59 protein-coding genes and 1 tRNA gene (2 of these 60 cut by a window edge) are annotated in these 54,447 nt (G+C 58.6%); 30 read left to right on the forward strand and 30 right to left on the reverse strand.

From position 1 onward, the window contains the following. Positions 1 to 814, forward strand: the 3' portion of a protein-coding gene (locus LIX15_RS06500; RefSeq protein WP_227776678.1) for a hypothetical protein. Its footprint begins 437 nt before the window's first position; 814 of the gene's 1,251 nt are visible here — the last part of the coding sequence; its start codon lies off the left edge, out of view; the stop codon is at positions 812 to 814. Next, the gene (locus tag LIX15_RS06505) at positions 744 to 1,667 is read left to right on the forward strand and encodes a hypothetical protein (protein ID WP_227776679.1); all 924 of its coding nucleotides are present in this window, start codon (positions 744 to 746) and stop codon (positions 1,665 to 1,667) included. The genes LIX15_RS06500 and LIX15_RS06505 overlap by 71 nt, the downstream gene beginning before the upstream one ends. Before the next feature lie 7 nt (positions 1,668 to 1,674). Here the strand turns inward: LIX15_RS06505 and LIX15_RS06510 are convergent, their stop codons facing one another. Further along, positions 1,675 to 2,523 (reverse strand): ribose-phosphate diphosphokinase, encoded by an 849-nt coding sequence (locus LIX15_RS06510; protein ID WP_227776680.1) that lies wholly within the window; start codon positions 2,521 to 2,523, stop codon positions 1,675 to 1,677. A gap of 171 nt (positions 2,524 to 2,694) precedes the next feature. On the opposite strand from LIX15_RS06510, the gene LIX15_RS06515 reads away from it, so the two are divergent. Continuing rightward, the gene (locus LIX15_RS06515; RefSeq protein ID WP_227776681.1) at positions 2,695 to 3,195 is read left to right on the forward strand and encodes a helix-turn-helix domain-containing protein; all 501 of its coding nucleotides are present in this window, start codon (positions 2,695 to 2,697) and stop codon (positions 3,193 to 3,195) included. A 32-nt stretch (positions 3,196 to 3,227) separates the two neighbouring features. Here the strand turns inward: LIX15_RS06515 and LIX15_RS06520 are convergent, their stop codons facing one another. Then, complete coding sequence (locus LIX15_RS06520; protein ID WP_227776682.1) at positions 3,228 to 4,022, reverse strand: HVO_0234 family beta-propeller protein; 795 nt, start codon at positions 4,020 to 4,022, stop codon at positions 3,228 to 3,230. Between the two features lie 58 nt (positions 4,023 to 4,080). After that, entirely contained in the window at positions 4,081 to 4,950 is an 870-nt protein-coding gene (locus tag LIX15_RS06525; protein ID WP_227776683.1) for a DUF7351 domain-containing protein, read from the reverse strand. A 109-nt stretch (positions 4,951 to 5,059) separates the two neighbouring features. On the opposite strand from LIX15_RS06525, the gene LIX15_RS06530 reads away from it, so the two are divergent. Beyond that, positions 5,060 to 6,283 (forward strand): MFS transporter, encoded by a 1,224-nt coding sequence (locus LIX15_RS06530; RefSeq protein WP_227776684.1) that lies wholly within the window; start codon positions 5,060 to 5,062, stop codon positions 6,281 to 6,283. Between the two features lie 47 nt (positions 6,284 to 6,330). After that, on the forward strand, positions 6,331 to 7,695 hold the full coding sequence (glmM, locus tag LIX15_RS06535; RefSeq protein WP_227776685.1) for a phosphoglucosamine mutase: 1,365 nt from the start codon (positions 6,331 to 6,333) through the stop codon (positions 7,693 to 7,695). A gap of 76 nt (positions 7,696 to 7,771) precedes the next feature. On the opposite strand, the gene LIX15_RS06540 is transcribed toward glmM, so the two are convergent. The 5 genes from LIX15_RS06540 to LIX15_RS06560 form a co-directional block, all read right to left on the reverse strand. Next, a complete protein-coding gene (locus tag LIX15_RS06540) occupies positions 7,772 to 8,884 on the reverse strand; it encodes a DUF7118 family protein (RefSeq protein ID WP_227776686.1) in 1,113 nt (370 codons plus the stop codon). Between the two features lie 9 nt (positions 8,885 to 8,893). Then, positions 8,894 to 9,289, reverse strand: a complete 396-nt coding sequence (gene hisI, locus LIX15_RS06545) for a phosphoribosyl-AMP cyclohydrolase (protein ID WP_227776687.1) — start codon at positions 9,287 to 9,289, stop codon at positions 8,894 to 8,896. Continuing rightward, the gene (locus tag LIX15_RS06550) at positions 9,258 to 9,554 is read right to left on the reverse strand and encodes a hypothetical protein (protein ID WP_227776688.1); all 297 of its coding nucleotides are present in this window, start codon (positions 9,552 to 9,554) and stop codon (positions 9,258 to 9,260) included. Before LIX15_RS06550 ends, hisI begins: the two co-directional genes overlap by 32 nt. Positions 9,555 to 9,676: 122 nt before the next feature. Beyond that, entirely contained in the window at positions 9,677 to 10,354 is a 678-nt protein-coding gene (gene upp, locus LIX15_RS06555; protein WP_227776689.1) for a uracil phosphoribosyltransferase, read from the reverse strand. A gap of 92 nt (positions 10,355 to 10,446) precedes the next feature. Next, complete coding sequence (locus LIX15_RS06560; protein ID WP_227776690.1) at positions 10,447 to 11,706, reverse strand: GTP-binding protein; 1,260 nt, start codon at positions 11,704 to 11,706, stop codon at positions 10,447 to 10,449. 127 nt (positions 11,707 to 11,833) lie between these two features. Between LIX15_RS06560 and LIX15_RS06565 the strand changes: the two genes are divergently transcribed. From LIX15_RS06565 to LIX15_RS06575, 3 genes are all read left to right on the forward strand, one after another. Then, the gene (locus LIX15_RS06565) at positions 11,834 to 12,130 is read left to right on the forward strand and encodes a DUF7990 family protein (protein WP_227776691.1); all 297 of its coding nucleotides are present in this window, start codon (positions 11,834 to 11,836) and stop codon (positions 12,128 to 12,130) included. 22 nt (positions 12,131 to 12,152) lie between these two features. Beyond that, the gene (locus tag LIX15_RS06570) at positions 12,153 to 13,127 is read left to right on the forward strand and encodes an ArsA family ATPase (protein ID WP_227776692.1); all 975 of its coding nucleotides are present in this window, start codon (positions 12,153 to 12,155) and stop codon (positions 13,125 to 13,127) included. 117 nt (positions 13,128 to 13,244) lie between these two features. Then, entirely contained in the window at positions 13,245 to 15,005 is a 1,761-nt protein-coding gene (locus LIX15_RS06575) for a carbon starvation CstA family protein (RefSeq protein WP_227776693.1), read from the forward strand. A gap of 16 nt (positions 15,006 to 15,021) precedes the next feature. Here LIX15_RS06575 and LIX15_RS06580 read toward each other — a convergent pair whose 3' ends face one another. Further along, positions 15,022 to 15,648: a DUF8052 family protein gene (locus LIX15_RS06580; RefSeq protein WP_227776694.1), complete on the reverse strand. Its 627-nt coding sequence runs from the start codon at positions 15,646 to 15,648 to the stop codon at positions 15,022 to 15,024. A gap of 105 nt (positions 15,649 to 15,753) precedes the next feature. On the opposite strand from LIX15_RS06580, the gene LIX15_RS06585 reads away from it, so the two are divergent. From LIX15_RS06585 to LIX15_RS06600, 4 genes are all read left to right on the forward strand, one after another. Then, positions 15,754 to 16,512, forward strand: a complete 759-nt coding sequence (locus LIX15_RS06585; protein ID WP_227776695.1) for a class I SAM-dependent methyltransferase — start codon at positions 15,754 to 15,756, stop codon at positions 16,510 to 16,512. 26 nt (positions 16,513 to 16,538) lie between these two features. Further along, positions 16,539 to 16,763 carry a DUF8007 family protein gene (locus tag LIX15_RS06590; RefSeq protein WP_227776696.1) on the forward strand — a complete coding sequence of 75 codons (225 nt, stop codon included), beginning with the start codon at positions 16,539 to 16,541 and terminating at the stop codon, positions 16,761 to 16,763. A gap of 108 nt (positions 16,764 to 16,871) precedes the next feature. Continuing rightward, on the forward strand, positions 16,872 to 17,561 hold the full coding sequence (locus tag LIX15_RS06595) for a DUF5828 family protein (protein ID WP_227776697.1): 690 nt from the start codon (positions 16,872 to 16,874) through the stop codon (positions 17,559 to 17,561). Between the two features lie 58 nt (positions 17,562 to 17,619). Next, entirely contained in the window at positions 17,620 to 18,807 is a 1,188-nt protein-coding gene (locus LIX15_RS06600) for an inorganic phosphate transporter (RefSeq protein WP_227776698.1), read from the forward strand. A 9-nt stretch (positions 18,808 to 18,816) separates the two neighbouring features. Here the strand turns inward: LIX15_RS06600 and LIX15_RS06605 are convergent, their stop codons facing one another. Both LIX15_RS06605 and trpY read right to left on the reverse strand, forming a co-directional pair. After that, positions 18,817 to 19,449, reverse strand: a complete 633-nt coding sequence (locus tag LIX15_RS06605; RefSeq protein WP_227776699.1) for an IMPACT family protein — start codon at positions 19,447 to 19,449, stop codon at positions 18,817 to 18,819. An 81-nt stretch (positions 19,450 to 19,530) separates the two neighbouring features. Continuing rightward, positions 19,531 to 20,034 (reverse strand): TrpY family transcription regulator, encoded by a 504-nt coding sequence (gene trpY, locus LIX15_RS06610; protein WP_227776700.1) that lies wholly within the window; start codon positions 20,032 to 20,034, stop codon positions 19,531 to 19,533. Between the two features lie 82 nt (positions 20,035 to 20,116). Between trpY and LIX15_RS06615 the strand changes: the two genes are divergently transcribed. The 3 genes from LIX15_RS06615 (at position 20,117) to LIX15_RS06625 (ending at position 21,741) form a co-directional block, all read left to right on the forward strand. Further along, positions 20,117 to 20,683: a putative glycolipid-binding domain-containing protein gene (locus LIX15_RS06615; RefSeq protein WP_227776701.1), complete on the forward strand. Its 567-nt coding sequence runs from the start codon at positions 20,117 to 20,119 to the stop codon at positions 20,681 to 20,683. Between the two features lie 174 nt (positions 20,684 to 20,857). Then, positions 20,858 to 21,019, forward strand: a complete 162-nt coding sequence (locus LIX15_RS06620; RefSeq protein ID WP_227776702.1) for a hypothetical protein — start codon at positions 20,858 to 20,860, stop codon at positions 21,017 to 21,019. A 428-nt stretch (positions 21,020 to 21,447) separates the two neighbouring features. Next, a complete protein-coding gene (locus LIX15_RS06625) occupies positions 21,448 to 21,741 on the forward strand; it encodes a GYD domain-containing protein (protein ID WP_227776703.1) in 294 nt (97 codons plus the stop codon). Between the two features lie 429 nt (positions 21,742 to 22,170). Here the strand turns inward: LIX15_RS06625 and hisB are convergent, their stop codons facing one another. Further along, complete coding sequence (hisB, locus tag LIX15_RS06630) at positions 22,171 to 22,758, reverse strand: imidazoleglycerol-phosphate dehydratase HisB (RefSeq protein WP_227776704.1); 588 nt, start codon at positions 22,756 to 22,758, stop codon at positions 22,171 to 22,173. 101 nt (positions 22,759 to 22,859) lie between these two features. Here hisB and LIX15_RS06635 point away from each other — a divergent pair, with 101 nt between their 5' ends. Continuing rightward, positions 22,860 to 23,036: a hypothetical protein gene (locus LIX15_RS06635; protein ID WP_227776705.1), complete on the forward strand. Its 177-nt coding sequence runs from the start codon at positions 22,860 to 22,862 to the stop codon at positions 23,034 to 23,036. A 53-nt stretch (positions 23,037 to 23,089) separates the two neighbouring features. Here the strand turns inward: LIX15_RS06635 and hisA are convergent, their stop codons facing one another. Then, entirely contained in the window at positions 23,090 to 23,812 is a 723-nt protein-coding gene (hisA, locus tag LIX15_RS06640; protein WP_227776706.1) for a 1-(5-phosphoribosyl)-5-[(5-phosphoribosylamino)methylideneamino]imidazole-4-carboxamide isomerase, read from the reverse strand. A gap of 76 nt (positions 23,813 to 23,888) precedes the next feature. Between hisA and LIX15_RS06645 the strand changes: the two genes are divergently transcribed. Together LIX15_RS06645 and fer are read left to right on the forward strand one after the other, a co-directional pair. Then, positions 23,889 to 25,076 carry an inorganic phosphate transporter gene (locus LIX15_RS06645; protein ID WP_227776707.1) on the forward strand — a complete coding sequence of 396 codons (1,188 nt, stop codon included), beginning with the start codon at positions 23,889 to 23,891 and terminating at the stop codon, positions 25,074 to 25,076. Positions 25,077 to 25,148: 72 nt separating this feature from the next. Then, positions 25,149 to 25,538: a ferredoxin Fer gene (fer, locus tag LIX15_RS06650; RefSeq protein WP_227776708.1), complete on the forward strand. Its 390-nt coding sequence runs from the start codon at positions 25,149 to 25,151 to the stop codon at positions 25,536 to 25,538. Positions 25,539 to 25,600: 62 nt separating this feature from the next. Here the strand turns inward: fer and LIX15_RS06655 are convergent, their stop codons facing one another. The 3 genes from LIX15_RS06655 to LIX15_RS06665 all read right to left on the reverse strand — a co-directional run bounded on the left by LIX15_RS06655 (position 25,601) and on the right by LIX15_RS06665 (position 28,262). Continuing rightward, positions 25,601 to 26,482, reverse strand: coding sequence for an ABC transporter permease (locus tag LIX15_RS06655; RefSeq protein ID WP_227776709.1), 882 nt, complete (start codon positions 26,480 to 26,482; stop codon positions 25,601 to 25,603). After that, positions 26,479 to 27,555 carry an ABC transporter ATP-binding protein gene (locus LIX15_RS06660; protein WP_227776710.1) on the reverse strand — a complete coding sequence of 359 codons (1,077 nt, stop codon included), beginning with the start codon at positions 27,553 to 27,555 and terminating at the stop codon, positions 26,479 to 26,481. Before LIX15_RS06660 ends, LIX15_RS06655 begins: the two co-directional genes overlap by 4 nt. Positions 27,556 to 27,674: 119 nt before the next feature. Further along, the gene (locus LIX15_RS06665; protein WP_227776711.1) at positions 27,675 to 28,262 is read right to left on the reverse strand and encodes a DUF3238 domain-containing protein; all 588 of its coding nucleotides are present in this window, start codon (positions 28,260 to 28,262) and stop codon (positions 27,675 to 27,677) included. Between the two features lie 102 nt (positions 28,263 to 28,364). Between LIX15_RS06665 and LIX15_RS06670 the strand changes: the two genes are divergently transcribed. After that, positions 28,365 to 29,408, forward strand: coding sequence for an A24 family peptidase C-terminal domain-containing protein (locus tag LIX15_RS06670; RefSeq protein WP_227776712.1), 1,044 nt, complete (start codon positions 28,365 to 28,367; stop codon positions 29,406 to 29,408). A gap of 42 nt (positions 29,409 to 29,450) precedes the next feature. Here the strand turns inward: LIX15_RS06670 and LIX15_RS06675 are convergent, their stop codons facing one another. The 4 genes from LIX15_RS06675 to LIX15_RS06690 all read right to left on the reverse strand — a co-directional run bounded on the left by LIX15_RS06675 (position 29,451) and on the right by LIX15_RS06690 (position 32,861). Then, positions 29,451 to 30,617 (reverse strand): inorganic phosphate transporter, encoded by a 1,167-nt coding sequence (locus tag LIX15_RS06675; protein WP_227776981.1) that lies wholly within the window; start codon positions 30,615 to 30,617, stop codon positions 29,451 to 29,453. A gap of 32 nt (positions 30,618 to 30,649) precedes the next feature. Further along, entirely contained in the window at positions 30,650 to 31,507 is an 858-nt protein-coding gene (locus tag LIX15_RS06680; RefSeq protein ID WP_227776713.1) for a universal stress protein, read from the reverse strand. Positions 31,508 to 31,781: 274 nt separating this feature from the next. Beyond that, positions 31,782 to 32,372, reverse strand: coding sequence for a DUF7090 family protein (locus LIX15_RS06685; RefSeq protein WP_227776714.1), 591 nt, complete (start codon positions 32,370 to 32,372; stop codon positions 31,782 to 31,784). Positions 32,373 to 32,420: 48 nt separating this feature from the next. Next, complete coding sequence (locus tag LIX15_RS06690; protein WP_227776715.1) at positions 32,421 to 32,861, reverse strand: DUF2391 family protein; 441 nt, start codon at positions 32,859 to 32,861, stop codon at positions 32,421 to 32,423. Between the two features lie 161 nt (positions 32,862 to 33,022). On the opposite strand from LIX15_RS06690, the gene LIX15_RS06695 reads away from it, so the two are divergent. Both LIX15_RS06695 and mdh read left to right on the forward strand, forming a co-directional pair. Beyond that, positions 33,023 to 33,703, forward strand: coding sequence for a class I SAM-dependent methyltransferase (locus tag LIX15_RS06695; RefSeq protein WP_227776716.1), 681 nt, complete (start codon positions 33,023 to 33,025; stop codon positions 33,701 to 33,703). Between the two features lie 129 nt (positions 33,704 to 33,832). Further along, a complete protein-coding gene (gene mdh / locus LIX15_RS06700; protein ID WP_227776717.1) occupies positions 33,833 to 34,747 on the forward strand; it encodes a malate dehydrogenase in 915 nt (304 codons plus the stop codon). Between the two features lie 114 nt (positions 34,748 to 34,861). Here the strand turns inward: mdh and LIX15_RS06705 are convergent, their stop codons facing one another. From LIX15_RS06705 to LIX15_RS06715, 3 genes are all read right to left on the reverse strand, one after another. Beyond that, positions 34,862 to 35,221 (reverse strand): hypothetical protein, encoded by a 360-nt coding sequence (locus tag LIX15_RS06705; protein ID WP_227776718.1) that lies wholly within the window; start codon positions 35,219 to 35,221, stop codon positions 34,862 to 34,864. 69 nt (positions 35,222 to 35,290) lie between these two features. Next, positions 35,291 to 35,950: a metallophosphoesterase family protein gene (locus LIX15_RS06710; RefSeq protein ID WP_227776719.1), complete on the reverse strand. Its 660-nt coding sequence runs from the start codon at positions 35,948 to 35,950 to the stop codon at positions 35,291 to 35,293. Positions 35,951 to 35,975: 25 nt separating this feature from the next. After that, the gene (locus tag LIX15_RS06715) at positions 35,976 to 36,596 is read right to left on the reverse strand and encodes an IMP cyclohydrolase (RefSeq protein WP_227776720.1); all 621 of its coding nucleotides are present in this window, start codon (positions 36,594 to 36,596) and stop codon (positions 35,976 to 35,978) included. Positions 36,597 to 36,731: 135 nt separating this feature from the next. Between LIX15_RS06715 and LIX15_RS06720 the strand changes: the two genes are divergently transcribed. After that, positions 36,732 to 36,804, forward strand: a tRNA-Gln gene (locus LIX15_RS06720). A 79-nt stretch (positions 36,805 to 36,883) separates the two neighbouring features. Here the strand turns inward: LIX15_RS06720 and LIX15_RS06725 are convergent. The 3 genes from LIX15_RS06725 to LIX15_RS06735 all read right to left on the reverse strand — a co-directional run bounded on the left by LIX15_RS06725 (position 36,884) and on the right by LIX15_RS06735 (position 40,088). Beyond that, on the reverse strand, positions 36,884 to 37,258 hold the full coding sequence (locus LIX15_RS06725) for a DUF5789 family protein (RefSeq protein WP_227776721.1): 375 nt from the start codon (positions 37,256 to 37,258) through the stop codon (positions 36,884 to 36,886). A 65-nt stretch (positions 37,259 to 37,323) separates the two neighbouring features. Next, positions 37,324 to 37,821 (reverse strand): KEOPS complex subunit Cgi121, encoded by a 498-nt coding sequence (gene cgi121 / locus LIX15_RS06730; RefSeq protein ID WP_227776722.1) that lies wholly within the window; start codon positions 37,819 to 37,821, stop codon positions 37,324 to 37,326. Next, positions 37,818 to 40,088 carry an ATP-dependent DNA helicase gene (locus LIX15_RS06735; RefSeq protein ID WP_227776723.1) on the reverse strand — a complete coding sequence of 757 codons (2,271 nt, stop codon included), beginning with the start codon at positions 40,086 to 40,088 and terminating at the stop codon, positions 37,818 to 37,820. Before LIX15_RS06735 ends, cgi121 begins: the two co-directional genes overlap by 4 nt. A gap of 150 nt (positions 40,089 to 40,238) precedes the next feature. On the opposite strand from LIX15_RS06735, the gene LIX15_RS06740 reads away from it, so the two are divergent. Continuing rightward, positions 40,239 to 40,991 (forward strand): nucleoside phosphorylase, encoded by a 753-nt coding sequence (locus LIX15_RS06740; RefSeq protein ID WP_227776724.1) that lies wholly within the window; start codon positions 40,239 to 40,241, stop codon positions 40,989 to 40,991. A 73-nt stretch (positions 40,992 to 41,064) separates the two neighbouring features. Then, complete coding sequence (locus tag LIX15_RS06745) at positions 41,065 to 41,307, forward strand: ferredoxin (RefSeq protein WP_227776725.1); 243 nt, start codon at positions 41,065 to 41,067, stop codon at positions 41,305 to 41,307. 136 nt (positions 41,308 to 41,443) lie between these two features. On the opposite strand, the gene LIX15_RS06750 is transcribed toward LIX15_RS06745, so the two are convergent. Continuing rightward, a complete protein-coding gene (locus LIX15_RS06750; protein ID WP_227776726.1) occupies positions 41,444 to 42,937 on the reverse strand; it encodes a Cdc6/Cdc18 family protein in 1,494 nt (497 codons plus the stop codon). Positions 42,938 to 44,390: 1,453 nt separating this feature from the next. Here LIX15_RS06750 and LIX15_RS06755 point away from each other — a divergent pair. The 5 genes from LIX15_RS06755 (at position 44,391) to LIX15_RS06770 (ending at position 47,548) form a co-directional block, all read left to right on the forward strand. After that, the gene (locus tag LIX15_RS06755) at positions 44,391 to 45,032 is read left to right on the forward strand and encodes an Era-like GTP-binding protein (protein ID WP_227776727.1); all 642 of its coding nucleotides are present in this window, start codon (positions 44,391 to 44,393) and stop codon (positions 45,030 to 45,032) included. A 4-nt stretch (positions 45,033 to 45,036) separates the two neighbouring features. After that, positions 45,037 to 45,423, forward strand: a complete 387-nt coding sequence (locus LIX15_RS06760) for a DUF2073 domain-containing protein (RefSeq protein ID WP_227776728.1) — start codon at positions 45,037 to 45,039, stop codon at positions 45,421 to 45,423. Next, on the forward strand, positions 45,423 to 46,259 hold the full coding sequence (locus LIX15_RS06765) for an OapC/ArvC family zinc-ribbon domain-containing protein (RefSeq protein WP_227776729.1): 837 nt from the start codon (positions 45,423 to 45,425) through the stop codon (positions 46,257 to 46,259). Before LIX15_RS06760 ends, LIX15_RS06765 begins: the two co-directional genes overlap by 1 nt. A gap of 414 nt (positions 46,260 to 46,673) precedes the next feature. Further along, positions 46,674 to 46,766 (forward strand): hypothetical protein, encoded by a 93-nt coding sequence (locus LIX15_RS33610; protein WP_425556728.1) that lies wholly within the window; start codon positions 46,674 to 46,676, stop codon positions 46,764 to 46,766. A gap of 5 nt (positions 46,767 to 46,771) precedes the next feature. After that, entirely contained in the window at positions 46,772 to 47,548 is a 777-nt protein-coding gene (locus LIX15_RS06770; protein ID WP_227776730.1) for a DUF7089 family protein, read from the forward strand. Between the two features lie 55 nt (positions 47,549 to 47,603). Here LIX15_RS06770 and LIX15_RS06775 read toward each other — a convergent pair whose 3' ends face one another. Beyond that, on the reverse strand, positions 47,604 to 49,316 hold the full coding sequence (locus tag LIX15_RS06775; protein WP_227776731.1) for an ammonium transporter: 1,713 nt from the start codon (positions 49,314 to 49,316) through the stop codon (positions 47,604 to 47,606). Positions 49,317 to 49,740: 424 nt separating this feature from the next. Further along, entirely contained in the window at positions 49,741 to 50,724 is a 984-nt protein-coding gene (hemB, locus tag LIX15_RS06780; RefSeq protein WP_227776732.1) for a porphobilinogen synthase, read from the reverse strand. A 161-nt stretch (positions 50,725 to 50,885) separates the two neighbouring features. Between hemB and LIX15_RS06785 the strand changes: the two genes are divergently transcribed. Continuing rightward, positions 50,886 to 51,533: a DedA family protein gene (locus LIX15_RS06785; RefSeq protein WP_227776982.1), complete on the forward strand. Its 648-nt coding sequence runs from the start codon at positions 50,886 to 50,888 to the stop codon at positions 51,531 to 51,533. Between the two features lie 296 nt (positions 51,534 to 51,829). On the opposite strand, the gene LIX15_RS06790 is transcribed toward LIX15_RS06785, so the two are convergent. Continuing rightward, positions 51,830 to 54,447 carry the 3' portion of a TRAP transporter permease gene (locus tag LIX15_RS06790; protein ID WP_227776733.1) on the reverse strand. It continues 64 nt past the right edge of the window, so the window shows 2,618 of its 2,682 coding nt (coding positions 65-2,682); its start codon lies off the right edge, out of view; it ends in the stop codon at positions 51,830 to 51,832.

Consider the following 54,447-nt stretch of genomic DNA (forward strand, 5'->3'; position numbering starts at 1 on the left):
GACCGACGATGCGGAAGACGTGATGCGGGCGCTGTCGTTTTTCGGGTCGTCGCTGAAAACGACGAGTCCGGAACGGGCCTTTTCGACTCTTCGTGGCTCTCCACCACTTATTCAACATGGTGATGAGTTCCACGTTCCATCAAACATCGAACGGCCATCGACAGGCGTGAAACTCGTCCTCCCCCCGAAACGCGAGTTCCTCTATCCGGCAACCTCACTGGCCTACTATCTCGGGACAACGATAGAACCGGGGAAAGAACCGCGATTAATTGTTGGGGATAGTGAGTACGAGCTTGATCGAAGGCGGTACGAAACGACGGTCGAGCGCACGCTCCAGCAAGTGTTTCTCTTGGACTGTGTCGCTCGAACCGAAGGACTGTATCCTGTCTGCCTCTACGAGCGGGAATTGATAGAGCCACGAGTGGAACTTGACTTTGCCCGCTTGTTCGATGCCCCCTTAGCGGACCGTCTCACAGCGTACCTCGACGTGCCGTTCCGAGCTATCGAGCCAGCAATTTCGTCGTGGAACTTCTCGGCTGATGTGGTTCCGTCCGTGAAAAGTGACGAAGTGTTGCCATTACTTGCGAACGACCTCGCACTGGTTCGAATCGCCGAATCACCTGTATCGACCGCAAAAACGGAAGCAGCTAACCCGGAACGATTAGAAGCGTTCTATCGTACGTCATCACCGGAGTTGCCAGAGAGCAACGTTCCCGATCTACCGGTAAATCCGGTGTTCGAAATTGAGAAAAAAAATCCATGCAGAAACGAGAGAACGGGCGTGGGTCGGTCCGGGGTATCCGTTCGGCGTTAACAAGCTGACACCGGAGACTGTCTCTGCGCGATTTGCACGGGAAAGACAAACAAAGCAGGATGCAACCATCGAGGTGGACATTATCTGCAACGACCCCTCGATGGAAGATGAGAGTGCGGTTCGGAACTACTACCACCTTCGAGAACTACCCGAGTTTGAAGTATCGACTCACCACCAATTAACAGTGGCTAAATTGGCCGACCGCCTCACCACCTCGTCCGATTTTCTCCACTACATCGGTCATATTTCCGAGGACGGCATCAGGTGTGCCGATGGATATCTCGACGTACGAACCCTTTCGGAAGTAAATATCACGACGTTCCTCTTGAACGCCTGTAGTTCGTACGAACAGGGAGCAGCGCTGATAGAGCGTGGTGCGCGTTCGGGCGTTGCTACGCTCTCCAGAGTTGGCAACGAACTTGCGACGAACATCGGCCAATCGTTCGTTCGCCTCCTGAGTACCGGATTTTCGGTTCGAAATGCTCTAACGGTGATTCATCGTCACTCTCTAGCGGGGTATAGATACATCGCACTCGGTGATGGTAAGGTATCACTTTGCCAGAGCATGAGTGGGCTTGTGCATTGTCTACATGTTGAACAAGCACGTTCCGGAAAATTTTACGTGGATGTCGAAATGTATCTCTCCGATCGGTTCCAATTTAGCCCAATAGTTGAGCTGTCGGCGGAAAATAGACCAAGATACTACGCATTATTGGCTGAAATTCCGACATTCGAACTCTCCGCCGCCGAGTTAAACGGGTTCTTCGACGAGGAGCCGATGCCGGTCGAAATCAACGGCGACCTGCACTGGAGCGACGAAATATCGGCAAAGGACGTGGCAAAATTACTGTAGAAGACGATTATAACGCGTCGGCAATATCGGGAGCGACGGACACCTGACTCACCGCTCGCTCGATAGTGTCCGTGCCGTAGACTTCCTCCACGCCCGCCTTTGCGAGTTTCGTCCGAGCGTTCAGTGCTAACATTGGGTGAACGCAGGTGACGAACACGCGACCGACATTCCGTTTCTGAAGGAGGGAAACAGCCTCGCTCATGGTCGAACCGGTGGCGATGATGTCGTCGGTGATAACGATATCTCTCCCGGTTACGTCGGTGTCGCTCGGCGTCATCTCGACCTCCGTGCCGGAGAGTCGTTTTTTCTCGAAGTAGTCCGTGACACCCCGACCATACGTATTCTGCACCGTGTCGGCGATGTCGAGTGCGCCCTCGTCCGGTGAGAGGAAAACGGGTTCCGTCAAATCGTCCGGCAGTGGGTCAGCGAGGCGGCCCGCGGCGTTCACGGGTTCTGCTGGAACATCGAAAAAGTCACAAACGGCGGTTTCGTGTGGGTTGACCGTCAGCACGCGGTCGGTTCCGGTGCTGATGGCGCGGGCGAGCGCACGAGACGAAATCGGTTGGCCGCGTTCGAACGTTTTATCCTGCCGAGCGTAGCCCATGTACGGAAGGACGGTGACGACCTCCTCGGCACCCCATTCGCGGGCGGCGTCCTGCAGTTGAAGCAGTTCGAGGTGAGTGTCGCTGGAAACCGTCGAAGCGACGATAACGGCACGAGTATCTTCGAATCCGGGCGCACTGGCGAGTAGTTCGCCGTCCGGAAACGACCGATACTCCACGGACGCGAGCGGTTCGTCCGTTTCGTCGGCGAGTGTGGCCGCCAACGACTGGGAGGCAGACCCACTGAGTATCATACGAGAAGACTGGATACCCCCGCTTAAACCCGTTTTCACTCGGAACGAGGAGTCGCGAATCCGCTCCGAATCACGAGGTCGTCCAGCGAATATATTCCACTGTGATTTCCATTACTTTATATATAAATAGAAGATCATATTATTTATGGAGTAAAGTAGTACTGTCGAACAATGGTTTCGGTAACCCGGCTCAGTATCGACGTACCGCGTTCGGTGGATGAATCCAACCTCACGCCCGCCGAGACGGGTATTTTGAACTTACTCGCCGAAGGTCGGTGTACGCCCGCGTACGTCGCTACCCAACTCGCAGTCGGAGCAAACACGGCCAGAAAGACGCTCGATGGATTACGAAAACTCGGACTCGTGGCGAAACCCTACCGCGGTTTGTACGAACTTCGACTTGAGAACCCCGAAAATGCCGATAGCTCGAGATACAGAACAACGGAAACGCTCCTCATCGACGTTCCGTTCGGGGACGACGAGTTTACGCCGAGCGAACGGGGCGTTCTCAACCTCCTCGCGGAGGGGCGGGCGATACCGGCGTACCTCGCACAGGAACTCGACGTCACTCAAGAGTGCGTCAAAAACCGCCTCCGGGATCTCACCCGCCTCGGACTCGTTCGAAAAGTACACCGAGGACTGTACGAACTCGATACGAATCAGCACGCTTGATGTCGATTGCGGATGCTGACGGCAAATGCTGATTAGCGAACCGCGAGTGCACGAACACCGGTCAATCCGAGGTGGCGACTTCGCCAGCCGTCGCCGACGGTCGAAAGGAATGTCCCCGATTCGGTTGCGACGTACACACCGTCGCCGAATCCGATGTCCGCGACGGGTTCATCGACCGGAAGTTCGATTTGCTCCCATTCGGCGCTCTCGCGCCACTCGCCGTCCGACTTTGCAAACAGCGCGTTGGGAGTCCCGGCGTAAGCGGTCTCGACGGGGTCATCGGTTGCGCTTACGACGCGGAAATCGCCCGCCATGGTGTCCATCCAGCCGTTGCCGAGCCAGTACAAACCGTCTGCGGTTGCGGCCAAGGGGACCCCGGCGGTAGAAACGTCTCGAACGTCATCCAGACCGACGTACCGGGCACCGTGGTCTACGATTTGGTAGATCCCTTCCGCAGTCGCCACCAGAGCGCCGTCGATAGCTCGCACCTCCGGAACCGACGCCAGTTCGTGCCAGTCGCCGTCGTAGCGCGCCAACGTCCCGTCCTCTTTTGCGGCGATACAGTTGTCGCCGTCGAATCCGACTGCGACTGCGGGGCCGAAATCGAGCGGCGAGAAATCCCCGTCAAGAACGTCCTCGTCGGTCGCGATTGCGAGAGAATCGTCCGCCACCGTCACGTCACGGGCGACACAGCGATGCGCGATTTCGAACTCGCCGACGATGTCTTCGGATACTTCGACACGGGCAACGCCGAGTTCCGCGGCGACGAAGACGGTCGTCGTCCCCTCCCGGTCGCTGTAAACCCGTTTTTCGTCGATGCTGGTCATATCCGAGTGAGGGATGCGAATCGAGGAAAACGTTCGGGTTCTACCCCCTCGTCTTCGATTAATGGGTGATTTCGGTCGAAACGACGGTTCCTTCGTCGTCGAACGTCAGTTGCAGTTCCTCGTCGTCCAGCGGAATTCGCAGTTGAAGCGTAAGCGGGTCGTCAGAAACGACGGCGAGGTAATCGCGGTGGAGCGCCCAATCGATATCCCACGATGGAGTAGACCCGATATCGACGTCGCGGGCCGTATGAAGCCCGACGACCTGCGGATGGTCGCGGACGAGGAGGCCGAGAGGAAGGTTCGACATCGCCCAGCACTCCCGGCAGGTCACGTGAAGGCGATACGGTACGTCGCCGACGCTCAGAGCGGAATTTGAGTCGGTCAATTTTCCGTCCATCCGGGAACCACATTCCGGGCACGTTCCCGCGGACGCGAGGGCGTTCCAGCGGCGAGTCCACGCGTCGAAGGCGAAAAGAAGGTCTTCCCTGCGGGTGGTCGGGGCGGGCGGAAACGGATTGTGGAGGATTTCCTCGTCGCAATCGTCGCAGGCGATGCAGATTCGTTCGCGTTCGTACCGCGCAGTAAGAGATTCAGCGTGACAGTTGTAGCAGGTTCCGGAGGCGAGAACCGTCGTTCCGTCCGCCTGTTCGGTGAAGATTCCGGCGGTCAACGCGCTGGCGACTTTTCGCCCGGCGTAGGTGAGCGCGTAACCCACGTCGGTTTTCCGGACGTACTGTCCGACCAAACGCTGTAGATGGTAGTTGAAGTTCCCGCTGTCGCGAACGCCGACGCGTCGTTTGAGTTCGGCGTAAGCGAGCGTGTCCTTTCCCTCTCGAAACGCCCGCTGGAGTTCGTAGATTATCGCCACCCGACGCTCGTTACCGATGACGGCGAGCGCGTCGGCGGGGTCTGGACGAGAGTCGTCCATGCAGAACTGTTCGGCAGTCGGGTGTATATCTCTCCCGAAAAGATGTCAGCGCTCTATGTGTAATCGTCTGCGCAGAACGGTTTCAGGGCGCTGGTACCTTCGTTTGTTCGTGTGGGATTTGAGTCGGAATATCGGTCTCTACTACGCCTACAAGGCGACAAAGGCGGTCGAGTTCTACCGCCCGATAATGTATCTCTACTTCCTCTCGCTCGGATTGAATTTTACGGCCATCGCGCTTCTCGAAGGAGTTTACAACGTCACGACCGTTTTGGGGGAAGTTCCGACGGGCTACGTCGGCGACCGAATCGGACGCAGAAACAGCCTGCTCGTCGGAACGGTGATTATCACGGTTACGCTCGTCGGAATCGGCTTCGCGGAGACGCTCCTCGAACTCTCGGTGCTGTACGCCTGTTGGTCGATGGGATACAATTTCCGGTCGGGAAGCGACGACGCGTGGCTCTACGACACGCTCACGGACGAACTGTCGACAGACCAGTTTGCGCACATTCGAGGGCGCGGACAGTCTGTCGCTCTACTGGTCGGCGTCGTGGGTAGTGTTGCTGGCGGTTATCTCGGGAATATCGACCTCTCTTATCCGTTCCTGGTTGCTTCGGGAGTGGCCGGTACGGGGATACCGATTCTGTTGAGTTTGGAGGAACCGACGAGTTACGAAGAAAGCGACGCCGACGAATTGGGGTTACGGGAAGCGGTCGGCGTGATCAGCGAGACGCTCTCACATCCTCGACTTCGTTCGTTCGTGGTCTACTACTTCGTCCTGTTCTCGGCGGTTTCATATCTCGTTTTTATGTACGTCCAACCGATTCTCGAAACTGTGCTCCCGCAAGTCGGAATTCCGCAGGGAGAAGTCGAACCGCTTCTGGGCTGGTTCTACGCGGCTGTCAGCCTCCTCTCGGCGGGATTAAGCTATCACACGGGCACGATTCGAGATCGTATCGGGCTTCGACGATGGTTTCTCGTGATTCCGTTCGTCGTCGGCATCGGACTCGTTGCGCTTTGGATGATGCCGGTTCTGGCGATTCCGGCGTTCCTGTTCGCTCGTGGAATTTCCGAGACGACGCGCTCGCTGGCATCCCAGTATGTCAACGACCGAATCGACACCCTCGGACGGGCAACCGTGCTTTCTTCGCTGGCTATGGTGAGTTCCGTGACGGTTATTCCGTTCCAACTCGGTAGCGGCGTGATTTCGGACGTGACATCGCCCCTCACTGCGCTCGCGGTCGCTGGGGGGGTGCTGATAATCGGGTCGTTCATCGTTCTCGCGTGGGAATCGCCGGTTAAATCGGTTACGGGACGCCGGACAGAGGCGGAGTAGCACCGGTATTCGGAATCTCTTTGAACACAGAATCCGGAGAACCGCATATGAAGGTGTTCGGGTCGAGTGGAACGCGAGGGGTCGCAAACGACGAGTTGACCCCCGAGTTCGTACTCAAGATTGCGAAGGCGGCAGGGACGGTGTGGCGCTCCGACCGGGTCGCCCTCGCCCGAGATACGCGGGCCACCGGCGACATGCTCGCCGACGCCGCCGCCAGCGGGTTGGCCAGTATCGGGGCAGACGTAGACCGTCTCGGTATCGTACCGACGCCGGGGGCACAGGCCTACGCGGAACGTGAGGGCATTCCGGCGCTGATGATAACCGCGAGCCACAACCCGCCGGAGTACAACGGCGTGAAACTCATCGGCGAGGACGGCATCGAACTCGCCGTCGGAAGTTTGGAGCGCATCGAAGAAAAATTCCTGACGGAAGCGTTCGAAGAGGTTCGCTGGAGCGAGACCGGACACAGCCACCACATCGAAGACGCCCGCGACTGGTACGTCTCACAACTGCTCGAACACATCGACACGGAAACGATCGCCGACACGAACATGACCGTCGCAATCGACCCCGGACACGGTGCGGGATCGCTTACCTCTCCCGAATTCTTCCGGAGACTCGGCTGTGAAGTCATCACGGCGAACAGCCAACCGGACGGTCATTTTCCCGGGCGCAACCCGGAACCGGTTCCAAAGAACCTCCGCGACCTCGGTCGGTTAGTCGAATCGACCGGCGCGGACGTCGGAATCGCGCACGACGGGGACGCGGACCGGGCCATCTTCTACGACGAAAACGGCGACTACATCGAGGGCGATGCAACGCTGGCCGCACTCGCCGCCGCACAATTGGAACCCGGTGACGCCGTCGTCTCCGCGGTCAACGTCTCCCAGCGCCTCGTTGACGTGGCCCGCGAAACCGGTTCGACGCTCGAACTGACACCGATTGGTAGTACGAACATCATCACCCGAATCCGCGGATTGCAAGACCGAAACGTCTCCGTTCCGGTCGCTGGCGAGGGCAACGGCGGCATCTTCTTCCCGAACTACCGACTGACCCGCGACGGCGCGTACACCGCCGCGAAATTTCTCGAACTGCTGGTTGACCGAACCGCCAGCGAAGTCGTGGAACCGTACAGCGGCTATTACAACATTCGGACGAACATCTCGTACACGACGGATGCCGAACACGACGCCCTGCTGTCAGCCGCCGAGCAGGCGGCGAAAGAGTCCGACGCGGAGCTGAACACCCGAGACGGTTACCGTCTCGACTTCGGCGATGCGTGGGTGCTCGCGCGACCCAGCGGAACCGAACCGATGGTTCGAATCTACGCCGAGGCGCGCGAACGACACCGCGCAGAAGAGCTTTCAAGGGAGATGGAAGACGCACTGAGAACCGCAAAAGCGAGCGTCTAAGGTCGAATCGAGGCGGAACGAAAATAATTCTATAAGTCGAGGAGACGAATCCCCTGAATTTTTCGAATCGTCGGCTTTAGCGCTCCGGAAAGTCCGAAAGCGCATCGTTCAGTTCCGTTTTTCGCTCACGAATTTGCTGAAGCTCATCTTCGACAGCGCCGCGAGCGAGTCGGTCGCGTTCTTCGTCGGTCAACTCCGCGCGTGCTTGTGCCGCGGTTCGCAGCGTGTCGAACCGTGAATCGTGCGTGAATCGCTGAACTTCACGGAGGCGAGCGACCGCCTCCGCGGGCGCGAAGCGGTCTGCAACTCGAATCGCCTCCTCGCACCACCATCGGAGCTCGTTGGCGGGAGCTGGCGGCCAGCCGATTCGAAGAGGGTCTGCGTCGAGCCGGTCGAGATACGTTTCGTTCGTAGAGACGGTACGTTTCAGCTCGCCGGGGTCGGCGACGTAATGGTCGAGTTTCGATCGGGAGTAGCGAGCGAGTTCGAGGAGGTCGGGAATCGGCTTCTCACCCACTTCGTTTTCGAGCAGGTAGGTTCGAAGTTCGTCCGGCGGCGAATCGAACTCGACCAGCGGATATTGTTCGGTCGCGGTGAGAAACTGAATCACCTCGCGGGCGCTCGAATTGCGTTTGAATGCGACGAAGGCCGACGAAATCGCTTGGTCTGCGGTTTCTATCGGTTCCCGAAGTTCCTGGGTCGGGGCGTCCAAATTGGCTTCGCCCAACTCTCGCAACCGTTCCAAATCGTCGAGCCGTTCATCTAGTTCGGTAATTTTGTCGGCAACAGAGCGACGCACGTCGCGGTATCGCTTGTTGGCTTCTCGACGTTCGTCGAGGCGGGACGCGATTTTGTCGGCGGGTTCGAGCGTCGTTCGAATCCGGTCGAAATCGTCCTCGCTGAGGCGTCGTTTGTCGCTGATGTCCTCCGCCCGCTCGAACGATTCGCGGGCGGGCAGGTCGTCGGGAAGGTTCTCGACCAAATCGGCAAATTGGCCCTGAAACTCCACGAACGCCTTGAAATCCCCGGTTCCGGTGGCTTTTCCTTCGTACCGACTGAGGAGTTTCATCGCGCGGTCGTGGGCGTCGGCGACCGCTTCGATTCTGGTTTTTCCGTGCTCCGAAACTGCGGTTTCGGCCTCTCGGCATGCTTCGTCCGCGTCCCGAAGGTCGGTGAGTAAGTCACTCATAGCGCGTCGTTACTCGTAGGCTTCCTCGGGGTCGAACACTTTTTCCGCGACGATTTGGGTTTCGGCGGTCGAATCCTCGTTCAATTCCTCGATTTGACGGTAGAAACAGGATTCGTAGCCCGTGTGACACGCTCCGCCTTCCTGTTTGACGAGATAGAGAAACGCGTCGCCGTCGCAATCGACACGGACCTCTTGGACGTGTTGAACGTGGCCGCTGGTGTCGCCTTTCTTCCAGAGTTCATCCCGACTTCTGGAGTAGTAGTGTGCGAGACCGGTTTCGACCGTTTGCTCGACCGCCTCGGGAGAAACGTAGGCCAGCATGAGTACGTCGCCCGAATCGACGTCTTGGGCGATTGCGGGGAGCAGGTCGGAGTCATCGAACGCGAACGCGGCTTCCTCGGTCATAGTTGAGCGAAGGAAGTGGTGCGGAATAGGCTTTTTCGCTCAGGGACACTGCACCCAAGTTGTTTCCGTTTCCCCCCACTTCGAAAACGTCGCGCTCGTCACCCTGAGTTTCGGTTACGACCGTATCCACGTCCGCAAATTCGACGTCGGGTTGGGTCTGCATGTGCTGAATTAGCTCCTCCAACCGTCTCGTTCGCGGTGGTTGTTCGATGACCTGCGGGTGCATAGCGAGGGTGAAGATTCCGTTTTCCACGTTCTCGTCCATCCAATCGAACTGTGTTTTCCAGAGGTCGAAAACGGAGACGACCGAAAATGAAATATCTCTATCTCATTCGTGAGTCGTCGCTGATGGTTGGATTAGCGAGGGGAAATCGGATAGCGAGAGAGTTACGTCGTGCGGAACGCGCGGTCGCCTGCGTCGCCTAGTCCGGGAACGATGAAGCCGTCGTCGTTGAGTCGGTCGTCGATGCTCACCGTCAGGAGGTCTGCTTCCGGGAACTTCTCGTGGACGTTGAGGAGGCCGTCAGGGGCGCTGACCGCCGAGAGGACGAAGAAATTTTCGGGGTTGGGTTGCTCGTTGAGAACTTCCTCGAGAACCGCGCACATCGTGCTACCGGTGGCGAGCATCGGGTCGGCCACGATAACCGTGTCCTTCTCCGTGATTTCGGGCAGTTTCACGTAGTCGATGGTGATGGGGAACTCGCCGTTTTCGTTCATTCCGGCGTCCTCGTTTCGACCGGCGCTGATGACGCCCTGCTTGGCGCGGGGGAACGCCTTGAGCAGGCCTTCCACGAACGGCGTCGCGGCGCGAAGAACGTTGATGATGACCACGTTGTCCAGCCCTTTGACGCGCTCGCCGGTCGTCTCGGTCAGTGGCGTGTTGATTGAAACGTACTCCGTGTCCATCGCGCCGTCGATGATTTCGTAGCCGCAGATTCGACCGAGTTTGACGAGTCCTTTGCGGAAACCGACCTGTTCCGTGTTCTCGTCCCGAATCTTTGATAGCGTGTCCTTCGCCATCGCGTGCGTGATGAGGTGGGCGTCACCTCGCTGCTCGATAGTCATATGCGATTCGTGCGCAGCGAGTGGCTATAAGCTAACGATACGAGCGAAGCATCGGGAGGTTCTGACACGGGATGAGGAGAGCGCGACTTCGACTACTCGCCGACGGTCAGCAGACCGTCTTCGGATTGGGGAAACGGATTTTCGAACGTGGCCCAGTCGGCATCCATCTCCGCGTCGGTTAGCACGCAGTCGTCCAGTGCGGCGACGATTGATTCTTTGTCAAAATCCGCTCCGATGAAGACGAGTTTCGTCTCGCGGTCGCCCCACTCCTCGTCCCACCGGAGGTCGGAACGGTTGTCGCGGTAGAGTTTCTGGTCGATTTCGGGGAGGCTCGCAATCCAGCGACCCGCTGTTTCGACGCGGGCGGACGACCCGGCTTGACCGTACTCCATCACCCACTCGTCGTCCGACGCGAGCCAAAACGTTCCTTTCGCTCGAACGATTCCGTCGGGAAGCGATTCGAAGAAGTTCGCGAGGCGTTCGGGACGGAACGGTCTTCGACGGCGGTACGCGACCGACGAAACGCCGTAGATTTCCTCCGGATGGCGGTGGTCGTGAGGGGTGTTACTGTGGTCGTCTCCTTCGTGGGAATGGTCGTGACCACGACCATTCCCACCCTCTGCGTGTTCGTCAACGTCTACCATCGCGCGTTTCCACCCGGCGGAGTCGGCCACAGTGTCGCGGTCGAACAGCCCCCGTTGAAGTACAGCATCCGGAGAAACGCGCCCGTGTTCGGTTCGAATCAGTTCCGCTCGGGGTTGGAGTGCGCGAAGAGTCGCCTTGATTTCGACCAGTTCGTCGTCGTCCACGAGGTCGCATTTGTTGAGGACGAGCGCGTCGCAAAACTCGATTTGTTTGATGACGAGGTCGGAGAGGGGGCGCGTTTCTCCATCCTCCGTCTCGGTTCGCTCGACCGGTTGTTCGCCGTCGAAGAAGTCACGGAACTGGCGCGCGCTGACGAGGGTGACGGTCGTATCCACGTCGTAGCGGGCGGCGGCGCGCGATTCGGTGGTGAACAGTCGAGCGACGGGGGCGGGTTCGCTGATTCCGGAGGATTCGACGACGAGGGTGTCGAACTTCCACTCGCGGGCGAGTCGGCTGACTTCAGTTCGTAGGTCGTCCTGTAACTCACAACAGATACAGCCATTCGAAAGTTCCGCGACGCCGTTTTCGGCGGTGAGTTCGGTTCCGTCTTGAATCAGTTCGGCATCGACGTTTATCGTCCCCATATCGTTGACGAGCACCGCGATGTCCCTGTCGTTACTCTCGTTCAACAGGTGGTTGAGCGTCGTCGTCTTGCCAGCACCGAGACTGCCGCTTAGAATCGTGACCGGGATTCGATCCTGACTCATTTGCTACCGCGTCGCACGAACCGGAGCGTCTTAAACGTATCCGGAGGTCGGCGAGGGAGAAGATTCGAAACCGCATGACGGAAAACCGAACCAGTTGCTTAAATAGCGAGGACGATACTGTGGTAGTATGTCACTAGCGGACAGGATTGAGACGTACCGTCGGTACGTCTCGGAATGGCTTCGCGGCCTCTATCACGGGATGATTTCGCACCCGGCGTACGAGTTGATAGAGAAAGAAGCCGAGGACGTGGAAGACGAGTTCATGCTCGCGTGCTTTCCCGATGTGTTCGGCGTCCCGAACCCGATTTCGTACTACACCGCCGAACTGCTCCCGTACTTGACCGACGAGTTCGAGGCGTGGGAACGCCGGATGTGGGACCGCGAGTCGCTCATCGAACGCAAGGGCCAGCAGTATCACTTCTAGCACAATGGGTTCAACTTCTAACATGAAGAAGTTCGTTTTCTTCGGCGGTAAGGGCGGCGTCGGCAAAACGACAGTTTCCTGCGCATATGGCCTGAAAAGCGCGAACGAGGGGTTGAAAACCCTCGTCGTTTCGACCGACCCGGCGCACAGCACCTCCGACGTGTTCGACCAACAATTCGGCGACGAACCAGCGCCGGTCGATGACCACGACAACCTCTGGGCGATGGAAATAGACCCCGAGCAGGAGGTCGAAAATCACCTGATGGAGATAAAACGGGCGATGGGCGACCAAGTGAGTCCGGGGATGGTCAACGCCATCGACCGGCAAATAGAGATGTCACACCAGACTCCCGGCGCGCACGAATCCGCATTGTTCGACCGGTTCGTAGACGTGATGCGACATTCCGAGGAGTACGACCGAGTTGTGTTTGATACATCTCCCACCGGCGGGACGCTTCGACTGCTCTCACTGCCGGAGTTCCTCGAGGGTTGGATAGAACGTCTGCTTCACAAGCGCAAGCGAAGCATCGACCTGTACGAGAAGGCGGCTATCGGTGGACGGGAACCGCGACGAATGGCGGAGGGCGACCCCATCATCGCCCGTCTTCAGGAACGAAAGGAGATGTTCGAATTCGCCGGCGAGGTGCTTCGTACCGAGTCGGCGTACTTCCTCGTTCTCAATCCGGACGAACTATCCATCCGCGAAACGGGCCGCGCGGTGGAGGAGTTGACCGAGTACGACCTCGCCGTCTCCGGACTCGTAATCAACAAGGTCACGCCGGAACCGGACGAGGACGAGTCCGGCAGGGGAGCGAACTATCTCCGGGACCGCTGTCGAACGGAACGAGAGCGAATCGAGCATATTCGCGAGTCGTTCGAGGAACCGGTCGTCGCGGTCATCGAATCTCGCGTCGAAGAGGTGAAAGGATCGTTGCTCGCAGACGTGGCAAAATGTTTAGATGTGACTGTGAAGGCGACGGCGAAATCCGCCGGTTAGCTGTCGAGCGAAAGAGGACATTGTCGGGAAAATTGAGGGGCGGATCCATCATACTGCAAAAAACTAAAAGAACACTTATTACCATTCGTCATATTTTGAGCCATGAGGCATAATACCATGGCGACCGCAATCATATGGCTAGTACTCGCTGTTTTGGTGCTTTTCACAGTCGGATACGTCGGCTATTCGCGATATCTCGCACGGTTTGTCGATTTGGACGACAGCCGAGATACACCGGCACACAAGTACGAAGACGGTCAGGAGTACGTTCCAGCGAAGAAACCAGTACTGTTAGGACATCACTATTCGAGCATCGCGGGCGGCGCGCCTATCGTCGGCCCGATTACGGCAGGCGTCATTTGGGGATGGGTGCCCGCCCTGCTGTGGATTGCAATCGGCAATCCCCTGATGGGCGCGGTTCACGACTTCATTTCCCTGTCGAGCAGTCTTCGACACGAAGGGAAGTCCATCGGCTACATCATCGGGGAGTACGTCGGGGAGGGCGGCAAGAACATGCTGTTGTGGTTCGCGTTCCTGACCATCATCCTCGTCGTCGGCGTGTTCGCGTTCGTCGTCGGCGTCGTCTTCGAGGTGTATCCGAGTGCCGCGACGGCGAGCATCCTGTACATCGCCCTCGCGATGATTTTCGGGGTGTACCTGTACCAACTCGACTTACCGTTCATCCCGGGAACCATCGTCTTCGTCGCGGCGGTGTTCGCCAGCGTGTACGTCGGGATTCTGTATCCCATTCAGCTCGCCGCGACCACGTGGGTTCCAATCGTCCTCGTGTACGCGTTCATCGCGAGCGTCCTCCCCGTTTGGACGCTCCTGCAACCGCGCGACTACCTATCGTCGTTCCTCCTGTACGCGGGTGTCGGCGGCGCGCTTCTCGCGGTCATCGTCGGCACGGTCGGAAGCGCACTCAGTATCAGCGCAATTACGCCGAGCCAACCGCTAACCGTCAATTTAGACGCCTACAGCGGATTCATGGGCGTGACCGGCCAACCGCTGTTCCCGGTGCTGTTCATCACCATCGCGTGCGGTACCATCAGCGGGTTCCACTCACTCGTTTCCTCGGGAACGACGGCGAAGCAACTCAACCGCGAATCCGACGCCCGAGTCATCGGCTACGGAGGCATGCTCGGCGAAGGACTGCTCGCGGTTCTCGCACTCTCGACCGTCGCACTGGTCGGCTTTACGTCGGAGGGTGGCGGCGTCGGTCAAGCGCTGCCGAACTTCGCGCAAGGTGGCGGCATCATGCTCACCAGTTTTGGTCTGCCGCAGAGCTACGGTGAACCGTTCATGGCGCTCGTAATGGTGAGTTTCCTGCTCACGTCCACTGACACGGCACTTCGCCTCGGCCGGTACATGTTCGAGGAAATCGTCGGGACCCCGGAAACGACCGTCCAGAACACCACGTCGAACCGGTACGTCAACGCCGGATTCCAGTGTGTCATCGCGTTCGGACTCGTCGCAACCGGCACGTGGGAAGACCTGTGGCCGCTGTTCGGCGGCGCGAACCAACTGCTCGCCGCGCTCGCGCTCCTGACGGCGACGGTCTGGCTGGCAAACTGGAGCAAGAACAAACAACTGCTCAGTACCGGCGTTCCGATGGTGGTGATGACGGTCGTCACCATCTGCGGTCTCCTCTACCTCGCGCTCTATCAGAACGTGATCCAGAAGTTCGTGCAGGGTAACTGGGGTGACGGCGGTGCAACGGTCGGAAGCATGGTATCCGCAGGGTTGCAGACGGCCATCGCGCTCACCCTCATCGGCCTCGCGCTCTCGCTCGTCTGGAAAGGGTACAAGAATATTTCGTCGGTTCGACGGGAACACTCCAGAACGCCGGTCACGGACGGGGGTGAGTCCGACGACTGAAAGATGAGTTTGAATTTTACCTGAATCGGCGTACGATGCGCGAAAACAGTCCAGATTTTTGCGGTTCGATTCGTTGCCACAGTACGAACGCCTGACCCACGTCGGCGTTCGCGCTGGCGACGATGTCCTCCCGGTCGGGAGCAACGACGACGAGATTGATTTCGTAGCGCCCGTAGTAGCCGTATTTGAGCAGTGTTCGGTCGCGGAATCCCGAAACGAATTCGCGCACTTCGTCGGGGATTTCTGGGACAATCACGACGAACGTGAAGTCAGTGCCGAAGTGTTCTTCGTCCGCTTCTATCCACTCGTCAGCGAGTTCGTGGCCGAACTCGCCGAGCGTTTCGAGGTCGGCGATTCGAACCGAATCGGTTCGACGGACGAATAGATGTTCGACCGAGGCGTGATTGGCGTAGTTGAGCGACTCGTGGAAGAAATGCTTCCGATTCTCCATCAGCAGTTGGCCGTAGAGTGTAAACTGCTTCCCGCGAACGGAATGGGATTTCTTCAAATCGTAGTTGACGAACAGGCGGTCGCTCACCCTGTCCACGTACTCGTCGTCCCAGTCGGGCACGTCGAGTTCGTCCGTTATTTCGGAACTGTCGTGCGTTCGAGCCGAGTCGTGTGACTCGATACCGCCATCCATGCTCAGTCGATTGGTCGGGAGCGATAAATATCCACTGCTGGGACGTGAGTCGGTACCGAAACTCATCACACTTTTATTTTAAATGATGATGTGTGACACACTGTGATGAATGCAGATCCGCTTGGCAGCGCGATACTCGACTACCAGCGAGGCGGATTGCGCGGCGACTGCAAGTACCGCGATGGTGCGGACAGTCAAGGCGGCCATATCCACGAGAACTACTTCACACCGAGTGAGGAGTGGAGCGACGAGTGGAAAACCCGCTTCGACTCGCTCGACAATCCTATCGTAGATGTCGGGTGCGGTTCGGGACAGCACGCGGAGTTTCTGCAAGCGTCGGGCGAGGTCGTCGCAATCGACGTCAGTCCTGATGCAGTCGAGGCCGCCAGCGAGCGCGGCGTCGAAGACACTCGTGTAATGGACATGTTCGGATTGGAGGTTCCGCGGGACAGATTCCGCTCCGCGCTCGTCAACGGAACCCAAATCGGGCTGGCGCAGTCGCTCGCCGGCGCTCGCGATTTTCTGTCCAGCCTCGCACGAATTACGGACGAAAACGGCGTGGCCATCGTGGACAACTACGACCCGACGAAACTCGATCCCGAGAAGCTCTTCGGCCACCGACCAGATCCGCGGCGCGGTGTTGCGCATCGAACCTTTCACGTCGAGTACGTCCGCGACGGCGAGCGCGAAGTCGGACGGAACCTCCATTTCGTCCTCTTTTCACCCGACAGACTGCGGGACGCGGCCGTCGGAACGCCGTGGTGCGTCGCGAAAGTGCGCGCCAACGGTGTTTACTATCGGGCAGTTCTGCGTAAGGAGGCCGAACGAGCGACAGAAGAGAAGAAGGTTAAGGATAACACATAACACGCTGGCATCCGTATTCACGGTACATGGGCGAAAAGCGAACGGAAGCGTGCGGGAGATGTGGCCTGTCGTCCGTCGTGGATGCCGCCTCGGAGGGGAACGAACGCGACATATACGGCGACGAGCGAATCGAGGTCGCCGAATCTGAGATGCGGGCGGTCAGCAGACACACGGAACTCCTCGGCAAGGCAAAAAGTAAGCTGAACGCGCTCGCGGAGCGAATTGCATACGGAACCGTTCGAGGCAAATAATCCCGCTTCTGAAATCGCCAAATCCTCATTTTGAACTGTGAAACGGTCATTCGCGGCCGGATGGCGGCAAGAGATAAAACCCTGCGTGACATACCACCCAGCGACTGAATGGAAGAGAGTATCTCTGGCTTCAAACTCCGCGGTAGCTGGGGAGACATCGTTGAGCACGGCGAGCGAATCACGCAGGCCCTTCGCGAGGCAGACGTTTCTGGCGCAGCGTTCGAAGAGTGGGACGAGTGGCGACCGAAATCGCACGAGCGACTCGGCGAGGATGTTTCCGAGAAGACCGCAGAGCAGGCGCACGTCGGCGAAGGGAAGGGTGAACAGGCGGGTGAATCGCCGGACGACGACCTCCGAACAGCGGGAGAAAAACTAACCGAATCGTACGAAAAACTAGAGGACGACGACACGGAAGGCGCGATGGATAGGTGGCAAGACTCGGTGAACTACGTCGCCCGCGCCGCGGACTCGGCGAGCAGGAAGGCGCTTCGAAAAGTCGAGGACACGGTGTACCAGCGAGTGATGACGCAACTCGCTCCCTACTACTTCGACAACGACCTCGTCAGCGCGAACATTCAGCAGACGAGTCGGATGGAAGACGGCGAGGAAGGCTTTATCTTCGAGGTGAACGTCAACGACGACGAACTCAAAGAGCGGGTTTCGGACCTGCTCACCACCTACGAGGACGAAATCGACCGCTGGCACGTCGATGTCGAAAAACAAACGGAAACCGTCGAGGCCGCGGAAGGCGTCGAAGCCCCGAAACAGGGTGACGGCCCGCGAGCCGATACGACATAAAATATCATACATTATTGAGTCGGTACACTATTGACCTACGGGGGAATACTGGCCAGACATGGATGGCGGGTTGTTGACGTTGATTATCGCCGGATTCGCAAGCCTGTTCATGGCGTGGGCCATCGGTGCCGGGTCGAGCGGGTCAACTCCATTTGCCCCCGCCGTCGGAGCGAACGCCCTTTCCGTGATGCGCGCCGGATTTCTCGTCGGTATTCTCGGATTTCTCGGCGCCGCCCTCCAAGGCGCGAACGTTTCCGAGGCGGTCGGAAGGGAGTTGATTCTGGGCGTCCAACTGTCGCCGCTCGCCGCAACCACTGGACTGCTCACGGCGGCGATACTGGTCGCAATCGGTGTTTTTACCGGCTATCCCATAGCGACCGCGTTCACGGTTACGGGAGCAATCGTCGGAGTGGGATTGGCACTCGGTGGAGCCCCCGCCTGGGCGAAATATCAGCAAATCGTCTTGCTTTGGGTGCTCACTCCCTTCGTCGGCGGTGGAGTCGCCTACGCAACCGCCCGAACGCTTCGGCACGAGGATGTTTCCGAAAAAATCGCGATTCCGATTCTCGGTGGCGTCGTCGGGCTCATCGTCGCTAATATCGGTTTCGTCTTTCTCGGACCTGCCGGAATGAGCGCGTCGATTGCAGAAGCCGTCGCCGGGAGAGTTTCACTTCCTACGGTCGGCGGGTTCGATTCGGGAATCGTCCTCACATCGCTCGTCATCGCCGGGGTGGTCGGGGTCACACTTCGTCGGGAACTCGTCGTAGACATGACTCGCGGTCAGCGTCGGTTCCTCCTCGCGCTCGGCGGACTCGTTGCGTTTTCAGCAGGTGGCAGTCAGGTCGGACTCGCAATCGGACCGCTTATCCCGTTGTTAGACCCGTTCTCGATTCCCGTGGTGGCCGTGCTCGTTGGCGGTGGACTTGGCCTTCTGCTCGGGTCGTGGACTGGTGCCCCCCGAATGATAAAAGCGCTCGCACAGGATTACTCGGCGCTCGGACCGCGTCGATCGATTTCCGCGCTGATTCCGGCGTTTGCAATCGCGCAAGCCGCCGTCTTCTTCGGTATCCCCGTCTCGTTCAACGAAATTATCGTCAGCACCATCATCGGAAGTGGATACGCCGCCGGTGACGGCGGCGTCAGCGCGAAGAAAATGGTTTACACGGTACTCGCGTGGATTCTCTCGCTCGCACTCGCGCTGGGTGTCTCTTACGGCGTGTTCATCGTGGTTCAAGCGATTTTCTGAATCGGTCGCTCAATCGGTCGTCTCGATTTCGGCCCGGCCACTGGTCGCGCTCCGAAGACGGTCGCAGAGTCCACCGGCCTCTTCGATTGGTACTCGAACCGAGAATCGAACGTCTTCGCCGTACTCCGCCACGAATTCGACATCCTCGCTTTCGATAATTCCGCGAACCGTTCCCGAATCGTCGTAGATGACCGCGATTTCGAGCCGTTCGTGCGGTCGTTCTTCCACGATTTCCGCGTCATCCACCGCTTCCTTGACGGCGCGGGAGTACGACCGCACCAAGCCGCCGACGCCGAGGTTGGTTCCGCCGTAGTAGCGCGTGACGACGGCGACGACGTTCTCCACGTCGCGTTGCTGAAGGACGTTCAACGTCGGTTTCCCGGCGCTTCCGGAGGGTTCGCCGTCGTCGCTCGAATACTCGCGAAGAAATCCGTTGGTAGCTCGGTCGGCCCCGCCCGCCCGAACGCGGTAGGCGGGCACGTTGTGAGTCGCATCTGAATGTCGTTCGTCGATTCGCTCGACGAACGCCTCCGCGGTTTCGGCGCTCTCGACTGGCGCGACGTAACCGATGAACTCAGACCCCCGAACCTCGAAGACGGATTCGCCGTGTCCCGCCACAGTTCGGTACGTTGTGCCACCCATTTGCACAACGTTTGGGGTCGAACACCGAAAAAGCGTGGATTTCGGACTCCGCCCAAAACAAACTAACTCGGAAATCCGTGATTAGCTCAGTTGAATCTGCCGGACAAAATCGAGGTTTTTCAGTTCGTTCAGCACGTCACCCGGCAAGTCTTCGTCGGTGACGAGATACAGTCGCGGGTCGTCGGTGAACTCCGGGTCTTCGCTTATCGTCTGGCGAATCGAGATGTCGTTGTCGGCCAACAGGGACGTAACCGTGGCGACGATTCCGGGTTCGTCGGCGTCCATGACCTCGATGGTCAGCACCGACAAATCCAGGACGGGTGCCAAATCCATCAAACTCGGAATCGAGGAGATGTTTTGGAAGATGCGTCGGAGTTCCTCATCCGCGAGAATCGCGTCGGTGGTCGAATCGACGACTCGGCGGTCGACCCCGATTTCGCGAGCGATTTGCGTGTTCGGAATCTCGATAGCGCCCGAAACGACGCGCCCCTCGTCGCTCACCGAAAAGCCGCGTTCGAGGAGCAGACGGATGACCTGCTGTTGGCTCGGACTTCCCTCGAACTTCTGCATGATTCTGTCGAACATCCTTGTCGATGGTAGGCGCGCCCGACGATTTAGTCATGTGGGGTTCGGGAGGCTTCATCACGTTGCGCTTCGTGGGAGATGCATGGAACGACGTGTGGTCTGGGAAACGATCGACGGAATCGGTACTGAACACCTCACCGTCGAGTTCGACGACCCCATCCGCGCGGATGGGGTCGTCGTGGGAGTCGTGGAAGAGACAACGGAACCGTTCCGAGTTCGCTACCGTGTGACGTGCGACGAATCCTGGGCGGTTCAGCGGGTCGAAATCGATTCTCTCGGAGAGGAGGCCGGAATCGAACTCGAACACGACGGCGGAGGCGACTGGACGAAAAACGGAGAGTCCGCGCCGGAACTCGAGGGGTGCCGCGACGTGGATATCGCGGTGACGCCCTTCACGAACGCGATTCCGATCCGGCGTCTCGACTGGAATCCCGGCGAGAGCGCGACGATTTCGGTCGTCTATCTCAACGTATCCGCGATGACCGCGGAAGCAGTGGAACAACGGTACACCTGTCTCGAGCCGCTGGATTCGTCCGGTGGACTGTTCCGGTACGAGAGTGTGGACAGTGAGTTTACCGCGGAGTTGCCGGTTGATTCCGATGGACTCGTGCTGGATTATCCCGGCCTGTTTCGGCGCGTCCATCCGTAGAGTGGGATTCGATATCGGTTTCTCGTGTCTCAAGATCGAGTCCACGCGACCACCAGCTGGAGAGTGTATTTGTATAGCTTTCGGCTGCAATACCAGTCTCGTCGACTGATTGGTGGGCTTCCGGAGAAACGCTATCACGAATCGTTACAACCGTTCGGTTGACGGATATCCGTGGTGATTCAAACGATCGGGCCGACCCGGAAAAGGGGTACGACGCGACTCTCCGAGACGGCGTTTGTTGTCGATGGGAGGAGGGATTTGACCATCCTCGCTCGGAGTGATCTCGACGGTCACCTTGACCACGTTGAGCGAAACACGATCGAAAAGCGGTTCTAAACGCTTGCGATGCGTATTGGGTTTCACTAAACGCGGCTCGTTCACCTTCGTCTATGATAGTACGTAACAACCGGATCGCACACGTAATAACCGCACCCCTGCTGAAGGAACCATGGATCCGCGATTGGACACGACCGTGGTATAATTTTCACTAACAACATACCAGACGCGTAGTAGGAGTGGCGAGCGACCCACGCTCCGAACCGTTGAAGAAGATATTCCGTTCCTTCAACGGGCAAGCACGGATCCTGGAATACGGTAATCGCTCGGTACCCTCCGCGAAAACGAAGAGGAGATCGGATAGTCAGAGAGTTTACACTATGCAGTAAAAGTGCCTAGCTGGGTTTGATAATGTGAAACCGTCTGATTTACAAGTTGAATGTTATTACACTAGAGTTATCACTACCGCCGCCGTCCTATCATGTGCGATGCCAACATACGTCACGCTCTGGAATTTCACCCCAGAGGGCGCCAAAACGGTGCAGGACAGCCCATCGAACCTTGACCGTGTCGCCGATCGGTTCCAAGAACTGGGCGGCGAACTCCGCGAGTACTACCTGTTGATGGGGCAGTACGACTCCGTATCGATCTGTGACTTCCCGGACGATCAAACTGCGGCGCAAGCGGTGTTAAGCGTACTAGAGGAGGGGAACGCGACAGCCGAGACGCTTCGAGGATTCACGGGCGAGGAGTTCGCCAAGATGGTTGACGACATGGCTTGAGAGTTCGCTACCCAAACATGGACAAATTTATCTCAACGGTCACTAATCCGTTCGTTCTGGGGTTGCAGAAGGTATTGTGTAAAACACCGACGATAGTTTCAAATCCACTCCGAAGTTCGCTGCGGCCTCGACGTTTGTCAAGTGTAGAACAAATACTACTGACAGCGCGTAAACCAGAGAAAGTACTAGCCTACATGGATGATTTCATGTGTTTCTGCTTTCGGCCTGTAAACCCAGTGTAAGTGACGAATTCGTACTCGGGTGCAATCGTCGGTAGGTTCCCACCGACGAGTTTGTCATAGGCTCGTACCGCCGCTAGCATTCGGTTGCGAACACGTTCCGGCGTCCGCGACGCCGGTTCCGTCCGGACTGGCGCTGGTATCGAATCGGAACGCACAAGGTGAACGAAGAAATCGGTACCAGCGACCGTTACAGCGACTCTTTCGTGCTCGCCACGTCGCCCCGCCGCTCGTCGATCATCGTCGCGTCGTCCAGCGCGCGCGCCAATCCCTTGAACAGGGCTTCAATTTCGTGATGCGCGTTCTCCCCCGTAACGCCCGCGTGAAGCGTCAACCCGGCGTTCATCGCCAGCGAGCGGAGGAAGTGTTTCGCCATGTGGCTGGTCAGGTCGCCGACCCTACCCTGCGAGAACTCGCCCTCGAACTCGAACAGCGGGCGGCCGCTCACGTCCACGACGATGTCGGCGACCGCCTCGTCCAGCGGAACCTTTCGGTCGGCGAAGCGGTGGATTGCCCGGCGGTCGTCGAGCGCTTCGTCGAACGCCTGTCCGAGAGTAATGGCAACGTCCTCGACCGTGTGGTGGTCGTCGATGTGCAGATCGCCGTCTGCTCGCACCGTCAGGTCGAACAAGCCGTGACGGGCGAAGCTGTCGAGCATGTGGTCGAAAAAGCCGATTCCCGTTTCGATGGTAGCGTCACCGTCGCCGTCCACGTCGAGCGTCACTTCGATGGTCGTTTCCGCCGTTTCACGGGTCACGGCGGCGGTTCGGTCGCTCATAGTCGGTTATTCGTCCGCGGCTACAAGGCGATTTCCGTTTTGCGCGCTAGACATGCGTCTGACGCAACTATATTTACATCGCGCGCTAATTAGAGTTTGTAATGAAGCGTGATGTCTTGAGCGCGCTGATGGTGAGTATCGGCGTCCTGCTGTGCGGAACGGTTCCGGGTATCGTCATCGGTGCACCGATGGCCGCGCTCGGTGCGTACTGCCTTGCGGAGCCACGAGTCGGGTCACAGACCGATATGCTCCGCCAACTCGGCGAACAAACCCGATAGAATCGTTTGGAATAGGTAGAAATAGAATCGATTGCTGGCCAGACAGTAAGCGATTATTCGAGCGCGTTCCGCGCGTCCGACAGCGTAAACGCCCCCTGATAGAGCGCACTCCCGACGACGACTGCGGCGGCACCCGTCTCGCGGAGCGTTACCACGTCTTCGACGGTGGTGACGCCGCCGCTCGCCACGACGGGGATTTCGACGGCATCGGCGACTCGTCGGACAGGGTCAGTTCGAACGCCGTCCATCTGTCCCTCCACGTCAACGTCGGTGAACAGAATCGCGCCAGCGCCGAGTTCCTCGTATCTCGTCACGGCCTCCGCCGGGTCGAGGCCGGTAGATTCCGTCCATCCGGAGACGAGGACTTCGCCGTCTTTGGCGTCGAGGCTCACCATCACCGACCCCGGATACTCCTGGCTGATTTCCGCGACGATGTCCGGATTCTCGATTGCGGCGGTACCAAGGATGACGCGGTCTACGCCGCGGGAAAGGAGGGAAAATGCATCGTCCGCGGTTCGGATACCGCCGCCGAGTTGAATATCCACATCGACGGAGTTCAAAATTGCATCGACGGCATCGGCGTTTTTTCGCTCGCCGTCGAACGCGCCGTCCAAATCAACGAGGTGGAGCGTTTCTGCACCCTGTGCTATCCATTCTTCCGCGGCCTTCACCGGGTCGCCGTACGTCGTCTCTGTGCCTTTCTCGCCTTGCACGAGTTGGACGACTTCTCCGTCTTGCATATCCACCGCGGGAACGACCTCGAACGTCGGGAACATACGCTATCGTTAGGCGGGGAGTGGTCTAAACCCAACGAGTCGGTACCGTTTAAGAGGTAGGGGAGAATGTACGAATATGGTCGAACTTTTGCTGGTCGTCGGTCTCGCCGTCGCGGTATTTGTCGGATTTAATATTGGTGGCTCCTCGACTGGTGTTGCGTTCGGTCCCGCGGTTGGGAGCCAGACTATCACGAAACTCGGCGCAGCCGGGCTGATGTCCGGATTCGCCCTCCTCGGGGGGTGGACCGTCGGACGAAACGTCATCGAGACGATGGGTGGAGAAATCGTCAGTATGCAGTTTACCCTCGGTATGAGCGTGGGCGTCCTCTTTTTCGTCGGGATGGCCCTGCTCATTTCCAACCTCTTCGGCGTGCCCGCATCCACGTCGATGACCGCAGTCGGCGCGATTGCCGGGCTGGGGGTCGCAACCGGAACGCTCAACGAGGACGTGATGTTCGAAATCGTATCATGGTGGCTCATTGCCCCGGTCCTCGCGTTCTGGCTTTGCGCGGTCATCGGACGGTATCTCTACCCGTATCTCGACGTGTGGTTCAAACTCGAACAGTCGGACGGGCCGCTGTTCGAGTTCAATCGCGTCGGGTCAATGCCGTATCCGACCGTGTCGGCGAACGCGACACAAAAGGAACTGTTCGTCACCGTTCTCGTCGTCGGTATCGGCTGTTACATGGCGTTCTCCGCCGGGGCGTCGAACGTCGCCAACGCCGTCGCGCCCCTCGTCGGGAGCGGTGCAATTGGGGAAAGCGAGGGCGTCCTGCTCGCCGCGGGCGCAATCGGAGTGGGTGCGTTCACCATCGCTCGACGAACCCTCGACACGGTGGGTAACGATTTGACCGACCTACCCCTCCTCGCGGCGCTCATCGTAGAAGTCGTCAGCGCGAGTCTCATCACCTTCCTCTCGTTCATCGGAATTCCGGCCAGTCTCGCGGTGAGTGCAACGATGTGTATCGTCGGACTCGGCTGGGGTCGGGCGACACGGACAGTCCGGATTTCCGACGCCGCCGCGGTCGCGGTTCGCGGACGGGGAAAGGATGAGGAAAAGCGGCCCGAAATGTCGGTCAACGCGCTAACCGCCAAGCAGAAAGAGGTGACCAAAATTGGTGAAGAAGACCCGGATACCCTCGATGCCAGCGATCTGTTCGACCCGTCCACGACCGCTCGCGTCGTCGGACTGTGGATACTTACCCCGTCGATTTCCGCGATCGCGTCCTATCTCCTGTTTTCGTTCGTTCCGCTCTCCGCGTGAGTCGTTCCTGATTCATAATAGGGACAATCGAAACAACAACTACTAACCATCCCCCCGACGAATCCACGGGTGATGCCCACCGTAGAATACCTTAACTACGAAGTGCTGGACGACCAAGGCTGGGACTTGAACGACGATGACCTGTTCAACACTGCCGCTGACGCCGGCCTCGACGCCGAAGACTACGGCACGCTCGACGTCAACGAAGGCGAGTACATCCTCGAAGCCGCAGAGGCACAAGGCTACGACTGGCCCTTCTCGTGCCGTGCAGGTGCCTGTGCGAACTGTGCCGCCATCATCAAGGAAGGCGAAATTGACATGGACATGCAGCAGATTCTCAGCGACGAGGAAGTCGACGACAAAAACGTTCGCCTGACCTGTATCGGCAGTGCGGCGACGGACGAGGTCAAAATCGTCTACAACGCAAAGCACCTCGACTACCTGCAGAACCGCGTTATATAAACCCCCAACGAATTTTAGGGGTTTTCCTTTTATTGGCGAGCGACATCCCTACTAGACAGCGACTACTGCACGTTCGAACTCGACGCGCGCCTGAGCATGTAGACGGCAATCGAACCCAACACCAAATCCAGTGCGCCGAGGACGACGACGCCCGGAATAACCGCGTTCCACAGGCCGTCAAACTGGGTGACTTGAACGACCTCCATCACGTCCGCATCGAGCATAATCGCTCTCGCGGCGTCCACACCGTAGGTGATCGGGTTGTATTTAGCGACCGTTCGAATCCAATCGGGAAGCACGTCCAGCGGCAAGAACGCAGTCGAAACGAACAGTAGCGGGAACTGGAGCAGGTTCGCGCCGATGATGGTCGATTCTTGGTCTTTCGTCAGCACGGCGAGGGTGTTCGACAGCGATGTGAACCAGAGCGAGAAGAGAACGCCGACTGCGACGATACCGACTGCACCGACCACTCCAGTTGCGACTTCGGCACCGAGAAGCGTGCCGAGACCGATGATAATGGAAATTTGTATCGCAATCCGAAGCACCTCGGCAGCGGTTTTGCCGACGAAGACGGCGGTTCGGTTCATAGGCGTCACCAGCACCTTTTCGAACATCCCGTTCTCGATGTCGTTCACCAATCCGACCCCGGAAGTCGCGGCCGCCGCGAGGGCAACCTGAATGCAGATGGCTGGAACGAGATACGTTTCGTAGGAAATACTCGACCCGCCGCGATTGACCGCGCCGGTTGCAACCTGCCCGAACACCTGCGTGAACAGCACGAGGAAAATTATCGGTTGGACGAGCGAGACGACGAGAACGAACGGATTTCGAACCGCCTTGAGATTCCAACGTTTGAAGTTCACCCACACGTCGCCGAGAAAAGAGTTACTCGACCGGCGAATCGCCTCGTTCGATGATTTTTTCGGCGCTGAAGAGGAACTCATCCGTCGCCCCCCTGTACCGAATCGGCCATCGGTTCTGCTTCCTCGACGTGTTCGCCCGTAATCGCGAGGAACACGTCGTCCAACGTGGGCGCGCGGACGTTGAACCCGGTAACGGTCAGCCCGGCATCGCGGAGTGCGACGAGGAGGTCGGTACCGTTCGCCCGTGCGGACTGGGCCGTCACGCTGATTCCGTCGTCGGTGCGGTCTATCGTGGCATCCGAGTCGAAGAGTCCAGATTCGCGGGCAACTTCGGCGGCACGTTCGCGGGAACCGTCGTCGTCTAATTCGAGGTCGAGAATCTCGCCGCCGACGCGCCGTTTCAGCTCTTCGGGCGACCCCATTGCGACGATTTCGCCGTCGAGAATGACTCCGATTCGGTCGCAGAGTTGATCCGCCTCCTCTAGATACTGCGTCGTGAGGAAGATCGTCGTTCCCTCGTCGTTTATCCTTCTGAAGTAGTCCCACAGTCGCAGTCGCGCTTTCGGGTCGAGACCGGTCGTCGGTTCGTCCAAGAAGACAAGCGGCGGTCGATGCACGAGGGCGGTCGCCGTGTCGAGTCGTTTTTTCATCCCGCCCGAAAAGTCCTCGGCTCGTTTGTCGGCCACGTCCGCCAAATCCGCAAGGTCGAGGAGTTCGTCGATTCGGCGCAACCGCTCGTTCCGAGGGACACCGTACGCTTCACACGCGAACTGAATATTTTCGCGGGCCGTCATTTCGAGGTCGACGCTCGTCTCTTGGGCCATGTAACCGATAGATTCCCGCACCTTCCGCGGTTCGGTTTGGACGTCGAAGCCGTTCACTCGTACCTCTCCCGAAGTAGGTCGGAGGAGAGTCGCCAACACTTTGATTGCCGTCGTCTTCCCGGCCCCGTTTGGACCGAGAAAGCCGAAGAACTCCCCTCTCGGCACCGTCAGCGACACATTCTTTACCGCCTGCGTTCCATCGGAATAAGTCAGTTCCAACCCGTCCGTCTCGATTGCCGGAGGTCCTTTCGCCGCCTCGTCTCTCCCTATCGTTCGCTCCGCGTCCAATGGCCGTTCCTGCTCACCCAGTGCTGAATCCCGTTCGGTCATAGCTGTCCCTTACACATCTTACGGGAACGAACCACAAATACGTCGGAGTCGGAGACTCCACTCCGGGAACGATACGTTGGGAATTCGGTTCTGCGATGGACAATCAGCGGTCGCTTCGCTTACGTGCGCGCTTCGAATTCGTACTCCATCGGCCCAGCCAAAGCGACTGATTCGTCGCCAGTTTCGCGAAAATCGTGGCGATAGAGGGTCTCGAACGGGCCGAAGCCGATTTGCACGTAAAATTCGAAACACGGAAATCCGTCGTGTTGCCCGTGAACTTCGACGCCGTCACGCCGTACCGTGGCTTCGAGGACGTAATCGACCGGCGACGGGTGCGGAACCAGTGGATTGCTCGCGCTGGCGTGCATCTCGAACTCGACCCGGTCGTCGGACCACACGGGTTCGGTACAGAAAATGCCGTCAGCAGACGCTTTTCCGGTGCGGACGTCTTCAGTTCCGTCTTCTCCGAACGTTCGTTCGATCGAAGTTCCAGTGTCGCCGTACTGGGTGAACGTTTCTCGTGAAAAGTCTACGACCGCTTCCTGTTCGACTCGGGAACGGCCCGTATTGACCGCATGTGGCGTAAATTCTCGGTTATCGCCGCGGAACTGCGCGATTTGTTCCGACTCTCGTGAATTTGGAATCCACGCCGACGGGATGAATGTAGCGGCGCGTAGCTTCACGAGTTCGACTTCCTGCTGACGCATACGTATGGTACGAATTGCTAAGCGATAAAATTAGCGCGTGTTTTATTTTTCACTTTTCATAGACCGCAAAACCTAACATCCCTCCCTGAGCGATTCCGCGTGGTGCATATTCCGATACCTGATCTCCTACGACTGCTCGTACTGCCCGTCTTCGCGTGGGCCGCATGGCGCGACGTACAGACGCGCCGAGTGTCGAACGCGACGTGGTACCCGCTGGCCGCGCTCGCGGTCGTACTCTTACTCACCGAGAGTTGGGTAGCGTGGAGCGGACCGCCTTTCTCTCGCGAATGGATGGGTCTACAGGTCGCCGTCAGCGAATGGTACTTTTTCTACATCGCCGTGAGCCTCGGATTCGTCGCACCGTTAGTGCTCGCATTCTGGTGGTTTCGAGCGTTCGGCGGCGCGGACGCAAAGGCGTTCCTCGTCATCGCCGCACTGCTTCCAACGTATCCGTTCTACCACTTCGGGGGGACGGTGTTTCCCGTTCAGGGAACAGTCCTCGGCGTCTTTTCGCTGACTATTCTGACGAACGCGGTACTGCTCGCGGCGCTGTATCCGCTCGCACTGTTTGTGCGAAATCTGATTGCGGGCCGATTCGATTCGGTGATGTTCGTCGGGCGGGTCGTCCCGTGGAACGAAATTCCGGACTCCCACGGCCGATTGCTCGAAACACCGGACGGAACCAGTCGAAACGGTGCGGATTTGGACGCGATTCGGATGTATCTCCGCTGGCGAGGCGTTTCGCTGGCAGCCCTCCGGAAGCGAGCGAGCGAGTTGCGCGATCCGACAACGTTGCCCGCGGAACCGAATCCACCGACGGACGGCGCAGTCGGTGCCAAAAGTATCGGCAGCAAAACCGTAACGGACGGCGGAAAAGTCGTGGAAAAATCACGAGAGTCGAACGACTCGAGCTACGAAGACCCATGGGGTGCGGCCCGGTTTTTAGCGGAGATCGACCACGGCGCGTACGGAACGACGCCGACGCAACTGCGCGAAGGGTTGGAAGTGCTGGTCGCCGAAGACGAAGTGTGGGTGTCGCCTGGCATCCCGTTCATCGTCCCGATGTTCGCCGGGTTACTCGTCGCGTTCGGTTACGGTGACCTGCTTTCGGGGCTTCTCGGTGCGCTGGGTATCGTCGCGATTTAGCCACCGCGCATCTAATCAGCAACGTAGTACATCGTGTTGGCGCTATTTGATTCCGGTGAGCGTCGTGAGCGCGGTGTAGATGCCGTAGCCGAGAAGTCCGGCACCGAAAAGTGAAACGATCCACGCGCTGAGCGTGAACGCTATTTTCCGACCGGAAACGCCCCCGGACCCGACGACGAGGCCGCTTCCGATAACGCTGGAGATGATGATATTGTTGAACGAGATAGGGATACCCAGTGCGATGGCCGCCTGTGCGATGAGGAATCCGGGCACCAACGCGGCAATCGAACGCCGAACACCGAGTTTCGAATATTCACGGGAAACCGCTTGAAGCAGCCGTGGCGAGCCCATCCACGCGCCGAGCAAGATACCGACGCCACCGAGGACGAGGAGGACGATATTCGGCACGTCGAAGGTCGTAAAGAGTGGTTCGAGCGGGCCGGTGGCCAACCCGACCTGACTGCCGCCGCTGGAAAAGGCGACGACTCCACCGAGTCCGACGAGAAACTGCCGGATTCCGGCGTCAACGGAGCGTTCCATCGAACGGCGGAGAACGACGAAAACCACGACGCCGCTAATAAAGCTCGTCAAAATCATCGTTACGTCGATGGTTCCAAACAGCGTCGGCGTCATTCCGACTTGTACCGAAACGAATCGGGCGAGGGTTCGTTGGCCGGTTGACCCGGGAAAGATTGCGATGTCGACGTTCGCCAGCACGAATCCGACGAAACCGCCGAGAAACGGGACACTGACCGTTTCAGGAATAGAGTCGTTTCGTAGGAGCGACGCGGTAGTGTACGCGATGGTCGCCGAAACGAACGGGACGGACACCCAGAAGGTTCCGATTCGCTGATAGGTGTCCCACGCCGGATTGCCGCCGAGAGCCAATCCGACACCGACCATCGCGCCGGTGGTTGCGAACGCCGCCGGAACCGGGTAGCCGGTCGAAACACCGAGTGCGATGAACAGCGCAGCGGTAAACAATCCCGCGGCGGCCCCGAGCGGTGAAATCGAAACGTCGTCAATCAGCCCAGTACCAACGGTTTCCGAGATGCTTCCTCCCTGTGCGATTGCGCCGAGCGCCGCGAACACACCGATGAAAAACGCCGCTCGCATCGTCGGAATCGCGTTCGCGCCGACTGCGGGGGCGAACGGCGGCGAATTGCTCGATGCGCCGAGCGCCCACGCCATAAAGAAACTGGCGAGCATCGCCACCAAAACGACGGCTATCGTTCCGGTCGTCACAGCGTTTCTCGAATCAGTCGGTTCAGTCGAGGGCGAATACCGACTGCTCGACGAGCGATGATGACGGTCGTCTCCGACTGCCGACCGACCGCCTGTGGAACGGTTCCGACGAGTTGTCGGCGAAGCATTCCGCGTCGAGTCGAACCGAGGACGGTTATATCGTGTTTCGACGCTTCGTCCACGACGGCTTTGATGGCGTTTCCGGTTCGAACCTCCGTCCAGACCTGTACGGGTTCGATTCGGTCCGCTATCTCCGGAAGCAGTCCTTCCGCTTCGATCTTCCCGTCGCTGACCACTCGAAGCAGGTGTACGTGGGCGTCGTTCTCCAGCGCGATTGCACGGGCGACGTCCGCCGCGAGTTTCGCGTGCGGACCTTCGGCAATGGGAACGAGAATCGACTCGACGCCGTCCGCCGGGCCGATTTTTTCCACGAGAACGTCGCACGGAGCGCGGGCGACGATTCTATCGGCGTTGCTTCCCAGAACGATTTCTGTCGGTCGTTCGCGCTCGTGCCACCCGATGACAAGCGTATCGCAGTCGAACTTGACGACGGCATCCGTGAGTGCGCGAACGATATCGTAGGAGACGAGCAGTTGTCCGCGGACGGGAACCGTTCCCTGCGCCGTTTCGACCACTTGGTCGAGGATTTCCTGCTGTTCGCCGCCGAACTCGCGGATAATTACGTCGTCGGTGAACAACGAGAACGGGGATTCGCGTTCCGTCACGAGGACGCTTAGGACGATGACGTCACCGTCCCGCTCGCGGGCGATGTCAACCGCAGTTCGGGTCAACTGCGGGGCGTGGGCCGGGTCTGCAACCGCGACAGCAACTCGGTTGTCGCTCGTTCCCCCCATCACCGGTAGTACGAGGTCTACGGGCAAAAGTATTGGCTTCTATACAGCTTTTCGGTCTGAAAATCGCATTCGGAAATATGAATCAAACCGCTCCAACAGCTCTCAACGGCGGTCAGTCGCTATTTTCGCCGGATACTGGTCGTAGTTCGGAGACGCTCACGTTTCGCCCACCGTCGGGAGGAAATCGGTTCCGGCGGAAAAGGGCTGGCTGAACGAGGAGGAAAAAATACTCGCCAGTCCGGACGGCAGGGTTCGGGCGGACAAACGTCTGCTGCTATTCCGTTTCCGGGAAATCGGTATCGACGTTCCCGTCCCGGTCTAAATCGACGACGGCCTCAAACAAGCCCAGGAATCGCTCGATTTGAACCTCGTCGTGGACGCCTTTTGAGAGGTGAAACAGGCCGACTGCGTCGTGTGCGGAAAGGAGTTCGAGAATTTGTGAAATCGCCTCGTAAACGCGCTGCTCGTCGGCGTAGTACGCCATCTCGGTGATGGAATCGAAGCTGATTCGTCGCTTCCCGTCTGTTTCCGCGAGGAATTTCTCGGTCACGGAGAGAATGCCTTCGAGGTCGTCGGGCGCGGAGACGTAATGAACGTCGCTCGTACTTCGTCGGGAGTAGCCGCGTTCGATGGACAGCGTGTCGAGAATGTCGGCTTTGCTCTCGTCCACGTCATAATGGTCGAGTTTCTGTTTCACCTCGCGGGCGGTTGTACGGGTTGAAATAACGAGAAAGCGGTCAGTATCAGTTTTCAAAAAATCGGTGTCGATTCGGTCGGTTTCACCCGTACTCGGGTGCAGGAGAAGGATTCCGGTACCGCCCGGGACGGTGTCCGGTGTGTTCTCGATAGCGAGTTGGTAATCCATATCGTCCGGTATCCAGTGGCATCGACTTAAAATATACGGGAATCCCGGTCAGAAGACGCTGTCGGCGGTGGCCGCCCCGACGACACTGAAGATTGCGCCGACGCTGATAGCTTTCAGCGTGTTCGTCAATACTTCTCGGGAGCCGAAGCCGTCGAGGAGACCGTCTTGGTAGAACGTCTCCGGCGCGGCGAAGACGACAGCCAAGATGGCAACCGACCCGAAAGCAACGATCATCAACGAGATGAATCGCGTAGGGATACCGGCAACGTCCGCTTCCCGGTCGGGATTTCGATCGTGGTCCGCTTTGTACAATGCGCCGTATCCGATAGCGAAGACGATGCAGACGGTGACGACGCCGTGAAAGACCGACATATTTTCCGCCAATCGCCACACTTCTTCGGTGACGACGAACGGCCCGGCGAGGAGAAAGCCGCCGACGACCTGCTGAGCCGTGTCGGCGAGGGCGAATCGCTTTTTTGAACCGACCATAACCGCAGTGAGGAACCGAGAGAATGTAAAGTCCCCGCGATTTCCGATTCCGTCCTGCGATTCCGAAGCCCGTCACGGCGAATTTGGAATTCAGAACCCGAAGTTCGAACTCCGGAACGGGTTTCGAACTCGTTTTGTCTCCGGCGTTCATCTCACCCGCCATGAGCGTGCGCGAGGAGTTCAACGAATGGGCGGAAGACGGCCGGGATAAAGGAATGGAAGAGCGCCACTGGCACACGGCGAAGTACGTGCTCGCCAGAATGCCGGTGGAGGCGGGCGACACCGTCCTCGATTTGGGATGCGGAAGCGGGTATGCCGGGCGTGCGCTCCGCGACACCAAAAACGCAGGGCGCGTCTACGGACTCGACGGGTCGCCGGAAATGGCCCACAACGCGCGGGGTTATACCGACGATTCTGCCGTTTCGTACCTCGTCGGGGACTTCGACCACCTACCGTTCGAGGACGGCAGCATCGACCACGTGTTTACGATGGAGGCGTTCTACTACGCGAACGACCCGCACGAGACGCTTCGGGAAGTTCGGCGCATCCTTCGTCCCGGTGGAACGCTCTTCTGCGCGGTGAACTACTATGAGGAGAACATTCATTCCCACGAGTGGCAGGACTCCATCTCGGTCGAGATGACACGCTGGAGCGGGAACGAGTATCGCGAAGCGTTCCGCGATGCTGGTCTCTACGTCGCGGAGCAGGACAATATTCCGGACAGGGAGACGGAAATCCCCGATTCGGCGGCGTTTCCGACCGATAGTTGGGACACTCAGGATGCCATGGTCGAACGCTACCGCGAATTCGGAACGCTTCTCACGGTCGGCGTTTCGACCTGAACCCCTTCGTTTCGAGTGGAGTATACCGGCAAACTGGGTTTCGATTGCATTGTTTCGGCGGAAATTGCCGCTCCCCGCCGTCGTTTTTCCGGAGGATTTAACCAAATCGCAGGGCGTCTTCTACGTGATATGGCGAAAGTAAGCGTAGTCGGCGCGGCAGGCACGGTCGGGGCCGCTGCAGGCTACAACATCGCGCTACGTGGCATCGCGGACGAGCTCGTTTTCGTGGACATCCCGGACATGGAAGACAAAACGATTGGGCAGGCCGCGGACGTGAACCACGGGGCCGCCTACGATTCGAACACCGTCGTTCGACAGGGCACCTACGAGGACACCGCCGGATCCGACGTCGTTGTCATCACGGCAGGTATCCCGCGACAGCCGGGGCAGACCCGTATCGACCTCGCGGGCGACAACGCGCCCATCATGGAGGACATCGGCTCCTCGCTCGCAGAGCACAACGACGACTTCGTGACCATCACGACGTCGAACCCGGTTGATCTGCTCAACCGCCACCTCTACGAGGTCGGCGACCGTGCACGGGAGAAAGTTATCGGCTTCGGCGGCCGCCTCGACAGTGCCCGATTCCGCTACGTTCTGAGCCAGCGATTCGACGCACCGGTGCAAAACGTCGAAGCGACCATCCTCGGCGAGCACGGCGACGCGCAGGTTCCCGCGTTCTCCAAAGTCCGTGTCAACGGTGCGGACCCCGAGTTTTCCGACGACGAAAAGCAAGAAATCCTCGGCGAACTCAAAGAAAGCGCGATGAACGTCATCGAGAAGAAGGGTGCGACACAGTGGGGTCCGGCGACGGGCGTCGGCCACATGGTCGAAGCAGTCCTGCGCGACACGGGCGAAGTTCTCCCCGGTTCGGTCAAACTCGACGGCGAGTACGGCCACGACGACGTGGCGCTCGGCGTTCCCGTGAAACTCGGCAAGAACGGCATCGAAGAAGTCGTCGAATGGGACCTCACCGAATTCGAGCGCGAACAGCTCGGCGAGGCGGCCGACAAGTTGGCGGAGCAGTACGACAAAATCGCGTAAGAGCGCGTTTTTCGGGTTGTAGAATTGGATCGTTTTTTCGGATTGACGTTCGTTTCGAGAGTGGATTTTTCATGAGCAGTGAGGGAGAACGCGAGTAATTCCTTTTCGGTCATACTAGCTGTTGCCGACTCCCAATCCCGCACCTCGCCCCTCAACCCCCTCCCGCACTTCGGACGATCGAACCTCGTCCGAGTTCTCGCTCCCGATAGTCGTTCGCGAGACCATCGCGCGGGCGGTTCGCTGACGCGAACCACGTCGCGCGCGAGGATGTTTGCGACAATTCGCGCGATACTCGCCTTTCCATATGGCGCGCGCTGGCCCGAACCGGAGGGCAAACCGCCCGGAGGTTCGGGCCGATAGCGTGCGAGGGACGACCGAAACGACTGAAAGGAGCTGAGGGAGTCGGTTGGGGAGGATGTGGGCCGGTGCGGTGGTGGGTGCGGTATGATAGGAGTCAGCAGTAACTAGCAACACAGAAACGACCGACGCAGAAACGAGTACGAGACAGATGTCAGTTGCTAAAAAGCGCCAGCGACTGCGTTGCTACCGTCCTTCCACTAATCTCGAACCGATTCGCTCGGGCAATCCGGCCTTTCGAACCGCCTCCTGTACGGATTCGATGTTGTAATTCACGCGATGTTCCTCGACGGTCAGCTCATCACCATCGAGAATCGCGTAGGCCGCCCGAGAATCACCATCTCGGGGTTGGCCGACGCTCCCCGGATTCATCACGATGCCCTCGTCGTACACGTCGTGGTGCTGAACGTGGGTGTGGCCCATGACGAGCACGTCCTCGTCGCCCAATAGTTCCGACGAAAATTCGTCCGGATAGGTGTAGTAGTCGGGGTCGTCCGGATGGCCGTGGACGATTCGTACCCGGCCGTCGCACGCGATCGTGCTGGTCGGGCGGTTCGCCAACCACTCGCGCTGGAGGTCGTTTAGTTCGTCGCGGGCGTACTCGACGCCCGCGCTGGCCATGCTGTTGAAACTGAACACCGCTCCCGAAACGACGGCGCGGTCGTGGTTGCCCATCACGCTGGCCGCCACCCGGTCACGAAGAATATCGACGCACTCGGCGGGCCACGGATTGTAGCCGACCACGTCGCCCGCACAGAGCAGTGCATCGACCGCTGGCATGTCGTCCAACACAGCGTCGAGCGCGACTCGGTTCGCGTGCACGTCCGAAATTACACCGACTTTCATGTGGAACGATACGTTCGCCGAAGACTTAATTCCCGTTCTTGATTGCGAAGGAGAACGTATCGCTAGCATCCGAATCGCTTGCGTCACCTTCTACGTCGCTCGCGTCTCTTCCGTTTCGCGCCACTCCAACTGAACAAACCGGATGTTCGAAATCGAGTTCGTAGGCCGCGATCGCCGCCTCCTCTGCGCTTTCCACTCTGAACGCGAACGGTTCTGGCGTGTTCTTCTCGTAGGTTGCGACGAGCGCGGGTTCCGTCACTTGCTCAATCAATAGGGCATCCCGACGGACGATACCGATGTACGACTCCTCGCCAATCGTGCCCGCGATTCGCGGCGTGTCGTAGTCGTCCTTCTCGTAATCCAACGCCAGCAGAGTTTCGGCGAGCGCGTCCCGCACGGGATAGCCGAGTTCGATTTTTTCCGCGATAGGATCCACCTGCGACCCGTTTCCGATGACCGCGGCGTCGCCGACGATCCGCGCGCAGTTATAGGAGATGTAGGGGTTGTCCGTTTCCGGCGCGTCCTCCGTCGGCGCGATGGTTACGGCGTCGTCGCGTGCAACTGCTTTCCGGTTCGGGAACGACCGCGAAGAAACTCGGTATGCGCCCACGTCCGGGCCAATCACGATGAAGCGTCCGATGTACATACACAAGGATGCGCAACGGCAGAGGATATAGGTAGTGGTTTGTGCATGGTTACGGGGTGAGTTTTAGTAACATACGTAATCCAAACGCGCAACGCTTACAAGCAAGCGGCCAGTACGGTATTCTGCAGCAAGCCAAGTCCCATGGGGTAGTGGCCAATCCTGAAGCCTTCTGGGGGCTTCGACCGCGGTTCGAATCCGTGTGGGACTATGCCTTCGTTTCTGTGTTTTTGCGATGATACCTCGGAGACTATCGATGGGAACCCCTTCGTTTCAACTGGAGATTACTGTTAGTTCGTATTCGATTTCTCGTCCGACTCCGTAGAATCGATTTCTCCCAATGCCCGTTCATCGTTGTACTCCTCCATTCCACCGGCCTCACCGGTGACTTCGTTGTACACCGCTTCCCGCGCTTCTTCGGCGGATTCGAACCGTTCGTCCACGAGACGGTCGAACACGCTCCCCAGCGATTCCGTTTCGTTCGGTAAATCGAGTTGCTGGTCACCGTACTCAGTCGCCAACTCCTCGCTCGTCGTCGGATATTTGTGTTCGCCGAGTATCCGACCAGCCTCGCCCAGCATATCCTCGACGCTCTCCGCGCGTTCACGCTGTCGTTCGCGTGCACTGTCCTGCACGTCTCCTGTATCGTGGTCGTCTTCAGGCATGGTGTCGGAAGTACGTCGAGGTATCGGAAATTCGTACCGGCCACCGACGAGCCGTGAGAATCAATCTATTTTTCGACTTCGAGCAGGGCAACGCGCTCGCAAACGAGGTCGGAAAGATTCGTGCTGGTAGCATCCAGTTCTCGCTCGGAAATATCGAAGAAATCGAAAAGCGTCTCGTGGTTCGGGTTTCCGAGCGTATCGGCGGATTCTAACAGTTTGGAAACGGCCTCCACGGCCGCCCTTTCGTTTCCGTTTTCCTCACCATCGACTACCACAATCACTTCCTGTTCACCCTCTGAAACGCCCATTTCGAGCGCCTGATTGATTTGGCGGCGGCCCGCGGCGTACAGCAGAATCTCGACTGCCGGATCGCGGGCGACATTCTCTCCCCGGTCGAACGCGCGGTTCGCGTGTTCGACCGCCGATTCGAGATGGTCGCGTCCGGCGACGAAGCGCGCGTCGAACGCCTGTATCGCGCAGTTAGATTCATCGTCGATGGCTCCGACGCGGGAGAGAAATTCGTCGAGGTCGTCGATGGTGATTTCGCCTTCGACCAACTTCATTCGAAATCACCGAGACTCTGCTGGCCGCCGTTTTCGGCCGCTTCGTTCGCGGTTTTGGTCGCGCTGGCTTTTGCTTCCGCATCAGCTTCGACGCCGTCCAGCGAGGGGTCTTTCCGACCGACGTTTTCGAGGATGGTTTCTGTCGTTTTTCGTCTGCCGCGGAGTGCACCGAGAACCACCGATTTGTCCGCTTCACGGAGGTCTGCCCGGGATTCGATTCCGGCAGCGTACAACCGACGGGCACGTTTTCGCCCGACATTTCGCACACCTGCGAGGTCGAGCAGTTCCTCCTCGACGCCGTACTCGACACGTTTTCGCGCCTCGCGGACTGCTGTCGTTGTTGCTGGTGGAAGACTTTCCTCGTCGCTCCGCTGGAGTTCGCTGGCGAGTCGTTCCGCCGCGTTCAGCAACCACTCCGCCGTATCGACTTTGCCGCGAATGTCGCCGGGGCCGATTGCGTAGCGCTCCGTAATTCGGTCTTCGTCCAGTTCGCTCGCCCAATCTTCGAGGAGTCGAGCGGTTTTCAGCGCCGACAGCCAATCCTCGAAGGCGTGGTCTTCGAACTCCGAAGGCATCGGCCCGAGGAACTCCGGTTCCCGTTCGTAGGCGATTTCGGTGTAGCGTTCACGGTCACCCGACCGAAGGTAGAGTTGATACATGTCCGGCGTGCGCGAGACGAGGTGGTACAAACCCAACGCAGTCGGGTCGTCTTCCGCGGCCCGCAGGCCGTCGATGATTTCGGCGGCGCTCATCGGGTCGAGATAGAGTTGCGAGACGCGGTGGCCCAATCCGGTGGCCCGCAATCGGTCGTCGCGCTCGAGGAATCCGTTTCGTTCGAGATAGTCCAACACTCGTTGGGTGACCGTTTCGAGACGACCGGTTTCGTCGGTTTGGGTCGCGTACAGCGTCCGTTCGAGGAAATCGAGCAGTTCTTCCTCCGTTCCCGCGAATCCCGAGGCGACGGTGGCGAGGATGTGCGTTCGCAGCGCGGGTTCCGCAGCAAGTTTCGAGTGAACCGCTTCTGGATCCGCCCAGACGTACTGGTCGAACAACTCTTGCAGTTCCTCGTGGCTTTTGGCGATGAGCACCGCCTCGCCGTAGGGATCGAGACCCGGCCGTCCCGCCCGCCCGAACATTTGGTGTATTTCTAACACGTCGAGGGGTTGCATCCCGCCGATGTCGCCGTCGTACCGCCGCCAGTCGCGGACGATGACGCGTCTGCTCGGGGTGTTCACCCCCGCGGCGAGCGTCGGCGTCGCGCTGATGACTTTCACGAGCCGGTCGCGGAACACGTCCTCCACGATTGAGCGATGTTCGCTCGCGAGTCCGGCGTGGTGGAACGCCGAGCCCTTTTCCACCGCGTTCGCGAGATCCTCGCTCGTTTCGGTGTCGCTCACGTCCCGAATTTCATCGCCGACGTCGCGGAGCTTGCGCCGTTCTTCGTCGGTGAGATAGCCTTTCGTCACGTCCGCGAGTCGCTTCGCAGCGGCCTCCGCGTTTCGGCGCGAGTTGACGAACACGAGCGACGACCCCTCGTCACCGAGCGTGTCCTCGACCAGCGCGGCCGTTTCCTTTTGTTTTCCGCGCTGAAGTTCCTGTTGCGTGCCGTCGTCAAAATGGAGGGCTTGGCCGTAGAGAACGCCCTTCCGAAGGTCGATTGGCCGCCACGAGGAATCGACGAGAGTGGCGTCGAGCCATTCGGCCATCTCGTCGGCGTTCCCGACCGTCGCGGAGAGCGCGACGGTCTGGAGATTCGGATTCACGCGCCGAAGTTTCGCGAGCGTGACTTCCAGCGTCGGACCGCGATGTGCGTCATTGACGAGGTGGACTTCGTCGGCGACGACGCAAGATAGGTCATCAACCCATTTTGCGCCGTTTCGCACGAGCGAGTCAACCTTTTCGCTCGTGGCGACGATGATGTCCTTCGTCGCCAGCCAATCGCCGTCGCTGTCGTAATTTCCGGTGGAGACCCCGACCGAGATCCCGTACTGTTCGAACTCCTCGAACTCCTCTTTTTTCTCGCTGGCGAGGGCGCGAAGCGGGACGATGTAGAGCGCTTTCCCCCCGCGGGCGACACTCGAAAGCATCGCCAACTCTGCGATGAACGTCTTCCCGCTCGCGGTCGGAATGCTGGCGACGATACTCTCGCCGTCGGTGATTCCAGCCTCGACTGCTTCCGCTTGTGGCGGGTACAGTTCCTCGATACCCTGTGATTGGAAGTGTTCTGGGACGCCGTCGGGTAACCCCGTCAAATCGGCGACGTTCACGCACGCTCACCCTGCGTGCGCGGTGTGAATCCGGTCATTACCTCCGATTGGCGCGTCTTCCCGTTTAAACTGTCGGGTGGACGCGGGAGAAGATGGCATCTGGTCGATTCGTGGGAGAAGATACTTTTCATCGTGCTGTAAGGTGTGAGTATGCCTATTCCAAAATTTGGCGACAAATACGATTTGCCTGCGCTCTTTTCACCTGAAGACGCGGTAGAGGCTCACGGTGGAAAGGTGCCGGAAATGCCACCAGTCGTTATCCTCGGATTCGAGGACGAACTGTTCGAAGCGGTGAACGAACGCGCAACGGACAGCGTAAACTACGTTCGGAATCAGGAGTTGCAACTGCTCGACGAAAGCGTGGGATTCGTCGGTGATTTCGGTATCGGGCCGACAGTCACCGCGATCATCGCGGAAAACGTCATCGCGGCGGGTGCGGAGGTCGTCTGTCTCCTCTGTGGCTGTGCCAGTTTGCAGAAAGATATTGGGTTGGACGAGGCCATTCTTCCGACGCGCGCCATCCGCGACGAAGGAGTTTCGCATCATTACCTTCCGGAGGGAGAGAAGGTGGAAACGACCCCGAAGCTGACGGATCGTCTCGATTCCGCGCTCACGGAGAGTGGAATCGGAACCCACCGCGGGCCGACGTGGTCGATGGGGGCGATGTACCGCGAGACGATTCCCGAAATCGACCATTACGCAAGCAAAGGTATTCTCTCCCTCGGCATGGCCGAATCAGCTCTACTCGCGGTTGCCGCCTACCGCCGCGTCGATGCCGCCGTCGTTCATGAAGTCGGTGACTATCTCACGACGGACGAGTGGGAACCGAACGCGGATGAGCCGTGTTCGCTTCCAACGATGCTCGACCCGACTATCGAGGCACTTCGAACCTACATCTCATAGCGCTTCGTCGTTTTAAGTCGCCCACTGCATCATCTCCGTCACTCATTTGAAGGCACATATCGGAGTGTTACGTATGAAAATCGAATACGACCGAAACACCTGCACGGGAATGTATCAGTGCACCGCCGAGTGGGACGAGTTCGTGGAGAACCGCGAGGAAGGCAAAGCCGACCTGCTGGAAAGCGAGGAAGCCGAAGACGGAATCTTCGTGCGCGAAGTGCCGGAAGGCGAGGAGTTCGACGCCGAGATGGCGGCCCGCGTCTGCCCCGTCGATGCCATCAAGGTATACGACGACGACGGCGAGCAAATCGTCTAAGTAATTCTTTTACCCCTTCGAAGAATACCGTTTCGACTGGAGTGGAAAGGGTACCGTTTCGGGTGGAAACCGCCGGAGTGAAGCGCGGTAAGTCATAAAATAGGTTGCTGAATCGTAGGGTTAGCCGTGGGAAGAGTTAGCTGTCAAATCGCGCCTGTTGCATGAACGGTTGAATGTCGTCGATGTCGCTGAGCCGCGAGTCCGACTGGAGGACGGCCTCGGTTTCGTCGATTGGAACGGAGATACTGATTTCTTTCGTGCGGCCGTAGCGACCCTTCGAGACGACGACGGCGTTGACGATGCCGAGCATGTCGAGTTCGCTGATGAGGTCGGTGACGCGGCGCTGGGTGAGGATGTCGGCATCGATTTCCTCGCAGAGATGTTTGTAGACGTTGTACACCTCGCCCGTGTTGATGTTGTGGACGCCGTTCTTTTCGAGCGAGATGGTCGAAAAGAGGACGAGTTTCGACTGCGTCGGAAGCGTTCGAACGACCTCCACCACGCGGTCGAGTTCGATCTTGTCCTGCGCTTTGCGAACGTGACCTTCCTCGATGCGCTCTTTCTGGTCACGTTCGGCGAGTTCGCCTGCAGTTCGAAGTAGGTCGAGTGCGCGGCGAGCATCCCCGTGTTCCTGCGCGGCGAACGCAGCACACAGCGGAATCACGTCGTCCGAGAGAGCGTCTTCTTTGAACGCGACGTCCGCCCGATGCTGAAGGATATCGCGAAGTTGGTTCGCGTCATACGGCGGGAAGACGATTTCTTCCTCTCCGAGACTGGATTTGACGCGGGGGTCGAGGAAGTCAGTGAACTTCAGGTCGTTGCTGATGCCCATGATTGACACCCGCGAATTTTCGAGTTCGGAGTTCATTCGCGAGAGATTGTAGAGTGTGTCGTCGCCGGATTTTTCGACCAGTTTGTCGATTTCGTCCAGCATGATGACGACGACCCGCTCCTGATAATCGACGGCTTCGAAAAACGTGTTGTACACGCGGTCGGTCGGCCACCCGGTCATCGGGACGGCCTCCATCTCGTCTGCGTCGTCTTCCAGTTCCTCAATTCGGTCTTCGATTGCATCGAGCGAGGAAAATTCCGTGTTTTTGAGTTGATCAGATTCAGCGGCGACGCCGTCACGAATATCTTGGAGCTCCGAGATTCGTTCCTCTATCTCGATTTGATTGTTTTCGATGAACTTGTTGGCGAGTTGCGCGAGTACGCGATACTGCGTATCGGTCACTTCGCAGTTGATGTATTCGACCTCACACGGAACCTCATACTTTAGCGAGGTACGTTCGAGTTCCTGGCTGACGAATTTTGCGCTCGCGGTCTTGCCGGTACCCGTCTTCCCGTAAATGAGAATATTCGACGGCGTCTCGCCTCGGAGTGCGGCGACGAGGATGGTCGCCATTCGGTTGATTTGTTCTTTTCTGTGCGGGAGTTCGTGCGGCGTGTACGAGGGTCGAAGAACTTCTTTGTTCTCAAAAATCGGTTCGCCGCTGAGAAGGTCGTCGAACAACCCTTGGTTGCCCTCGGCTGTGTCGTCCAACACAACCTCGTCCAAATCGACGCCCTCGAAGCCACGACTCCCGTGGCCGGTTCGTTCGTCCGATGGGTTGGTGTTCTCGTCTGACATATGTCGGCTACGGACCCCTTCGTTTCCACTGGAGTTATCGCGCCCTGCGGAGAGAGACGGGAAAACACCGGGAAGAACACCCGGTTTCGTTTCCCACAGAAACGACAGCGCGTCCAGTTGATGCAGATGAACAAGAGGTGCAGCACAGTATTAAAATCTTTCTTATTGGTGTCGTGACGGGTGAAATACGGGTTTTCAGCGGTATTCGTCCGAAACAGCACCGTTTCAAGTCGAGTTCGAATTTGCTCGAAAGACGACTCCCACCAGAATTTATGTAATAAATCAGTGAAGAAGTGGATTTTCGAAGATCGACAATGAAATCGACGACTCGGTAACGGCAAAGAAAATTTTGAACAACAATACCATATTCGAGATGATAGTTTGCATCGGTACCCTGCCTGACGGGTCGTTTCGCGTTCCGTGAAAAATCGGTTTAACACCTCCTCCGTTTCGGATGAAGTCGAACGACGACAGTTTCGAACCCCGTCATTTGTCAACCCCCTCGTTTCGGGTGGAACACGAAGTTACGCCGAAAAACGTCCAATGTGACGCAGAGTAACAGAGACTCCCTCAAGGGTCGTCGAAAACCGTAGTATGTTGGACGATAGCAATGAACATTCCGTCCCCCCCACCCCTTCGTTTCAGGTGGAACGCGAGAAAGAGACGGTAGGGGGTACGACAATATTTAGAACACGAACCTTTATTGCAACACGATTTAAACAATATCCACAAACTAGGGCAATCCGTTTTCTAGAAGGAGTTGTGGTCTGTAAGTTACCTGGTACCGTCATCCCTCATCCCCCTTCTCCTTCGGTTCCACCTGAAACGAAGGGGTGGGGGTCGTTCGATACCCCCGAATCGTGAGCTGTGGCAGCAATCGACGCACTTGTCGAATTGTGACCCCTTGCATCTCCCGACTGCGTTCTACCGTCCAACCATAACTTCGACGCGGTTCGACAGAGCCGCAGTCTCGTGCCAAAAGCTATCACGTCCACTCGTTCAATCATCCGTTCACCCGTTTATCCGATCGTTCGTCTATTCGTCCACAAACGTCGACAATTCCCGACGACAATTCGTTACGACAGTTTGCCCGTAGACTACGATAACTCCCCCTCGAGCCACGACGACCCCTCCATTTCGAGTGGAACCTTCACAGGGGGAGCTTTGGCTTCGAACAGCCGACAGTTATGTCGTCATATTTCCAACCTTCAAAACCGTACCCTCTGTCCTCGTTTCATCTTATTTCTCCTGCAAACTAGCACCCATCTTCTGCAAACAAGCTGGTAATTTGTGTCAACAGTTGTCTGACGTAGGTTTAAGTGAATGGCGTAAAGTTGTACGCGCAACAGCCCCGCGTCCGGGTACAATCACTCGGTTGCTCAACGACGAGTAACCCCTCGATAGCAGATATATATAGTGAGGGTGCCGACAGCCGGGGCCTGGGAGAAAAAGGATGGGATTGTTTACAGGTCTCAAACAAAGTGTTAGACGAGTTACAGATAAGCTCTTCACATCCGAAGAGCCGAAACGAATCGGAATTTACGGCCCGCCAAACGCTGGTAAAACGACGCTCGCCAACCGAATTGCCCGTGATTGGACTGGCGACGCAATCGGTCCGGAAAGCCACGTTCCACACGAAACACGGCGCGCACGGAGAAAAGAGAACGTCGAAATCGAGCGAGACGGAAGAACTGTCACCATAGACATCGTGGACACGCCGGGTGTCACGACGAAAGTCGATTACGAGGAGTTCCTCGACCACGACATGGAAAAAGAGGACGCGGTTCGTCGTTCTCGTGAGGCCACCGAAGGTGTCGCGGAAGCGATGCACTGGCTTCGAGAGGACGTAGACGGCGTTATTTACGTCCTCGACAGTTCGACCGACCCGTTCACGCAGGTCAACACGATGCTCATCGGCATCATCGAGAGTCAAGACCTCCCCGTCCTGATCCTCGCCAACAAAACAGACCTCGAAGATTCGAGCGTCCAGCGTATTCGAAACGCCTACCCACAGCACGAGACGATTCCGCTCTCGGCACTCGAAGGGGAGAACATGGACGAAGTGTACACGAAAATCGCGGAGTACTTTGGGTGATCCCATGCCGGAAGTGAAAAAATCTGACGACGGCGTTCAAATCGACCTCATCGGTGGTGAACGAATGGCCGGGAAGACCAGCATGGAAAAGATTCGGATGATATTAGACGGCGTCCACGATGGGAATATCGTCATCTTGGAGGAGGGTCTGTCGCCGGACGAGGAGAGTAAACTCATCGAGGTAACGATGGCCGAAATCAGCCCCGACGAGTTTAGTGGCATCGAAATCGAAACCTACCCGCGCTCGAAGACTTCCGATAATGGGCTTTTGGGTCGTTTGATGGGACGCGAGTCCAGCAGTTCGAAACTCACGGTCATCGGCCCCGCAAACCAAATCGAAACGCTCCACAAGGACGAAAATCTCATCAGCGCCCTCATCTCCCGTAAATAATGCCGCACAAGTGTACGAACTGTGGGCGCGCGTTCGCCGATGGGTCGAAGGAGATGCTTTCGGGGTGTCCGGACTGCGGCGGCAACAAGTTTCAGTTCCGTCCGTCAGGGTCGTCTCCAAACGAAACGACGGCCTCCGGGTCGGCCAGCGCGACTGCGGAGAAGAAAAACGAAGCCCCTGATAACGCATCGAGCTCTGGTGCAGTCGGCCGCGCTGCCTCCACCGTTCGGGGCTGGGTCGGTTCAAACGACCCCGCGAAAGACATTCAGTCCGGTGGCTCTCTCGACGAGCAAACAAAGGCTTCGCGGAGCCAGCAGGCGAAACCGAAGAGCGGCCAAGCGTCTGCACGCAGAGCTGAAGGACGGCCAAAACCCACCGGTGATGAGAAATCGCCCGATAATCGCAATGTAAATCGGACGCGAAAGCCAACGGATGGGTCCCAGAGCGATTCATCTGCACCGCGAACCACCGAGGCCGCCGAAGCAAAGTCACCCGCCGATTCGAAGGGCGACTCTCCAGCCGACTCTGCTGGAGAAGATCGCGCGCAGGCAAGCGCGCGATCGGAAATTGTCCCCGAGGATGAACTCCCGGAAAAACAAACTGATGAGGGGACTGGAACCGTCGTGGAGGCACCAAACGACAACCAGCCGAGCCTTGACGAACTGCGGGAGGAACTCAACAGTCAGTTCGAGAGCATCAAGGTGGTCGAACCCGGACAGTACGAACTTAACCTGATGGAACTGTATGAACGCGACGAGTACATCATCGCGCTCAAGGAGAACGGTCGATACGTCATCCAAGTCCCCGATTCGTGGGCCGGTTCCGAAGACAACTAATCCATTTCTGAAGATTTTTTCCTCGATGGCCTTCACAACAGCTCTGTTTCGATGACCTGTTCGAAGATACCGATACGAACCCCGACGGGAGGCTCATCGCGGCCTCGATAGTTCATATTGTCGTCGCGTTCGGCAATATCCTTCAGAGCTATGGCATTCTCATCGCTCTCAATCCAGGTTTTCGGCGAGTTGGGCGGTTTTCGTCGTTGGATTTCAGGGACGCTTATCTACAATCTGTTGTTGCTCTTCGGGAATGGCGTTGCCCGTCACTGCTCGGGTTGACCATGGGAGCGTAAGTTCGTGATATTGGCTATCGTAAGCTCACGCTATGTTGATTCGTAATTTTGGAGTGGAAACGAAGGGGTTCCACCCGGACTCGGCAGATTTTAAGCGTTCGAGTGGAAACGGTCGGGTATGAGCACTCCGACGAAAATCGTTATCGGCACTGTTGGACTGACGGCGTTGGCCGTGGTCGCGGTCATCCTCAATCTCTGGCTCGTCGCTTGAGCGCGATGTTCAGCCAACGAACGCTCCCCGAGGATGTAGCGGCGGTTCGAGACGAACACGCATCCGACGCGCTCGTCCTCGACTGTAATCGGGATTTCGAGACGCTCCCGGTTCCGGCGCGGGACGACCTCGCGCTCCTGACGGACGAAATTCGTCCGTTCTCCGCATCCGACGAGTGGCTACCCGACGACGTCCCCGAACTTCTGCGCCGATTCGCCGGAACCGACCTCGTGGTCGGAATGCCGGGCGACGGAAGCGTGGCGTGGACGCACCAGACGTCACCGCCCGTCGTCTTCGTCAAAGCGCGAGTAGAAGGGTCGCCCGAGGAGTTCATCGACTTCCTACTTGCGGAGGCGCTGGTCGAAATCGGACTCAACTTGCCCGAACAGTTCCTCGAATTTTTCGGAGACCGTTACGGAGAGTTCGACGAGGTGGTTCCGCTGGATTCCGGAAGCACGTACCAACTCGCTGTCGCACTCTGTGACGCCTACAAGGGTCTTCATACGCGAGAAGTATTTTCGGAGTGGCGCGAATCGTATCCCCGTCTGTTCGAGGCATGGCAGGACGCTGGCGAACGAATCGAACCACGATTGGGAGGAATCACCCGAGAAGTCGCCACCGGTCGAACGGATTTCTCGGACGCCACCGAGTTCGCCTGTAGCGCTATCAAACACGACATCGAACCCCCGGCGCCGTTCTCCGCACTCGATACGCAGGCGTACCGCCACCACGGCGTCGATTACGCAATCAAATGGGCCGAAAAAACACTAAATACCGAGTAGTGGGGCAAAGGTTGCAAGAGGAGAGATTCGTGAGTTTCTGTTTGCCCCTATTCGCTCAGACAGCCTCCGTTCCTCGTTTCCCAGTTCTCACCTGACAGGCGTCCTCGATGGGAACAACGAATATCTTCCCGTCGCCGGGTTCGCCGGTGTTTGCGGCGTCGCGAATCGCCTCGATAACGTCGTCCGCGGGGATGTCCGCGACGACGCACTCGACTTTCACCTTTTGATGTAAATCAACGACGTACTCCTCGCCGCGCCACTGACCGAGTTTTGCGGGTTGACTGCCACGACCGCTCACGTTCGTCACGGTGAGACTCGGTGCGCCGATGTCCGCCAATGCTCGCTTTACGTTGGTCAGCCTGTCCGGACGCACGACTGCGGTGACGAGTTTTAGTCCCCCGTCGTTGGGCAAGGTTCCACCGTCCGCGCGTAGGTGGTCGGCGGGAATTTCCGCGGTGTCGCCGACACCGAACTCGGGGTAGGTCTCGACGCCGTGTTCCGCCACGTCGAGTCCTTCGCGCTCGTTGGCGGGCGAGACACGGGCTTGTCCGAGTGCGCGAGCGGCGCCGAACACCAAACCGGTCGTGACGACGGTCCACAAACCGATGAGCAGGATGCCCGCCGACTGAACTGCCAGTCCCGAAAGCACCGAACCGATTCCTGCCCCCTGCCACGTTCCGACCGCGACGAACGGGTATGCCAGCCCTCCGAGAATTCCGGCGGAGCCGTGAACCGGAAACACGGCGCACACGTCGTCGATATTGAGGCGTTTCTCCACGAATTCGAACACGAACGGGAGTTGTGCGCCTGCCAGCAGACCGACCGCGAGCGCACCGGGCCAGACGATGTCGTCGGCGATTCCCGTGACGCCGACGAGTCCGGCGAGCAGGCCGTTAGCGACATAGAGGGTATCGACTTTCCCGGTGCGAACCAGCGAAACGACGCTCGCACCAATTGCGCCCGTCGCCATCCCAAGGGTCGTAACGAGGGCGACTCGACCGACCGTCGCGAACGCGTCCAACGAGAGCGCCCCGCCCTCGGCTGCGAACACCGTGGCCGCGGTGCCGACGTTGAATCCGTACCAGCCGAACGCGAGGATGAGCGTACCGAGAACGGCAAAGGTTACGGAGTGGCCGGGAATGACGTTCGCGGTTCCGTTCTCGTCGAAGCGACCGAGACGCGGCCCGACCACCCACGCGGCGGTCAGTCCGGCGATGCCGCCCATTCCGTGAACGACCATTCCGCCCGCGAAATCGTGGAAGCCAATCGTCGCGAGGATACCGCCGGCCCATGTAAATCCGACGACGACGGGGTAGATGACGGCCGCGAGCAGGACGGTGTACGTCACGTAGGTGCGGAGTTTACAGCGCCCCGCGACGGCCCCGCTGACAATAGTTGCGGCGGTCATTGCGAACACCGCGCCGAACAACCAATCGACCCAGTCGTTCACGCCGCTGGGTTCGAGGATAGCCGCGAACTCTCCGGCGACCGACCACGTACCGGTTGCACCGGTGAGATAACCGACGATGCTCGAAAGCGCCGCCCCGACGAGAAAGAAGGCGAGAACGCCGACGCTCCACGTCAGCAAATTCTTCGTCAACTGGTTGGCGACGTTCTTCGAACGCACTTGTCCGGCCTCCAACATGGCGAACCCGGCGTGCATGAAGAAGATGAGGAACGTTACGACCAACACCCACAGCAAGTTGACGCCCTCCGCAAGCACTTCGAGGTCGCTCGCGCCTTGCGCGAGGAGGGTCAACTCGCTCATTCGTCGTCCCCCTTCGTGTCTATCGCAACGATATCATCTGGACAGCTGTCCACGAATATCGAATATTCTACTTTGTTTGTTTCCTGCATCACGGTATGACGAAACAGGATTCATGCTTATAAGGATAATCGTTGAGATATTCATTTTTATTGCCGGTTCGATGGCCGAACGGCCAGTTTATTATCGGATACTATCCCCTTAAGGTTGTAATGTGGTCGAAAAACGACCATCCGGGAACTCGTATCTGGACGATTGTCCACCGCAAAATCGGGCGTAGTCAGATAATGGTACTCAACACTCTGGATTCGATGCGCACGAGATTCATTCCCAAACCATTGCGTACCCGTCGATTTGGGCGAAATAGAATCGTTATCTCGTTTAGCTGCAGTGGTCTTCGTTCGACTACGGTGGCCGACGAACTCGCTCAAGCGAGTTCGTCGGCAATATCCTCCGCGAAGTAGGTGAGAATGAGGTCCGCTCCCGCCCGTTTAATCGACAAGAGGGATTCAAGCGCCGTTTCTTGCAAATCGAGCCACCCTTTTTCGCTCGCGGCGTGGAGCATGGCGTACTCGCCGGAAACGTTGTAGGCGGCGACGGGTTGGTCGAACTCCTCGCGGATGTCGCGGACGATGTCGAGGTACGGCAGTGCGGGTTTCACCATCAGCACGTCCGCGCCCTGCTCCACGTCGAGTTCGACTTCGCGCATGGCTTCGCGCGAGTTGGCCGGATCCATCTGATAGTGTCGTCGGTTTCCGAACGCGGGCGCGCCGTCAGCAGCGTCGCGGAACGGCCCGTAAAATGCACTTTCGTACTTCGCGGCGTAGCTCATGATAGGCACGTCGGCGTAATCCGCGTCGTCCAGCGCCTCCCGAATCGCGCCGACCATCCCGTCCATCATGCCGCTGGGGGCGACCATTTCCGCCCCCGCCTCGGCATGCGAGACGGCGATTTTTCGAAGCAGGTCGAGCGTTTCGTCGTTTTTGACCGTGAGTCGCGGGTCGTCCGCGGCTTCGTTTTCCAGCACGCCGCAGTGTCCGTGTTCGGTGTACTCACAGAGGCACACGTCTGTGATGACCGTGGCGTTCGTCTCGCTCGCGATTCGGCGCGTCGCTTCCTGCACCACGCCGTCCTCGGCCCACGCGCGACTACCGCGTTCGTCCTTCGATTCGGGAATCCCGAACAGCATTACGGCTTCGACGCCGGTTTCCAGCACTTCCTCGACTCGGGCGACGCTCTCCTCGATGGGGACGCGCTCGTGGCCGGGCATCGTTTCTATCCCGACTCGTTCGTCCGTGGTTGCGTCTACGAAAACGGGGGCAATGAGGTCACTTGCGGTCAATTGATTTTCACTAACCAGTTTCCGGAGTCCGTCCCGGCGGAGACGACGCGGGCGTTCGATTGGGTTCATACCGGTGCTACCCGCGGAACGGCCAAAACCGCGTCGCTCCGGGCGCAGGTCATAACGCATTTAGTACATCACGTCAATAGCCGTAGCAGATGCAATTCGCCTCGCTCGTCGCAGTCGAGACGACTCCCCTCGTCGGTCTGTTCGCGCTCTCGATGTTCGGTTTGGCGCTCCTCTCGTTCGGTTCCGGTTCGAACTCCCTCCGGCAGTTTCTCTCGGATTACGGAATCATCTTCCTCGTGGCCGGTGTCGCGGTTGCCGCCGTCGTCGGAATCTACCTCTTTCTCACCGGGGACGAGGAACTCGCAAAACAGTGGCTCGACCAGTACGGACTCATCGCGCTCTTCCTCATCCTCATTCTGGAAGGTGCGATGTTGCTGTACTTTGCGCCGAGCGAGAGCCTCGTTCCGTTCTCGGTTACGGTTCTCGCCTCTCCCGACGACATTCAAGCTATCGCCGCCATCATTCTCGTCGCCGTCATTGGCGCGACGATTGGCCAGTACGCGCTGTTCTCGCTGGCGAAACGCGGCGGTCGAGAGTATCTCCTCGAAAAGCCGTGGTTCCGAATCAGCGAGGATTCGCTCGACCGATTCGACGGCTGGTTCGACCGCTGGGGCCGCATCGTCGTTCCGGTCAGTAACGCTCTCCTGTTCACCCGCGGGATGCTCACCGTTCCCGCCGGTTTCGCGGAGATGCGCGACTGGGAGTTCATCGTCCTCTCGGCGATTGGAACGCTGATTTTTCAGTCGTGGCTCGCGGCCTTCGCGATTTACACCATCGAACTCGGTCTGCTCGATTTCCTCCCGTTCTGAACTTCCCCTCGTCTCCCCGTTCTAACGTTCCACTGATCTGACACCGTCTTCACTTTTCGCTGACAGTCGGGGGCTGGTCGAAAACTCACCGACGCCATCCATTCGACGCTGAAATTGTCTTGATTTTACCACAGCGATAGACCTAACACTCCCGAAAGCGTACCTTCGTAATGCGTCCGCGTGCCGTTTGTCGCGTGCCATGCCATGAGCGCCGCGCGGACGCATCCTTTCGAAAAACGCACTCTGTAGTGGATATGCTCTCGCACACTCGAAAACTGAGAAGATTCTGTTCGGCGTCAGGCCGCCTCCGTCGTGCCGCGTTCTTCGGCGGCCTCTCTGTCGGCCCGCCGCCGGTTTTTGAGTGCCAACGCGCCGAAAGCGACGGCACCGACCGCTCGAAGTAGAAGGTCGAACGATCCCGGTTCGACGGTCGGGAGGCCGACCAGTCCGAGCAGACTCGTTACCGTGTTGAACAGCAAGAGCGGCGCCATGAGCAAAAGCGCGGCTAGCGCGAACCACGCCCGGTCTCCCCTGCTTACGTCGGCGTAGAGGTAGCCGATGACGGTCGCACCGAGCGCGATGACGCCGACGAAGACTCCCGCCACCGGAATCAGCACGTCGGGGACGAAGTAGCCGAGATTGGTCACGTCGTTCAGTCCGATGACGCGAACCTCTTGTCCGGTTCCAACCCCGCGCAATAACAAGATGCCAGGCGTCAGCACGAACGCGAACGGTACGATGGCCTTGTTCAGCGAGAGCGAGAACGCCTCGACGCCCGTCTGGAACTGGTCGGATTTCGCGATTCCGGAGGCCGCGTAAGCCGCAACTGCCACCGGCGGCGTGATATCGGCGATGACGCCGAAATAGAGGATGAAGAGGTGTGCGGACAGAATCGGGATTCCGAATCCGGCGATGGCGTCGCCGAGCATCGAGACGAGGATGATGTAGGTCACCGTCGTTGGCATCCCCATTCCGAGAATAATGGACGAAATCGCCGTGAGAACCAACAGCGCGACTATCGAACCTCCGCTGACTGTTTGAATGAGCGCGGTGAGATTCGGCCCGAGTCCGCTGACGCTGATGACGCCGGGAATGACGCCCGCCGCCGCAACCGCGATGACGACCGTCGTCGCGGTTCGTGCGCCCGAATCCATCGAGGTGAGGACGAACTCGCCGTACTGGAACCCGCGGTTGTCCGTGAGTGCGGGCCGTCGAAGGACGCTTGCTCCTTTCGCCACCGCGTCATCGACCTGCCCGTCGAAATCGAGAAGCGGCGCGTCTGCGTGCGGGCGAAGCAAAAGCGTAACGAGACTCACGGCGAGGATTATCCATCCGAGTTGGCCCGCCACTACGCCGAGTGCGGCGATCGGTGCGAGCCCCGTCCCTGCGCCCCCGCCCGTGAGCAGGGAAACGATACCGACGCCCGCCGTCGCAAAGGAGGCGAACTGGAGCGCACAAAGACCGAGAATCGTTCCGACGAGCGGCACCCTCGAACTCCGGTTGTAGGCCGCAACGAGCGCGATGAGCGCGGCGATGGCGACGAGAGTGTACCACGCCGCTCGCTCGATAGAGAGTCGTTCGATGATGAGGTAATAAAGGAGCAGGATGAGGGGGACGAGGTAGAACCAGCCACGAAGGAGGTGCGGCCGAAAACTGACGATTTCCGAATCTGCCAACCCGCCGATGTTCTCCTTCGACGCTTCGAGATGCACCATCACCCAGACGCCGAAGAAGAAGACGATCGCCGGAATCGCCGCCGCGATGATCACGTCGCGGAACGGTGTTAGCGTGTACTCCACGATGAGAAACGCCGCCGCTCCCATGACCGGCGGAAGAATCTGGCCGCCGGAAGAGGCGGAAGCTTCGACCGCTCCCGCAAACTCGGGCCGATAACCGGAGCGTTTCATCAGCGGAATCGTAAAGGCCCCGGTCGTCACCGTGTTCGCAATCGACGACCCGCTGATGGTGCCCATGAATCCCGAGGCGAGAATCGAGGCTTTGGCGGGGCCGCCCTTTCGCTGTCCCGTCGCGGCGTACGCCAGTTCGATGAACCACTGCCCGGCGCCGCTCATCTCCAAAAACGCGCCGAACAGGATGAAGATGAAGATGAATCGGACACTCACCGTGACGGGAATCCCGAACACGCCGTTTTCCGTGTTGTACCAGAGGTTCTGAATGATGGAACTCCAATCGAGCGGTGGAATCGAGAGGACGCCGACGATGGGGGCGTCGATGGGAATCAGGTAGCCCCAGCGCGCGTAGACGATGAACGACGCGACAATAATCATGAGATACAGACCGAGCACTCGGCGGGTCGCTTCGAGGACGAGGAGGACACCGAGCGCACCGAGGACGAACGCGTACGACACCTCAGAAAGCGGGATTCCGACCGCTGAAAGGACATCTACGACGGGTGAAAGGAACGGATACACCTCCGAAATCGTTCGTCCGAATCCGAGTCCGAGCGCACGCATTCCGCGAATTTCGTCGAAATCGGCCAGCATGTACCAGACGGCTAACAGCGCTATCGCCATCATCACGAAATCGACCGGCGTCACCCGATTTCTGTCAGCGTCAACCGCCGCCCAGCGAACGCCTCGACGTAGCCCTACGGCGACTCGCGTTAGCGGATTTTCGTCGCCGAATCGTTCCCGCATTACGGGAACGATTCGGCCGAGACGGCGCGAGAAAAACCCGTTTCCAGTCGTCGTCGGAAACAGCAAAAACGACAGCAATAAGGCGAACGTGACGTGAACCGCGTTCACCTGCAGCAGTTGAAGCGCGGCGAGTTGCACGTTCCCGATGGCGGGAAGCGTCAGTTGAAAAACGAACCCGCGCGCCGCGAGCCAGATCTGAAACGCAGAAAACGCGACGGCGATGGCCGAGGTAACGACGGCAACCGTCCCTCGAAGGT

The organism is Haladaptatus pallidirubidus (genome assembly GCF_020700235.1).
In the GTDB taxonomy this organism is placed as follows: Archaea; Halobacteriota; Halobacteria; order Halobacteriales; family Haladaptataceae; genus Haladaptatus; species Haladaptatus pallidirubidus.

Excerpts from the sequence above, each read along its gene's own strand:
- LIX15_RS06510 (WP_227776680.1), bottom strand. The coding sequence starts at position 2,523 with ATGATACTCAGTGGGTCTGCCTCCCAGTCGTTGGCGGCCACACTCGCC.
- LIX15_RS06615 (WP_227776701.1), top strand. The coding sequence starts at position 20,117 with ATGGAACGACGTGTGGTCTGGGAAACGATCGACGGAATCGGTACTGAA.
- hemB (WP_227776732.1), bottom strand. The coding sequence starts at position 50,724 with ATGAACCCAATCGAACGCCCGCGTCGTCTCCGCCGGGACGGACTCCGG.
- upp (WP_227776689.1), bottom strand. The coding sequence starts at position 10,354 with ATGACTATCGAGCAGCGAGGTGACGCCCACCTCATCACGCACGCGATG.
- LIX15_RS06580 (WP_227776694.1), bottom strand. The coding sequence starts at position 15,648 with ATGGATGGCGGTATCGAGTCACACGACTCGGCTCGAACGCACGACAGT.
- LIX15_RS06715 (WP_227776720.1), bottom strand. The coding sequence starts at position 36,596 with ATGTACATCGGACGCTTCATCGTGATTGGCCCGGACGTGGGCGCATAC.
- LIX15_RS06645 (WP_227776707.1), top strand. The coding sequence starts at position 23,889 with ATGGTCGAACTTTTGCTGGTCGTCGGTCTCGCCGTCGCGGTATTTGTC.
- LIX15_RS06725 (WP_227776721.1), bottom strand. The coding sequence starts at position 37,258 with ATGCCTGAAGACGACCACGATACAGGAGACGTGCAGGACAGTGCACGC.
- hisI (WP_227776687.1), bottom strand. The coding sequence starts at position 9,289 with ATGACCGAGGAAGCCGCGTTCGCGTTCGATGACTCCGACCTGCTCCCC.
- LIX15_RS06775 (WP_227776731.1), bottom strand. The coding sequence starts at position 49,316 with ATGAGCGAGTTGACCCTCCTCGCGCAAGGCGCGAGCGACCTCGAAGTG.
- LIX15_RS06520 (WP_227776682.1), bottom strand. The coding sequence starts at position 4,022 with ATGACCAGCATCGACGAAAAACGGGTTTACAGCGACCGGGAGGGGACG.
- LIX15_RS06675 (WP_227776981.1), bottom strand. The coding sequence starts at position 30,617 with ATGCTCGCCAGTTTCTTTATGGCGTGGGCGCTCGGCGCATCGAGCAAT.
- LIX15_RS06550 (WP_227776688.1), bottom strand. The coding sequence starts at position 9,554 with ATGGACGAGAACGTGGAAAACGGAATCTTCACCCTCGCTATGCACCCG.
- trpY (WP_227776700.1), bottom strand. The coding sequence starts at position 20,034 with ATGTTCGACAGAATCATGCAGAAGTTCGAGGGAAGTCCGAGCCAACAG.
- LIX15_RS06710 (WP_227776719.1), bottom strand. The coding sequence starts at position 35,950 with ATGAAAGTCGGTGTAATTTCGGACGTGCACGCGAACCGAGTCGCGCTC.
- LIX15_RS06570 (WP_227776692.1), top strand. The coding sequence starts at position 12,153 with ATGAAGAAGTTCGTTTTCTTCGGCGGTAAGGGCGGCGTCGGCAAAACG.
- LIX15_RS06605 (WP_227776699.1), bottom strand. The coding sequence starts at position 19,449 with ATGGGTGGCACAACGTACCGAACTGTGGCGGGACACGGCGAATCCGTC.
- LIX15_RS06515 (WP_227776681.1), top strand. The coding sequence starts at position 2,695 with ATGGTTTCGGTAACCCGGCTCAGTATCGACGTACCGCGTTCGGTGGAT.
- LIX15_RS06695 (WP_227776716.1), top strand. The coding sequence starts at position 33,023 with ATGAGCGTGCGCGAGGAGTTCAACGAATGGGCGGAAGACGGCCGGGAT.
- LIX15_RS06665 (WP_227776711.1), bottom strand. The coding sequence starts at position 28,262 with ATGCGTCAGCAGGAAGTCGAACTCGTGAAGCTACGCGCCGCTACATTC.
- LIX15_RS06755 (WP_227776727.1), top strand. The coding sequence starts at position 44,391 with ATGGGATTGTTTACAGGTCTCAAACAAAGTGTTAGACGAGTTACAGAT.
- LIX15_RS06585 (WP_227776695.1), top strand. The coding sequence starts at position 15,754 with ATGAATGCAGATCCGCTTGGCAGCGCGATACTCGACTACCAGCGAGGC.
- LIX15_RS06655 (WP_227776709.1), bottom strand. The coding sequence starts at position 26,482 with ATGAGTTCCTCTTCAGCGCCGAAAAAATCATCGAACGAGGCGATTCGC.
- LIX15_RS06560 (WP_227776690.1), bottom strand. The coding sequence starts at position 11,706 with ATGAGTCAGGATCGAATCCCGGTCACGATTCTAAGCGGCAGTCTCGGT.
- hisB (WP_227776704.1), bottom strand. The coding sequence starts at position 22,758 with ATGAGCGACCGAACCGCCGCCGTGACCCGTGAAACGGCGGAAACGACC.
- LIX15_RS06565 (WP_227776691.1), top strand. The coding sequence starts at position 11,834 with ATGTCACTAGCGGACAGGATTGAGACGTACCGTCGGTACGTCTCGGAA.
- LIX15_RS06740 (WP_227776724.1), top strand. The coding sequence starts at position 40,239 with ATGCCTATTCCAAAATTTGGCGACAAATACGATTTGCCTGCGCTCTTT.
- LIX15_RS06575 (WP_227776693.1), top strand. The coding sequence starts at position 13,245 with ATGGCGACCGCAATCATATGGCTAGTACTCGCTGTTTTGGTGCTTTTC.
- cgi121 (WP_227776722.1), bottom strand. The coding sequence starts at position 37,821 with ATGAAGTTGGTCGAAGGCGAAATCACCATCGACGACCTCGACGAATTT.
- LIX15_RS06760 (WP_227776728.1), top strand. The coding sequence starts at position 45,037 with ATGCCGGAAGTGAAAAAATCTGACGACGGCGTTCAAATCGACCTCATC.
- mdh (WP_227776717.1), top strand. The coding sequence starts at position 33,833 with ATGGCGAAAGTAAGCGTAGTCGGCGCGGCAGGCACGGTCGGGGCCGCT.
- LIX15_RS06770 (WP_227776730.1), top strand. The coding sequence starts at position 46,772 with ATGTTCAGCCAACGAACGCTCCCCGAGGATGTAGCGGCGGTTCGAGAC.
- LIX15_RS06625 (WP_227776703.1), top strand. The coding sequence starts at position 21,448 with ATGCCAACATACGTCACGCTCTGGAATTTCACCCCAGAGGGCGCCAAA.
- LIX15_RS06765 (WP_227776729.1), top strand. The coding sequence starts at position 45,423 with ATGCCGCACAAGTGTACGAACTGTGGGCGCGCGTTCGCCGATGGGTCG.
- fer (WP_227776708.1), top strand. The coding sequence starts at position 25,149 with ATGCCCACCGTAGAATACCTTAACTACGAAGTGCTGGACGACCAAGGC.
- LIX15_RS06745 (WP_227776725.1), top strand. The coding sequence starts at position 41,065 with ATGAAAATCGAATACGACCGAAACACCTGCACGGGAATGTATCAGTGC.
- hisA (WP_227776706.1), bottom strand. The coding sequence starts at position 23,812 with ATGTTCCCGACGTTCGAGGTCGTTCCCGCGGTGGATATGCAAGACGGA.
- LIX15_RS06525 (WP_227776683.1), bottom strand. The coding sequence starts at position 4,950 with ATGGACGACTCTCGTCCAGACCCCGCCGACGCGCTCGCCGTCATCGGT.
- LIX15_RS06750 (WP_227776726.1), bottom strand. The coding sequence starts at position 42,937 with ATGTCAGACGAGAACACCAACCCATCGGACGAACGAACCGGCCACGGG.
- LIX15_RS33610 (WP_425556728.1), top strand. The coding sequence starts at position 46,674 with ATGAGCACTCCGACGAAAATCGTTATCGGCACTGTTGGACTGACGGCG.
- LIX15_RS06685 (WP_227776714.1), bottom strand. The coding sequence starts at position 32,372 with ATGGATTACCAACTCGCTATCGAGAACACACCGGACACCGTCCCGGGC.
- LIX15_RS06595 (WP_227776697.1), top strand. The coding sequence starts at position 16,872 with ATGGAAGAGAGTATCTCTGGCTTCAAACTCCGCGGTAGCTGGGGAGAC.
- LIX15_RS06635 (WP_227776705.1), top strand. The coding sequence starts at position 22,860 with ATGAAGCGTGATGTCTTGAGCGCGCTGATGGTGAGTATCGGCGTCCTG.
- LIX15_RS06590 (WP_227776696.1), top strand. The coding sequence starts at position 16,539 with ATGGGCGAAAAGCGAACGGAAGCGTGCGGGAGATGTGGCCTGTCGTCC.
- LIX15_RS06680 (WP_227776713.1), bottom strand. The coding sequence starts at position 31,507 with ATGGGGGGAACGAGCGACAACCGAGTTGCTGTCGCGGTTGCAGACCCG.
- glmM (WP_227776685.1), top strand. The coding sequence starts at position 6,331 with ATGAAGGTGTTCGGGTCGAGTGGAACGCGAGGGGTCGCAAACGACGAG.
- LIX15_RS06690 (WP_227776715.1), bottom strand. The coding sequence starts at position 32,861 with ATGGTCGGTTCAAAAAAGCGATTCGCCCTCGCCGACACGGCTCAGCAG.
- LIX15_RS06660 (WP_227776710.1), bottom strand. The coding sequence starts at position 27,555 with ATGACCGAACGGGATTCAGCACTGGGTGAGCAGGAACGGCCATTGGAC.
- LIX15_RS06600 (WP_227776698.1), top strand. The coding sequence starts at position 17,620 with ATGGATGGCGGGTTGTTGACGTTGATTATCGCCGGATTCGCAAGCCTG.
- LIX15_RS06540 (WP_227776686.1), bottom strand. The coding sequence starts at position 8,884 with ATGAGTGACTTACTCACCGACCTTCGGGACGCGGACGAAGCATGCCGA.